The sequence below is a fragment of the Methylobacterium ajmalii genome (assembly GCF_016613415.1).
Classification (GTDB): Bacteria; Pseudomonadota; Alphaproteobacteria; order Rhizobiales; family Beijerinckiaceae; genus Methylobacterium; species Methylobacterium ajmalii.
The window spans coordinates 1-54,695 of sequence record NZ_JACWCT010000005.1; the positions used below are offsets into that span (position 1 = coordinate 1).

At 71.8% G+C, this 54,695-nt stretch carries 51 protein-coding genes; 24 read left to right on the forward strand and 27 right to left on the reverse strand.

Annotated features, from left to right (window positions below; genetic code table 11):
* A partial coding sequence (locus tag HPY23_RS00955) for a transposase (protein ID WP_200649537.1) occupies positions 1-169 on the forward strand: 169 nt, incomplete at its 5' end.
* Between the two features lie 27 nt (positions 170-196).
* Here HPY23_RS00955 and HPY23_RS00960 read toward each other — a convergent pair.
* Entirely contained in the window at positions 197-967 is a 771-nt protein-coding gene (locus HPY23_RS00960; RefSeq protein ID WP_091882758.1) for a potassium channel family protein, read from the reverse strand.
* 293 nt (positions 968-1,260) lie between these two features.
* On the opposite strand from HPY23_RS00960, the gene nhaA reads away from it, so the two are divergent.
* Positions 1,261-2,457, forward strand: a complete 1,197-nt coding sequence (nhaA, locus tag HPY23_RS00965; RefSeq protein ID WP_060845236.1) for a Na+/H+ antiporter NhaA — start codon at positions 1,261-1,263, stop codon at positions 2,455-2,457.
* A 223-nt stretch (positions 2,458-2,680) separates the two neighbouring features.
* On the opposite strand, the gene HPY23_RS00970 is transcribed toward nhaA, so the two are convergent.
* Together HPY23_RS00970 and HPY23_RS00975 are read right to left on the reverse strand one after the other, a co-directional pair.
* Positions 2,681-3,643: a CobW family GTP-binding protein gene (locus HPY23_RS00970; protein WP_060845237.1), complete on the reverse strand. Its 963-nt coding sequence runs from the start codon at positions 3,641-3,643 to the stop codon at positions 2,681-2,683.
* A 74-nt stretch (positions 3,644-3,717) separates the two neighbouring features.
* Positions 3,718-4,536: a creatininase family protein gene (locus HPY23_RS00975; RefSeq protein ID WP_091882761.1), complete on the reverse strand. Its 819-nt coding sequence runs from the start codon at positions 4,534-4,536 to the stop codon at positions 3,718-3,720.
* A 196-nt stretch (positions 4,537-4,732) separates the two neighbouring features.
* On the opposite strand from HPY23_RS00975, the gene HPY23_RS00980 reads away from it, so the two are divergent.
* From HPY23_RS00980 to HPY23_RS00990, 3 genes are all read left to right on the forward strand, one after another.
* Entirely contained in the window at positions 4,733-5,314 is a 582-nt protein-coding gene (locus HPY23_RS00980; RefSeq protein WP_060845239.1) for a MarR family winged helix-turn-helix transcriptional regulator, read from the forward strand.
* Positions 5,315-5,580: 266 nt separating this feature from the next.
* Positions 5,581-8,616: a PAS-domain containing protein gene (locus tag HPY23_RS00985; protein WP_200602095.1), complete on the forward strand. Its 3,036-nt coding sequence runs from the start codon at positions 5,581-5,583 to the stop codon at positions 8,614-8,616.
* Between the two features lie 109 nt (positions 8,617-8,725).
* A complete protein-coding gene (locus HPY23_RS00990) occupies positions 8,726-9,412 on the forward strand; it encodes an SDR family oxidoreductase (protein ID WP_060845241.1) in 687 nt (228 codons plus the stop codon).
* Positions 9,413-9,455: 43 nt separating this feature from the next.
* Here the strand turns inward: HPY23_RS00990 and HPY23_RS00995 are convergent, their stop codons facing one another.
* The gene (locus HPY23_RS00995) at positions 9,456-10,082 is read right to left on the reverse strand and encodes a TetR/AcrR family transcriptional regulator (protein WP_091882767.1); all 627 of its coding nucleotides are present in this window, start codon (positions 10,080-10,082) and stop codon (positions 9,456-9,458) included.
* Positions 10,083-10,233: 151 nt separating this feature from the next.
* Between HPY23_RS00995 and HPY23_RS01000 the strand changes: the two genes are divergently transcribed.
* The 3 genes from HPY23_RS01000 to HPY23_RS01010 all read left to right on the forward strand — a co-directional run bounded on the left by HPY23_RS01000 (position 10,234) and on the right by HPY23_RS01010 (position 14,846).
* Positions 10,234-10,968, forward strand: a complete 735-nt coding sequence (locus HPY23_RS01000; RefSeq protein WP_091882770.1) for a PspA/IM30 family protein — start codon at positions 10,234-10,236, stop codon at positions 10,966-10,968.
* Positions 10,969-11,008: 40 nt separating this feature from the next.
* Positions 11,009-11,281 (forward strand): YiaA/YiaB family inner membrane protein, encoded by a 273-nt coding sequence (locus HPY23_RS01005; protein WP_060845244.1) that lies wholly within the window; start codon positions 11,009-11,011, stop codon positions 11,279-11,281.
* A 145-nt stretch (positions 11,282-11,426) separates the two neighbouring features.
* Entirely contained in the window at positions 11,427-14,846 is a 3,420-nt protein-coding gene (locus tag HPY23_RS01010) for an acyl-[ACP]--phospholipid O-acyltransferase (protein WP_060845245.1), read from the forward strand.
* A gap of 40 nt (positions 14,847-14,886) precedes the next feature.
* On the opposite strand, the gene HPY23_RS01015 is transcribed toward HPY23_RS01010, so the two are convergent.
* The 3 genes from HPY23_RS01015 to HPY23_RS01025 all read right to left on the reverse strand — a co-directional run bounded on the left by HPY23_RS01015 (position 14,887) and on the right by HPY23_RS01025 (position 17,499).
* Positions 14,887-15,726, reverse strand: a complete 840-nt coding sequence (locus HPY23_RS01015) for a class I SAM-dependent methyltransferase (RefSeq protein ID WP_139234882.1) — start codon at positions 15,724-15,726, stop codon at positions 14,887-14,889.
* Positions 15,727-15,920: 194 nt separating this feature from the next.
* Positions 15,921-17,210, reverse strand: a complete 1,290-nt coding sequence (gene murA / locus HPY23_RS01020; protein ID WP_091882773.1) for a UDP-N-acetylglucosamine 1-carboxyvinyltransferase — start codon at positions 17,208-17,210, stop codon at positions 15,921-15,923.
* 112 nt (positions 17,211-17,322) lie between these two features.
* On the reverse strand, positions 17,323-17,499 hold the full coding sequence (locus HPY23_RS01025; protein WP_167543866.1) for a hypothetical protein: 177 nt from the start codon (positions 17,497-17,499) through the stop codon (positions 17,323-17,325).
* Between the two features lie 241 nt (positions 17,500-17,740).
* Between HPY23_RS01025 and hemA the strand changes: the two genes are divergently transcribed.
* Positions 17,741-19,024 (forward strand): 5-aminolevulinate synthase, encoded by a 1,284-nt coding sequence (hemA, locus tag HPY23_RS01030; protein WP_091882777.1) that lies wholly within the window; start codon positions 17,741-17,743, stop codon positions 19,022-19,024.
* Between the two features lie 325 nt (positions 19,025-19,349).
* Here the strand turns inward: hemA and HPY23_RS33500 are convergent, their stop codons facing one another.
* The 6 genes from HPY23_RS33500 to HPY23_RS01055 form a co-directional block, all read right to left on the reverse strand.
* A complete protein-coding gene (locus tag HPY23_RS33500) occupies positions 19,350-19,481 on the reverse strand; it encodes a hypothetical protein (RefSeq protein ID WP_268926722.1) in 132 nt (43 codons plus the stop codon).
* 61 nt (positions 19,482-19,542) lie between these two features.
* The gene (gene hisG, locus HPY23_RS01035; RefSeq protein WP_236012969.1) at positions 19,543-20,556 is read right to left on the reverse strand and encodes an ATP phosphoribosyltransferase; all 1,014 of its coding nucleotides are present in this window, start codon (positions 20,554-20,556) and stop codon (positions 19,543-19,545) included.
* Entirely contained in the window at positions 20,556-21,704 is a 1,149-nt protein-coding gene (locus tag HPY23_RS01040; protein ID WP_091882780.1) for an ATP phosphoribosyltransferase regulatory subunit, read from the reverse strand. Before HPY23_RS01040 ends, hisG begins: the two co-directional genes overlap by 1 nt.
* Before the next feature lie 421 nt (positions 21,705-22,125).
* Positions 22,126-23,661: a histidine--tRNA ligase gene (gene hisS, locus HPY23_RS01045; protein ID WP_091882784.1), complete on the reverse strand. Its 1,536-nt coding sequence runs from the start codon at positions 23,659-23,661 to the stop codon at positions 22,126-22,128.
* 129 nt (positions 23,662-23,790) lie between these two features.
* A complete protein-coding gene (locus HPY23_RS01050; RefSeq protein WP_091882787.1) occupies positions 23,791-25,026 on the reverse strand; it encodes an O-antigen ligase family protein in 1,236 nt (411 codons plus the stop codon).
* A 276-nt stretch (positions 25,027-25,302) separates the two neighbouring features.
* Complete coding sequence (locus HPY23_RS01055; RefSeq protein ID WP_060845253.1) at positions 25,303-26,331, reverse strand: bile acid:sodium symporter family protein; 1,029 nt, start codon at positions 26,329-26,331, stop codon at positions 25,303-25,305.
* Between the two features lie 172 nt (positions 26,332-26,503).
* Here HPY23_RS01055 and HPY23_RS01060 point away from each other — a divergent pair, with 172 nt between their 5' ends.
* On the forward strand, positions 26,504-27,355 hold the full coding sequence (locus HPY23_RS01060) for a LysR substrate-binding domain-containing protein (RefSeq protein ID WP_060845254.1): 852 nt from the start codon (positions 26,504-26,506) through the stop codon (positions 27,353-27,355).
* Between the two features lie 35 nt (positions 27,356-27,390).
* Here the strand turns inward: HPY23_RS01060 and HPY23_RS01065 are convergent, their stop codons facing one another.
* Positions 27,391-27,711 (reverse strand): hypothetical protein, encoded by a 321-nt coding sequence (locus HPY23_RS01065; RefSeq protein WP_329618813.1) that lies wholly within the window; start codon positions 27,709-27,711, stop codon positions 27,391-27,393.
* Between the two features lie 269 nt (positions 27,712-27,980).
* On the opposite strand from HPY23_RS01065, the gene HPY23_RS01070 reads away from it, so the two are divergent.
* The 4 genes from HPY23_RS01070 (at position 27,981) to HPY23_RS01085 (ending at position 30,935) form a co-directional block, all read left to right on the forward strand.
* Positions 27,981-28,430 (forward strand): DUF2948 family protein, encoded by a 450-nt coding sequence (locus HPY23_RS01070; protein WP_060845255.1) that lies wholly within the window; start codon positions 27,981-27,983, stop codon positions 28,428-28,430.
* Positions 28,431-28,526: 96 nt separating this feature from the next.
* A complete protein-coding gene (hisD, locus tag HPY23_RS01075) occupies positions 28,527-29,816 on the forward strand; it encodes a histidinol dehydrogenase (RefSeq protein WP_091882790.1) in 1,290 nt (429 codons plus the stop codon).
* A 104-nt stretch (positions 29,817-29,920) separates the two neighbouring features.
* The gene (locus HPY23_RS01080; RefSeq protein ID WP_060845257.1) at positions 29,921-30,409 is read left to right on the forward strand and encodes a UPF0262 family protein; all 489 of its coding nucleotides are present in this window, start codon (positions 29,921-29,923) and stop codon (positions 30,407-30,409) included.
* Positions 30,410-30,524: 115 nt separating this feature from the next.
* Positions 30,525-30,935 (forward strand): arsenate-mycothiol transferase ArsC, encoded by a 411-nt coding sequence (locus HPY23_RS01085; protein ID WP_210344661.1) that lies wholly within the window; start codon positions 30,525-30,527, stop codon positions 30,933-30,935.
* A 15-nt stretch (positions 30,936-30,950) separates the two neighbouring features.
* On the opposite strand, the gene HPY23_RS01090 is transcribed toward HPY23_RS01085, so the two are convergent.
* The 3 genes from HPY23_RS01090 to HPY23_RS01100 all read right to left on the reverse strand — a co-directional run bounded on the left by HPY23_RS01090 (position 30,951) and on the right by HPY23_RS01100 (position 32,906).
* Positions 30,951-31,271, reverse strand: a complete 321-nt coding sequence (locus HPY23_RS01090; protein ID WP_060845259.1) for an AzlD family protein — start codon at positions 31,269-31,271, stop codon at positions 30,951-30,953.
* Positions 31,268-32,041: an AzlC family ABC transporter permease gene (locus tag HPY23_RS01095; protein WP_200602094.1), complete on the reverse strand. Its 774-nt coding sequence runs from the start codon at positions 32,039-32,041 to the stop codon at positions 31,268-31,270. The genes HPY23_RS01090 and HPY23_RS01095 overlap by 4 nt, the downstream gene beginning before the upstream one ends.
* Before the next feature lie 121 nt (positions 32,042-32,162).
* Positions 32,163-32,906 carry a Crp/Fnr family transcriptional regulator gene (locus HPY23_RS01100; RefSeq protein WP_060845260.1) on the reverse strand — a complete coding sequence of 248 codons (744 nt, stop codon included), beginning with the start codon at positions 32,904-32,906 and terminating at the stop codon, positions 32,163-32,165.
* A gap of 373 nt (positions 32,907-33,279) precedes the next feature.
* On the opposite strand from HPY23_RS01100, the gene HPY23_RS01105 reads away from it, so the two are divergent.
* Both HPY23_RS01105 and HPY23_RS01110 read left to right on the forward strand, forming a co-directional pair.
* Complete coding sequence (locus tag HPY23_RS01105) at positions 33,280-33,510, forward strand: hypothetical protein (protein ID WP_091882799.1); 231 nt, start codon at positions 33,280-33,282, stop codon at positions 33,508-33,510.
* 8 nt (positions 33,511-33,518) lie between these two features.
* Positions 33,519-33,794, forward strand: coding sequence for a hypothetical protein (locus tag HPY23_RS01110; protein WP_060845262.1), 276 nt, complete (start codon positions 33,519-33,521; stop codon positions 33,792-33,794).
* 127 nt (positions 33,795-33,921) lie between these two features.
* Here the strand turns inward: HPY23_RS01110 and HPY23_RS01115 are convergent, their stop codons facing one another.
* From HPY23_RS01115 to HPY23_RS01130, 4 genes are all read right to left on the reverse strand, one after another.
* The gene (locus HPY23_RS01115; RefSeq protein ID WP_060845263.1) at positions 33,922-34,182 is read right to left on the reverse strand and encodes a hypothetical protein; all 261 of its coding nucleotides are present in this window, start codon (positions 34,180-34,182) and stop codon (positions 33,922-33,924) included.
* Between the two features lie 102 nt (positions 34,183-34,284).
* Complete coding sequence (locus tag HPY23_RS01120; RefSeq protein WP_091882802.1) at positions 34,285-34,989, reverse strand: hypothetical protein; 705 nt, start codon at positions 34,987-34,989, stop codon at positions 34,285-34,287.
* On the reverse strand, positions 34,986-35,345 hold the full coding sequence (locus HPY23_RS01125) for a hypothetical protein (protein WP_139234883.1): 360 nt from the start codon (positions 35,343-35,345) through the stop codon (positions 34,986-34,988). The genes HPY23_RS01120 and HPY23_RS01125 overlap by 4 nt, the downstream gene beginning before the upstream one ends.
* 114 nt (positions 35,346-35,459) lie before the next feature.
* Complete coding sequence (locus HPY23_RS01130; protein ID WP_091882806.1) at positions 35,460-35,717, reverse strand: hypothetical protein; 258 nt, start codon at positions 35,715-35,717, stop codon at positions 35,460-35,462.
* 269 nt (positions 35,718-35,986) lie between these two features.
* Here HPY23_RS01130 and HPY23_RS01135 point away from each other — a divergent pair, with 269 nt between their 5' ends.
* Positions 35,987-38,845: a phosphoenolpyruvate carboxylase gene (locus HPY23_RS01135; protein ID WP_091882809.1), complete on the forward strand. Its 2,859-nt coding sequence runs from the start codon at positions 35,987-35,989 to the stop codon at positions 38,843-38,845.
* Between the two features lie 82 nt (positions 38,846-38,927).
* Here HPY23_RS01135 and mdeB read toward each other — a convergent pair whose 3' ends face one another.
* Positions 38,928-41,660 (reverse strand): alpha-ketoglutarate dehydrogenase, encoded by a 2,733-nt coding sequence (gene mdeB, locus HPY23_RS01140; RefSeq protein WP_091882813.1) that lies wholly within the window; start codon positions 41,658-41,660, stop codon positions 38,928-38,930.
* A 292-nt stretch (positions 41,661-41,952) separates the two neighbouring features.
* Between mdeB and gcvT the strand changes: the two genes are divergently transcribed.
* From gcvT to HPY23_RS01160, 4 genes are all read left to right on the forward strand, one after another.
* The gene (gene gcvT / locus HPY23_RS01145) at positions 41,953-43,086 is read left to right on the forward strand and encodes a glycine cleavage system aminomethyltransferase GcvT (protein WP_091882816.1); all 1,134 of its coding nucleotides are present in this window, start codon (positions 41,953-41,955) and stop codon (positions 43,084-43,086) included.
* A gap of 18 nt (positions 43,087-43,104) precedes the next feature.
* Positions 43,105-43,467 carry a glycine cleavage system protein GcvH gene (gcvH, locus tag HPY23_RS01150; protein ID WP_060845270.1) on the forward strand — a complete coding sequence of 121 codons (363 nt, stop codon included), beginning with the start codon at positions 43,105-43,107 and terminating at the stop codon, positions 43,465-43,467.
* An 82-nt stretch (positions 43,468-43,549) separates the two neighbouring features.
* Positions 43,550-46,399, forward strand: a complete 2,850-nt coding sequence (gene gcvP, locus HPY23_RS01155; protein WP_091882819.1) for an aminomethyl-transferring glycine dehydrogenase — start codon at positions 43,550-43,552, stop codon at positions 46,397-46,399.
* 232 nt (positions 46,400-46,631) lie between these two features.
* Positions 46,632-47,396 carry a SlyX family protein gene (locus HPY23_RS01160; protein WP_139234884.1) on the forward strand — a complete coding sequence of 255 codons (765 nt, stop codon included), beginning with the start codon at positions 46,632-46,634 and terminating at the stop codon, positions 47,394-47,396.
* Positions 47,397-47,463: 67 nt separating this feature from the next.
* Here the strand turns inward: HPY23_RS01160 and dnaQ are convergent, their stop codons facing one another.
* From dnaQ to HPY23_RS01185, 5 genes are all read right to left on the reverse strand, one after another.
* The gene (dnaQ, locus tag HPY23_RS01165) at positions 47,464-48,177 is read right to left on the reverse strand and encodes a DNA polymerase III subunit epsilon (RefSeq protein WP_091882825.1); all 714 of its coding nucleotides are present in this window, start codon (positions 48,175-48,177) and stop codon (positions 47,464-47,466) included.
* A 48-nt stretch (positions 48,178-48,225) separates the two neighbouring features.
* Complete coding sequence (gene coaE, locus HPY23_RS01170) at positions 48,226-48,831, reverse strand: dephospho-CoA kinase (protein WP_091882828.1); 606 nt, start codon at positions 48,829-48,831, stop codon at positions 48,226-48,228.
* Positions 48,828-49,691, reverse strand: a complete 864-nt coding sequence (locus tag HPY23_RS01175) for a shikimate dehydrogenase (protein WP_091882831.1) — start codon at positions 49,689-49,691, stop codon at positions 48,828-48,830. Before HPY23_RS01175 ends, coaE begins: the two co-directional genes overlap by 4 nt.
* A 167-nt stretch (positions 49,692-49,858) precedes the next feature.
* Complete coding sequence (locus HPY23_RS01180; protein WP_091882835.1) at positions 49,859-50,479, reverse strand: Maf family protein; 621 nt, start codon at positions 50,477-50,479, stop codon at positions 49,859-49,861.
* A gap of 4 nt (positions 50,480-50,483) precedes the next feature.
* Complete coding sequence (locus HPY23_RS01185) at positions 50,484-51,314, reverse strand: pyruvate, water dikinase regulatory protein (protein ID WP_060845278.1); 831 nt, start codon at positions 51,312-51,314, stop codon at positions 50,484-50,486.
* 531 nt (positions 51,315-51,845) lie between these two features.
* Between HPY23_RS01185 and hemE the strand changes: the two genes are divergently transcribed.
* The 3 genes from hemE (at position 51,846) to HPY23_RS01200 (ending at position 54,586) form a co-directional block, all read left to right on the forward strand.
* Positions 51,846-52,934: a uroporphyrinogen decarboxylase gene (gene hemE / locus HPY23_RS01190; protein ID WP_091882838.1), complete on the forward strand. Its 1,089-nt coding sequence runs from the start codon at positions 51,846-51,848 to the stop codon at positions 52,932-52,934.
* A 327-nt stretch (positions 52,935-53,261) separates the two neighbouring features.
* Complete coding sequence (gene hemJ, locus HPY23_RS01195; protein ID WP_091882841.1) at positions 53,262-53,684, forward strand: protoporphyrinogen oxidase HemJ; 423 nt, start codon at positions 53,262-53,264, stop codon at positions 53,682-53,684.
* A gap of 11 nt (positions 53,685-53,695) precedes the next feature.
* Positions 53,696-54,586 carry an alpha/beta fold hydrolase gene (locus HPY23_RS01200; protein WP_175539865.1) on the forward strand — a complete coding sequence of 297 codons (891 nt, stop codon included), beginning with the start codon at positions 53,696-53,698 and terminating at the stop codon, positions 54,584-54,586.
* Positions 54,587-54,695: the final 109 nt, after the last annotated feature.

A 54,695-nucleotide genomic window follows, 5' to 3' on the forward strand; every position in this document is an offset into this window, starting at 1 on the left:
ATCCAAGAAGTATGAGCTCGACACAGCCCTCTATAAGGAGCGTCACCTAATCGAGTGCTGTTTTGCCAAGCTCAATCAGTTTCGGCGCGTCGCGACACGCTACGAGAAGACAGCCCGCAACTACGCCGCCATGGTCACCATCGCGGCTATTGTCATGTGGCTGCGGTAACTGTCCACACCGCCTAGGGCGTCGGGATCAGTCGGCGCCGTCGTCGGGGATGTTCAGCACGGTGCCGCAGGCCTTGCAGTGCACGGCGTCCGGCTCGTGGCGCTGCAGCCCGCAGGTCGGGCAGGGAAAGCGCACCTTGTAGGGCCGGAACACCACCTGGGCGAGGCGGAAGAACAAGGTCACGCCGCAGATCATCACGACGACCGAGATGAGCCGGCCCGAGGGGCCCGGCAGGGTGATGTCGCCGTAACCGGTGGTCGTCAGCGACGTGACCGTGAAGTACAGCGCATCGACCGGGCTGCCGATCGCCGGGTTGCTGCCGGCCTGCGTGACGTAGACCACGCCGGTCATCACGAACACGAACACCACCAGGTTGGTGGCGGCCAGGATCGCCTCCTCGTGGCGCCGGAAGATCCCGCTGTCCCGGCGCAGCCGGTCGAGCAGCTGATAGGTGCGCAGGAGCCGCAGCGTGCGCAGGATGCGCAGGAAGCCGACGCCCTGCACGAACATCGGCGCCAGGAACGAGGCGATCGCCACCACGTCCGTCCAGGTGCTTAGGCGCAGGAACTCGCGCGCCGGCGCCCGGCTGATCGCCAGGCGGCCGGCGAAGTCGGCCAGCACCCCGAGGCCGAGGACCACGTCGCCGACGGCGACCCAGGGCGAGAGCGGCAGGAACGAGGTCGCGATCACGAAGGCGACCGTCGCGACGTCGAAGGCAAGCAGGGCGTACCGGAAGCGGTGCGCCCCGTCGGTGTCGCCCTCGTAGAGGGCGCGGAGTCTGGCGGTGAGGGCGGTCATGGATCCGGTCGGGCGGGCGAGGGCCGCCCCATACCGCATCCGGGACGCCGACGCCCGTTGCGCGCCGGCCCCGTCGATGGGATACGGAGGCCAAGGTGTGCGGTCCCGGCGCGGGGCTTGCAGGTTCTCTGCCGTTGGTCGGGCCGCCAGCGGGGGAGACCCGTGCCCATGCCCCATCCTACCCTTCGCGGCGTCGATCCGGTCCCGGCGGCCGGCCCCGTGCCGGCTCCGACCCCCCCGGCGATCGGCCGGGCGTCGCCGAACCGTCCTTCCCGCGTCGGCACGGCAGCGGCATGAGCGGTCGGGTTCCCCTGCCGGTGCGCCGGCCGCTCTCGGCCCTGCGCACCATGCTGCACAACGAGGCCGGCGGCGGCCTCGTGCTGATGGCGAGCGCCGCCCTGGCGCTGGTCGTCGCGAACTCGCCCTGGGCTGAGACCTACTTCGCCGTCCTCGCGGCCCATCTCGGGCCGCTCTCGGTGCTGCACTGGATCAACGACGCCCTGATGGCGGTGTTCTTCCTGCTGGTCGGCCTCGAGATCAAGCGCGAGATGCTGGACGGGCGCCTGCGCACCTGGCCGGATCGCATCCTCCCCGGGATCGCCGCCCTCGGCGGCATGCTGATGCCGGCGCTGGTTTACGTCGCGGTCAACCGGCACTCGCCCGAGACCCTGCGCGGCTGGGCGATTCCCGCGGCCACCGACATCGCCTTCGCGCTGGGGGTGCTGGCGCTGCTCGGCTCGCGCGTTCCGGTCTCGCTCAAGGTCTTCCTGACCGCGCTCGCCATCATCGACGACCTCGGCGCGGTCCTCATCATCGCGGCGTTCTACACCGCCGATCTCTCGCTGCCGATGCTCGGCGGCGCCGGCCTGACGCTCGCCGTGCTCTACGGCATGAACAAGGCCGGGGTTGCGCGCCTGTGGCCCTACCTGCTGCTCGGCGCGGTCTTGTGGGTGTTCGTCCTGAAATCCGGCATCCACGCCACCATCGCGGGCGTGCTGGTGGCGCTGACGATCCCGCTGCGCCTCAGCGTCGGCAAGCCGGACGACCCGACCTCGCCGCTGCACATCCTCGAGCACGCCATCCACCCGTGGTCGGCGTTCCTCATCCTGCCGATCTTCGGGTTCGCCAATGCCGGCGTCTCGCTGGCCGGGTTCAGTCCGGCGATGCTGCTCGACCCGGTGACGCTCGGGGTGGCGCTCGGCCTGTTCGTCGGCAAGCAGCTCGGCGTGTTCGGGTTCGTGCTGGCCGTGGTCCGGCTCGGCTGGGCGCAGCGGCCGGCGCACGCGACCTGGCTGCAGGTTTACGGCGTGGCGCTGCTGTGCGGCGTCGGCTTCACGATGAGCCTGTTCATCGGCCTGCTGGCCTTTGCCGCGAGCCCCGCGCTCGAAGCCGAGACCAAGATCGGCGTGCTGGTCGGCTCGCTCGCCTGCATGGCGGCCGGGGCGCTGGTGCTGCGGCTGGCGCCGCGCGTGCCGGAGCGCAGGCCCTGATCGTCGGACCTGCTTGATCGTCGGACCTGCGGCCGAGCCGTGGACCGGACCGGCGCCCCGGACGCGGATCGCGGCGCCCCCGCGCCGCGTCGGGGTGGCGGGCCCAACCCGATAGCGCGGCGATGCCGACGACCCGCGGCATGGCCGTCCGGCGCGCGAGCGCGCGCAGGATCCGCCACAGCCGAACGATCGCTCGCTCCCGGTCGAGCCGGGAGCGAGCGGCTCAGGCCCGGCAGGCCTCGAACCCCTTGCGGATCGCCTCCGGGTCGAGGTGGCGGCCGATGAAGACGACGCGGGACTCGCGCGGGTCGCCCGGCTTCCACTCGTCCTGCAGGTCGCCGTCGAGGATCATGTGCACGCCCTGGAAGACGAAGCGGCGCGGCTCGTCTGGGAAGCTGACGATGCCCTTGCAGCGCAGGATGTCGGGGCCCTGGACCTGGGTCAGGTCGGAGATCCACGGCATGAACTTGTTGGGGTCGACCGCGCCGGGCAGCCGGGCCGAGATCGACTGGATCTCGTCGGAATGGTGGTGGTGGTGCCCCTCCTCCAGGAACTCGGGCTCGATCTCGATGATGCGGGCGAGGTCGAAGGCGTTGCGGCCGAGCACCGTGTCGAGCGGCACGGCGCAGTGCTGGGTGCGGTGGATCTCGGCGGACGGGTTGAGGGCGCGGATCTGGCGCTCGACGCTGTCCAGGCCCGCCTCGTCGACGAGGTCGGACTTGTTGAGCAGGATCACGTCCGCGAAGGCGACCTGGTTCTTGGCCTCGGGGGCGTCCTTCAGGCGCTCGGACAGCCACTTGGCGTCGACCACCGTCACCACCGCGTCGAGGGTGGCGGCCTCGCCGACATCCTGGTCGACGAAGAAGGTCTGGGCGACCGGGGCCGGATCGGCGAGGCCGGTGGTCTCGACGATGATCGCGTCGAACTTGCCCTTGCGCTTCATCAGCCCGTCCATGATGCGGATCAGGTCGCCGCGCACGGTGCAGCAGATGCAGCCGTTGTTCATCTCGAACACTTCCTCGTCGGCGCCGACGACGAGGTCGTTGTCGATGCCGATCTCGCCGAACTCGTTGACGATCACGGCGTAGCGCTTGCCGTGCGGCTCGGTGAGGATGCGGTTGAGGAGCGTGGTCTTGCCGGCGCCGAGGTAGCCGGTGAGCACCGTGACGGGGATCTTGTCGGACATGCGGGAGGCTTCTTCTGCAACCGGACCGGGGGCGGGCGCCGCCGGGGCGCCGCGCGAGCCGGTGATATAGTGTGTCACTCGCCGCCGCGGGAGACCAAGGTCGGCGGAGGGAAAGAAGGCAGGGGAAAGCGGGCGACGTCGCGCAGGAGTTCGACGAAGGCCCGGGCGCCGTGATCGAGGAGGGCCCGCCCCGCCTCAGCGGTGCCGAGGCGCGCGTCGCCGATGGCGCCCGCGGGGTTCAGGTCCTGGGCGTGCCAGGCGAAGGCCGCCGGGCGGCCGGCCCGCAGATGGGTATAGCTGCGCGCGATCTCCCGCGTCGCCGGCACGAAGTCGCGGATCGCGTCGCGGCGCACGAGGTCGGGGCGCAAGGCCAGCATCAGGGCGGTCTCGATCCCGCCGCCATGGATGCCGTGGCGCACCTCGTCCTCGGGAAACAGGCCCGGCGGGGTGCCGAAGCGGCTCCAGGCGGTCGTGACGGCGACCATCCCGTGCCGGCCGCGCAGACCCAGGGCCACGAGGTCCATGAGCGCGCTGTTGCCGCCGTGCGAGGACACGACGACGAGGCGCCGGCAGCCCGCCCGCGCCACCCCGTCGCCGATCTCGCCCCAGGCCCTCAGCGCCGTCTCGGGGGTGAGGGTCAGGGTGCCGGGAAAGTCGGCGTGCTCCGGCGACAGGCCGACCTGCTGGACCGGCAGCACCCGCACGTCGAGGCCGTCCGGGACGAGGGCCACGGCGCGCGCGAGGTAGCCCTCGGCGATGACGACGTCGGTCGCGAGCGGCAGGTGCGGCCCGTGCTGCTCCACGGCCGCGACCGGCAGCACCGCCACGGCGGCCCGGAGCGCGCCCGCGCGGCACTCCTCGGTGGTCAGGTCGCCCCAGGGCCGGGCCGGCATGCGCGTCTCCTCGCCATCTGTCCGTCGCCGGCAACATAAGCCGCGGCGGACCGGGCCGGAACCGGGGCCGCGTCATCCAGGCGTCACAGGCGGGCTGCCATGTGCGTGCGGGGCGCCGCCGCGGTGCCCCGGCCCTCCGTCCTTGCGCCGTTGGTGCAGGCGCGGCAGGATCCGTCTCGAAAAAGGGGCTGAACCCATGGCATCGGGCGAGCAGGCAGTGGCCGTAGCCGGGGACACCCCGCGCCGGGCGGCCAAGCGCCTCCGGCCCCCCGGCGCCAAGAGCGTCGGCTGGGCCCTGATGCAGGCGGCACGCCTGCACCGCGGCCGCATCGGCGACCGCCTGGCCGATCTCGACCTCTTCGCCGGCCAGGAGCAGGTGGTCCAGGCCCTCGCCGCCGCCGGCACCATGACCATGGGCGACCTCGCCGCCACCCTGCGGGTGCGCCCGCCCACCGCCTCGAAGACCATCACGCGGCTCGCCGCCATGGGGGTGGTCGAGCGCCGCACCGAGGCCGGGGACGGCCGGGTCGTGCGGGTCCGCCTGACCGAGGCCGGCATGGCCAAGGCGGCGGCGATCGAGGGCATCTGGGACGACGTCGAGGCCGAGATGCTCGACGGCTTCGACGGCAAGGAGCGCCGGCGCCTGCGCAAGCTCCTGCGCCGCGCCGCCCGCAACCTCGCCGAGGCCGCCGGCCTCGACGCGCACGATTCCGACGGCGAGGCCGAGGACGACCTCGACGGGCTCGATGCCGGGGATTCCAGCCGCGACATGGATTGAGAGCGGGGCGACTGAGGGGCGGGGGGACTGGGGGCAGCTTGCCCAGCGCCCGCTCCGCCGAACGGACTATCCCGGGGCGAGCAACGGCCTATGTTGGATGAACCGGCGCCACGGCGGGTGATCACCTTGCCAACACGCCGGTTTGTCAGTCTTCTACCGGAGGCGGACTGCTCGCGGTGGGCGCGAGGCCGCCAGGCCGGGAACGCGTGTCCGATCACGACCACACAGGCGAGGGTGCGGCCGAGGCCGCGGCGAATCCGCGGCGCGTGCGCGCCCGTCCCCTCTGGGCCCACGTCACGGCGCTGGCCGCGGCCCTGCTCGTGCCGGCGCTCATCATCATCGGGCTGATCGCCCAGCGCTGGGTCCAGGCCGAGCAGGCCCGGATGGAGGAGCGCACCGCGACGCTCAACGCCCACGCGGTCGAGCAGATCGACGGCTTCCTCGGCGGCCAGGTCGCGATGCTGCGGGCGCTCGCCACCTCGCCGGCACTGGAGGCGGGCGACGACGCCCGGTTCGACCGCCAGGCGCGGGAGCTGGTGCGCCTGCCGGGGGTCGAGATCGTGCTGCGCGATCCGGACGGCCGCGAGCGGGTGAACACCCGGCTGCCCCGGGGCGCGGCCCTGCCGGGCGGCGCCCTCGCCGACGACCCGATCGTACAGGAGACCGGCGCGCCGGCGATCTCGGGCCTGTTCGCCGAGGCCGGATCGGGCCGGGCGGTCGTCGCCGTCACGGTGCCGGTGCGGCGCGGGGACACGGTGACCCATCTCCTCACCGCGACGCTGCCGGCCTCGCTGTTCGGGCAGATCCTGCGGGCGGCGGGCGTGGCCGCCCCCTATTCCGGCTCGATCGCCGACCGGGCCGGGATCATCATCGGCCGCTCGGTCGAGACCGACGCCGCGGCCGGCAAGCCGCTGCCGGGCTTCGGGACGATCGGCGGGACGACCGGGCAGTGGCGGGGCCGCAACCTCAGCGGCATTCCGGTCTTCGGCACCCACCACCGCTCGGTACCGTCGGGCTGGGTGGTGACGATCGGCGTCTCCCAGGCGGCGCTGCAGGCGCCGCTCGCCACCTCCGTCATGGTGCTGGCGCCGGTGGTGCTCGGCCTCGGGCTGATCGCCCTCCTCGCCTCGCTCCATGCCGGGCGCCGCATCCTGCTGGCCAAGGCGCTCCTCGCCGAGGCGGCGGACGACCTCAGCCGGGGCATCCCGCTGCGCACGCCGGTGACGCCGGTGCGCGAGGTCAACGAGGTCGGGGCGGTGCTGGCCGAGACCTCCGCCACCCTGCACCGCCAGGCCGACGCCCTGCGCAAGAGCAACGCCGACCTCGAGGACCGCATCGCCGAGCGCACCCGCGAGCTCGTCGAGAAGGAGGCGGTGCTCACCACCACCCTCGACGCGATGGACCAGGGCCTGATCATGGTCGACGCGCACGGGACCGTCGCGGTGACGAACCGGCGCCTCGCCGAGCTTCTCGACCTCGACCCCGCCTTCCTGGCCGGGCGGCCGTCGCGGGCGGCTCTGCGGCGGGTGCTCGAGACGGCGGGAGAATATGCCGGCACCGATCCGGCCTTCGGGGAGGCGATCGCGGTGGGCGACCTCGCGATACTGGGCGAGCGCTACGAGCGCACGCGGCCGAACGGCACGATCCTGGAGGTCCACAACGCGCCTACCGCCGAGGGCGGGGTGCTGCGCACCATCACCGACATCACCGCCCGGCGGGCGGCCGAGGCGGCGCCGCGCCACAAGAAGGCGCTCCTCGACGCGACGCTCGCCAACATGGACCAGGGGGTGCTGCTGATCGACGCCGCGGGCATCGTCCAGCTCTGCAACGAGCGGGCGATCGACCTCCTCGGCCTGCCGCCCGAGTACCGCCATTGCCGACCGGCCTTGGCCGACGTCGTCGCCCACCAGGACGCCGCCGGCGAGTTCGGCGACGCGCAGGCCGGGCGCGAGCCCTGGCTCACCCTCACCGGCGACCTGCTGGGCGCTCCCCCGGTCTACGAGCGCACGCGGCCGAACGGCACCGTGATCGAGGTGCGCACCGTGCGGCTTTCCGAGGGCGGGGCGATCCGCACCTTCTCGGACGTGACCGAGCGCAAGCGGCGCGAGCTCGCGGTGCTGGAGGCCAACCGGGTGGCCGAGGCGGCGCGGCTCCAGGCCGAGGCCGCGAGTGCGGCCAAGACCGAGTTCCTGGCGACGATGTCCCACGAGATCCGCACGCCGCTCAACGGCGTGATCGGCTACGCCGACCTGCTGATGCGCGCCGGCGGCCTGTCGCCGGCCCAGGCCCGCAGCGCCGAGCGGATCCAGGATGCCGGCCAGGCCCTGCTTACGGTCGTCAACGACGTCCTCGACTTCTCGAAGATCGAGGCCGGGCAGATCGACCTCGACCCGCAGCCCTTCGCCCCGGCCTCGCTGGCCGACAACGCGGTCGCCATCGTCGGCAGCGCGGCCGAGGCCAAGCGCCTGGCCCTGGCGGTGCGGATCGAGCCCGGCCTCGCCCCGCGCCTCGTCGGCGACCGCGACCGGCTGCGCCAGGTCCTGCTCAACCTGCTCAACAACGCGATCAAGTTCACGCCCGCGGGCAGCGTGACCCTGCACCTCGCCAGCGTTCCGCTCGGCGGGGGCCGCCACGCGCTGAAGGCCGCCATCCACGATACCGGGATCGGCATCCCGCCCGACCGGCTCGGCCGGCTGTTCCAGCGCTTCTCCCAGGTCGACGGGTCGATCCAGCGCCGCTTCGGCGGCACCGGCCTCGGGCTGGCGATCAGCCGGCGGCTGATCGAGACCATGGGCGGCGAGATCGGGGTCGAGAGCCGGCCCGGCGAGGGCTCGACCTTCTGGTTCGCCGTGCCGCTGGCGGAGGCCGCCGAGGAGGCCGCCGGCCGGGAGCGTCGGGCGCCGCCGCCGCTGGAGCGGCCGGCCCGGGTGCTGCTGGTCGAGGACAGCCCGATCAACCAGGACATCGCCCGGGCGATCCTGGAGCGCCGCGGCCACCGGGTCACCGTGGTGGCGGACGGGGCCGAGGCGGTCTTGGCGGTGCAGGCCGGCGCCCACGACGTGGTGCTGATGGACGTGCAGATGCCCGGCATGGACGGCGTGACGGCGACGCGCCACATCCGCGAGCTCGGCTCGCCGCTCGGCCGCCTGCCGATCGTCGCGCTCACCGCCAACGTGCTGCCCCAGCAGGTCGCGCAGTTCCGCGCCGCCGGGATGGACGACCACGTCGGCAAGCCGTTCCGGCCCGACGAATTGCTGGCCACCGTGGAGCGCTGGAGCGCGGGGCGGGCAGCAGCGGCCTGACCACCTGCCGCGGCACTCGACCGCTTGCCGCGGCACTCGACCGCTTGCCGCGGCGCTTGGGACGCTACTTCTCCCGCGGGATCGACAAGACCTCTCGCAGGAGACCGCCATGGCCAAGTTGGACCGCAGCGCATTGATCGTCGGGGCGTCCCGGGGCCTGGGCCTGGGATTGACCCGGGCCTTCCTCGCCCGCGGCTGGGCGGTGACCGCGACCGCCCGGGGCGAGGCGCCGGCGCTCGCCGCCCTCACCCCCGTCGCCCCGGCGATCCGGCGGGTCGACATCGACGACGACGCGGCCGTGGCGCGGCTGCGCGACGAGCTCGGATCCGAGAGCTTCGACGTGGTGTTCGTGGTCGCGGGCATCGCCGACGGCGCCCACGTCCCGCTGCCCGAGGGCGACCGGGCGACGGCGCTCAAGGTCTACGAGACCAACGCGGTGAGCCCGATCCGCTTCGCCGAGGCCTTCGCCGGCCGGGTCGCCCCCGGCGGCCTGATGGTGCTGATGAGCTCGATCCTCGGCAGCGTGTCGCTCAACGAGGGCGGCACCTGGGAGAGCTACCGGGCGAGCAAGGCCGCCCTCAACACGCTCGCCCGCAGCTTCTCCGCCCGCCACGGCGACGCGCCCTTCGGCACGGTGCTGATGCATCCGGGCTGGGTCCGTACCGACATGGGCGGTCCCGACGCCGACATCGACGTGGCGACGAGCGCGGACGGGATGGCGGCGGTGATCGAGGGGCAACTCGGGCAGCGGGGCTGCGTCTACTTGGATTATCGGGGGGAAACGCTTCCCTGGTAGCCCGTCCGGTAGCCCAGCGGCATCCGATCCGCAGGACCGGTCGTCACCCCTCCGCCAGCCCCCGCCCCAGCGCCCCGACCACGATCTCGATCTGCCCGCGCAGGACCGGCTCGCTCAGCACCATCAGCTTCTCGTCGAGGCCGAGGCTGACGAGGCCGTGGGTGGCCGAGAACAGCGAGCGGGCGAGGAGCGCCCGCTCGCGGTCACCGAGGCCGGGCCGCAGGACCTGCAACGGGGTCTCGATGTAGCGAAACAGGCGCACCTGCTCCACGAGGTACCAGTCGGGCAGCGCCTGCGTGATCCGGTGCTGGAACAGCGCGCGCCAGCGGGCCGGGTTCTCGGCGGCGAAGTGCAGGTAGCCCACCGCCAGCCGCACCAGGGTGTCGGCCGCCGCCGCCCGCTCGGCCGGGCTCGCCGCGCCCGTCGGCGGCGGCGGCGCGATCGTCACCTCGGTGATCGCCCGCTCGAACAGGGCGAGGGTGCGCAGGTTCACCGTGAGGATCAGGGCGTCGAGGTCGGGAAACGCGGTGTAGATCGCCCCGAGCGCGCAGCCGACCTCCTTGGCGAGGTCCCGCGCCTTGAGCGCCGCCAGGCCGTCGGCCGCGATGGTGGCCTCCGCGGCGTCGATCAGCGCCATCCGCAGCCGGTCCCGCCTGTCCTCGTTGCGCATGCCGTTCCCACCTCTCGCCGTGCGTTGTCGCATCTTCGTACCTCGTGCGTCTCCGCACATGCGTGAACGATGTTCAAATTTGCGCTTGAACAACGTTCACAGCTGTGGAAAGGTGCCTTCGTGAACAACGTTCACGGAACCGGAGCCGACGATGCTCAACCTCCTCTCCACCCTCGTCCGGGGCGCAGCCGCCCGCGCCGCCGAGGACCTCCACGACCAGCACGCCTTCCTGATCCTAGAGCAGCAGCTGCGCGACGCGGCCGCCGCCCTCGACGACAGCCGCCGGGCGCTCGGGCGGGCCATCGCCCAGGAGGCCGTCGACGCCAAGCGGCAGACGGCGCTCTACGCCAGGATGGTCGATCTGGAGGCCAGCGCCGTCGCGGCGCTCGCCGGCGGGCGCGAGGATCTGGCGCGGGAGGCCGCCGAGGCCCTGGCGGAGATGGAGCAGGAGGCGCTCACCCTCGAGACGACCCGGGCGGCCTATGCGGCCGAGGTCGCCGCCCTGCGCCGCGCGGTGCGCAAGGGCACCCACCAGTTCGCCGAGCTGGAGCGCGGCCAGCGCATCGCCCGGGCGACGGAGGCGGTGCGCCGCCTGCGGGCCCGGCGCGGGCAGGGAACGGGGAGCCCGGCGGCGCTCGCGGAGGCGCAGGCCACCCTGCGGCGCCTGCGCGAGGCCCAGGCCGCCGACGCCGCCTCCGACGAGGCGATGGCGATCATCGACGCGGCGGCGCCCGAATCCCTGTGCGAGCGCCTGGAGGAGGCCGGCTTCAGCCCGCGCCCCAGGCCGAGCGCCGGCAGCGTGATGGAGCGCCTGCGCGCCAAGGCGCAGGCCAAGGAGCAGGCCAAGCGCCAGACAGAGGCGCAGACCGAAGCCGGCACCGCCTGACCGCACCGAACCCGCATCCCGTTTTCGAGGAGACACCGTCATGACCCAGCAGACCACGCAGCACACCTCGGCCTGGGTGGCGTTCACCTACGCCTCGTTCATCGGCGCCGCCACCATGGTGGCGGGCGGCATCCTGTTCCTGCCCCTCGACCTCTGGACCAAGGCCTACCTCGCCATGGGCGTGACGATGCTGGTCCAGTCCTGCATCACGATGGTCAAGACCGTGCGCGACGTCCACGAGGGCAAGCGTCTCGTCAACCGCATCGAGGATGCCCGGGCCGAGCGCCTGCTGATGGAGATGGGCAAGGAATAGCCGGTTCTCGCGCGCGGCGGCCCGACATCGGATCGCCGCAGACCGCGGCAACAAAGCCGATTAGGGTTTACCGGCTAAGCACTCTTCCGCGGCGGCCGGGACCCGGCCTCCACGCACGACGCAACACCCAGCGAGGAACGCCCCGATGTCAGGATCGCTGATGGCCAGCCGGCGCTTCGCGCCCCTGTTCTGGTGCCAGTTCTTCTCCGCCTTCAACGACAACTTCCTCAAGAACGCCCTGGTGTTCCTGATCATGTTCGGGGCGGGCGGGGTCGGCGGCGGCGCGGATGGCGGCTCGGCGGCCCTGGTGACGCTGGCCGGCGCGGCGTTCATCGCGCCGTTCTTCTTCCTGTCCGGCCTCGGCGGCCAGCTCGCCGACCGCTACGACAAGGCCTACGTCGCCCGCCGCCTCAAGGCGGCGGAGATCCTGGCGGCGGCCGTCGCGGTGCTCGGGTTCTGGCTTTCCTCAGTGCCGATCCTGTTCGTGGCCCTCGTCCTGTTCGGGATCGTCGCGGCCCTGTTCGGGCCGATCAAGTACGGCATCCTGCCCGACCACCTGGCGCGCGCCGAGCTGCCGGCCGGCAACGCGCTCATCGAGGCCGCCACCTTCCTCGCCATCCTCACCGGCACCATCGCGGGCGGGCTCGCGGTCACCCATGGCGGGGCGCACGCCTTCGGCCTCCTGGTGATGGGCTTTGCCGGCCTGTGCTGGCTCGCCAGCCTCGCCATCCCGACGACCGGCGAGGCGGCGCCCACCCTCGAGGTCGACCGCAACGTGCTGCGCTCGACCGGCTCCCTGATGCGCGACCTCTACGAGGATACGCGGCTGTGGCGCACCGGGCTCATCACCAGCTGGTTCTGGCTCGTCGGCGCCGTGGTGCTGGCCCTGCTGCCGGCCCTGGTGAAGCGCACCTTCGGCGGCGACGAGACCGTGGTGACGGCGCTTCTCGCCCTGTTCTCGATCGGCGTGGCGCTCGGCTCCGGCCTCGCCTCCTGGCTCTGCGCCGGGCGGATCGTGATGCTGCCGACCCCGATCGCGGCGCTGATCATGGGCCTCGTCTCCCTCGACCTCGCGCTCGTGGCGTCGGCGAGCGTCCCGCCCCCCTCCCCCGTCGGCGCCCTCGAGTTCCTGGGGTCGTGGCGCGGCGCCCGCATCGCGGTCGATTTCGTGGTGCTCGCCGCCGCCGCCGGCCTGTTCATCGTGCCCTCCTTCGCCGCGCTCCAGGCCTGGACCCCGAAGGAGCGCCGGGCCCGGGTCATCGCGGCCTCGAACGTGCTCGCCGCCGCCTTCATCGTGCTCGGCGCCGTCAGCCTCGCGGTGCTGCAGAAGGCCGGCCTGTCCTCGGCCGGGCAGTTCCTGATCGTGGGCATCGCCAACCTCGTCGCCGGCGTCGCCGTCATGGCGGTCCTGCCGACGAGCGGGTTCCGCGACTTCCTGTCGATCGTCTTCCGGGCCTTCTACCGGCTCGAGGTGCGGGGCCTGGAGAACATCGAGAAGGCCGGGCCGAACGCCATCATCGCCCTCAACCACGTCAGCTTCCTGGATGCGGGCCTCGCCCTGTCGCTGACCGAGCGCGAGCCGACCTTCGCCATCGACCATACCATCGCGCAGAAATGGTGGGTGAAGCCGTTCCTGTGGCTGACCCGGGCGCTGCCGCTCGACCCGACGAAGCCGATGGCGACGCGCACGCTCATCAACGCCGTCAAGGGCGGCGAGACCCTGATCATCTTCCCCGAAGGCCGCCTCACCGTCACCGGCAGCCTGATGAAGGTCTATGACGGCGCCGGCCTCATCGCCGACAAGTCCGGCGTGCCGGTCGTGCCGGTGAAGATCGAGGGGCCGGAGCGGACGGCGTTCTCGCGCCTGTCCCGGGCCCAGGTCCGCCGGCGCTGGTGGCCCAAGTTCATCGTGACGGTGCTGGAGCCGGTGCGGCTCGAGGTCGATCCGGCGCTCAAGGGCAAGGCCCGCCGCCAGGCCGCCGGCGCGGCGCTCTACGGGGTGATGTCGGACCTGATCTTCCGCACCGCACCGATCGACCGCACGGTGTTCGACGCCGTGGTCGAGGCGGCCGAGCGCGAGGGCGGAGCCCGCGTCGCGCTCGAGGATCCGGTCACCGGCACGCTCACCTACCGGCGCCTGCTGATGGGCGCCCGGGTGCTGGGCGCCAAGCTCGGGCCGCTGGCGCCGCAGGGCCGCGCCATCGGCGTGATGCTGCCGAACGCCAACGCGGCGGCCGTCACCGTGCTCGGCGTGATGTCGGCCGGCCGCGTGCCGGCGATGATCAACTTCACGGCCGGCCCGGCCAACATCCTCAGCGCCTGCAAGGCCGCGGAGGTCGAGACCATCGTCACCTCCCGGGCCTTCGTGCAGAAGGGCCGCCTCGACGCGCTCCTGGAGACGCTGAGCCAGAGCCTGACCATCGTCTACCTGGAGGACGTGCGGAGCCGGGTCGGCCGTCTCGACAAGCTGCGCGGATTCTTGGGCTGGCGGCAGGCGATCCACCCCCGCAAGCCCGAGGACCCGGCCGCGATCCTGTTCACGTCGGGCAGCGAGGGCACGCCGAAGGGCGTGGTGCTCTCCCACCGCAACATGCTGGCCAACGCCGCCCAGGCCCAGGCGCGGATCGATTTCGGCCGCACCGACAAGGTGTTCAACGTCCTGCCGGTGTTCCACTCGTTCGGGCTCACCGTCGGGCTGGTGCTGCCGCTGGTCTCCGGCGTGCCGGTCTATCTCTACCCCTCGCCGCTGCACTACCGGATCGTGCCCGAGCTGGTCTACGGCTCGAACGCGACCATCCTGTTCGGCACCGACACGTTCCTGGCCGGCTACGCCCGGGTCGCCCACGCCTACGACTTCCGCTCGCTGCGCTACATCCTGGCCGGGGCCGAGCCGGTGAAGCCGGCGACCCGCAAGGCCTACGCCGAAAAGTTCGGCCTGCGGATCCTGGAGGGCTACGGCGTCACCGAGACGGCGCCGGTGCTGGCGCTCAACACCCCGATGTTCAACCGCTTCGGCACGGTCGGGCGGGTCATGCCCGGCATGGAGGCGCGCCTCGAGCCGGTCCCGGGCGTCACGGAAGGCGGGCGCCTGTTCGTGCGCGGCCCCAACGTGATGCTGGGCTACCTCAGGGCCGAGAAGCCCGGCGTGCTGGAGGCCCCGGCCGAGGGCTGGCACGACACCGGCGACATCGTGACGATCGACGCGGACGGCTTCGTCACCATCCGCGGCCGGGCCAAGCGCTTCGCCAAGGTCGGGGGCGAGATGATCTCGCTCGCCGCGGTCGAGGCGGTCGCCGCCGAGCTCTATCCCGACGCCGCCAGCGCGGTGGCGGCCCTGCCCGATGCCCGCAAGGGCGAGCGGCTGGTGCTGGTGACCGAGAAGAAGGATGCGACCCGCGCCGCCTTCCAGGCGCGCGCCCGGGCCAGCGGCCTCAGCGAGCTCGCCGTGCCGGCCGAGATCGTGGCGGTGGACGCGCTGCCCCAGCTCGGCTCCGGCAAGGTCGACTTCGCCGCCGTCACCCGGCTCGCCGCCGAGCGGACCAAGCCCGCGGAGGCGGCGGCCTGAGGACCGGGCCGGGGCGGATCCGATCCGCCCCGGCACCCGTTCAGCCGCGCTTGCGATAGACGTAGACGTCCTGGTGCGCGTCGAGCTGCATCGGCCGGTACGAGACGGGCTCCAGCTCCGGCGCCGCCTCGGCCACCAGGCGCTCGACCGCGTCCTTGGTGAACCAGGTCAGGCCGTACTCGTCGGTGTAGTAGGGGTAGCGGGCGTAGTAGTAGCCGGCCTGCGCCATCGCCGAGAGCACCCCCGGCTTGTCGAGCCAGTACTGCTCGTAACGCTCCGCCGTCTCGGCCGAGCCCTGGCCGTGGATGGTGAACACCGCGACGCCGCCGGGCTTCAGGGCGCGGGCGACGTCGCGCAGGTTCGAGACCACGAAGTCCCGCGGCAGATGGGTGTAGACCGAGAGCAGGTAGATCAGGTCGTAGGCCGCGGACGGCTTGACCGCGGCGCGCTCCATCACCGGCACCTGGGTCGCGCCGAACTCGGACGCCGTGAAGCGGGCGCCCTCGTCGATCACGTCGCAGACCGCGATGCGGTTGCCCGGCAGCCGCCGCGACAGCTCGCGCACGATGCGGCCGTAGCCGCAGCCGATCTCCAGCGCCTGGCCGACCGAGTCCCAGTCGCGCCCGGCCTCCCTGAGCGCCGTCTCCAGGATGTCGACGAACTGGCGTGCGCCCGTCGTATAGCTCGCCACCCGGTCGGGGGCGGTCGAGGTCAGCATGAAGTCGTTGTAGTGGGCCCGGCCGATGCCGGCGACCGGCCGGGCGCCGAGGCGCGAGCCGAGCGCGAAGCGGGCCTTGCGCCCGGCGGCGTAGAGGGACGGCGAACGCTTGATGACGTTCAGCATCCCGGGCGGGATCAGCTTGGTTGAGAGAGAGGGCACGGGATCGCTCCGGTTGAACCGCTCCCGCCCGCGATCGACCGAGAGTGGCGGCACGATGCCGGCCCCCGGCCGCCCGGACAACGGTTGACGCGACTCAAGCCTAATGGAGGCTTGAGCCCGGCGGGAACATCCGCCGGGCCGGTTCACGCGCGTCTTTTGTTAGATCCCATCGCCCGATCGTCTGGAAGTGGACTTCACACCCGCTCGCGGCGGATCTCGGCGCCGCAGCGCACGAGCTTGGCCTCCAGCGCCTCGAAGCCGCGGTCGAGGTGGTAGACCCGGTTGATCTGGGTCTCGCCCTCGGCGGCGAGCCCGGCGATGACCAGCGAGACCGAGGCGCGCAGGTCGGTCGCCATCACGGGCGCGCCCTTGAGACGCTCGACGCCCTCGACCACCGCGACGTCGCCCTCGAGCCGGATCTTCGCGCCGAGGCGGGCGAGCTCCTGCACGTGCATGAAGCGGTTCTCGAAGATCGTCTCGCGGATGCGCGACTGGCCCTTGGCCCGGGTCATCAGGGCCATGAACTGGGCCTGGAGGTCGGTCGGGAAGCCCGGGAACGGATCGGTGGTGATGTCGACCGCCGCGATGCCGTGGCCGTTGCGGCGCACCCGGATGCCGTGGTCGAGCGGCGTGACCTCGGTGCCGGTGGTGCCCAGGATGTCGAGCGCGCTGTGCAGGAGGTCGGCCCGGGTGTTCTCGAGCGTCACGTCGCCGCCGGTCATCGCCACCGCCATCGCGTAGGTGCCGGTCTCGATCCGGTCGGGCAGCACCGCGTGGCGGGCGCCCGAGAGGCGCGACACGCCCTCGATCTCGATGCGGGGCGTGCCGGCGCCCTCGATCCGCGCGCCCATCCGGGTCAGGCAGGCGGCGAGATCCACCACCTCCGGCTCGCGGGCGGCGTTCTCGATCACCGTGGTGCCGTGCGCCAGCACCGCCGCCATCAGGGCGACGTGGGTGCCGCCGACCGTGACCTTCGGGAACTTGATCTCGCCGCCGCGCAAGCCGTTCTTGGTGCGCGCCACCGCGTAGCCGCCGTCGATCTCGATCGTGGCGCCGAGCGTCTCCAGCGCCATCAGCAGCAGGTCGACCGGGCGCGTGCCGATGGCGCAGCCGCCCGGCAGCGACACCCGCGCCTCGCCGAAGCGGGCGAGCAGCGGCGCGATCACCCAGAAGCTCGCCCGCATGGTCGAGACGAGGTCGTAGGGCGCCGTGGTGTCGATGACGTTCGAGGCGGTGAGCCGGATCGTCTGGCCGGCCTCGGTGGTCTGGCCCGGACGCTTGCCCACCACCATGTGGTCGACGCCGTGATTGCCGAGGATGCGCAGGAGCGAGGCGACGTCGGCGAGCCGGGGCACGTTCGAGAGCTCGAGCGTCTCGCCGGTGAGCAGGCTGGCGATCATCAGCGGCAGGGCCGCGTTCTTGGCCCCCGAGATCGGGATGATGCCGTGAAGCGGCTTTCCGCCGACGATGTGAATGCGATCCATGGTGAGAACGTCCCTCGCGCCTCTCGCGGCGCGTCCGGCGCGCCATTGAAGCGCGCCCCGATTCCGAAACCCATTTATTGCACCGCAGCGATGCGACCGCTACGCTTGCGCGTCAACGCCCATCCCCGCCGGTTCGATCCGCGGGTGCGTCCGGCGGGGCCTCGCCGGGCTCGGCCGCCTCCCGGCCCCGCGCCTGCGCCTTGCGGCGCTTGAGGTTGTCCCGGAGCGCCGCCTTCAGGCGCTGCTCCCGGGTTCCGTCGCCGGACCTGCCGTCTTCCCGCCCGCTCATCGCGCGCGACCCTTCGTCGCCATGACCAATTTCCAGCTTCCGTGCCCGTGCGGGAGGCGTCAGAACGCCCGCCTCGCCCTCGACTTTTTCAAAAGACAAAGCCGTCGCATTTGAGCGAGATCAAGGCGCGACCAGCGGCGGATCGGCGATCCCGGTCCCACGCCGCGCGGACGGGCTCCTTCCCGGGGCCTCGCCCGGTCCCGCCCCGGACAGCCGTCCGGCCAGACCGCGAAGGACCACGATGCCCGAGACCCGGCCCGAGACCCGCCCCGACCCCGTTCAGGGCGCGACCGACTACCAGGCCCTCTTCCGCGGCGCCATCGAGCGCCTGCACGGCGAGCGCCGCTACCGCGTCTTCGCCGACATCGAGCGCATCAACGGCCGCTTTCCCGCCGCGCAGTGGCGCCGTCCCGACGCCACCACCCGCGAGATCACCGTGTGGTGCTCGAACGACTATCTCGGCATGGGTCAGCACCCGGCGGTGGTGGGCGCGCTCACCGAGACCGCGCAGCGCTGCGGCGTCGGCGCCGGCGGCACCCGCAACATCGCCGGCAACAATTCGCCGCTCGTCGACCTGGAGCGCGAGCTCGCCGACCTGCACGGCAAGGAGGCGGGCCTCGTCTTCACCTCCGGCTACGTCTCGAACCAGGCCGGCATCTCGACGATCGCCAAGCTGATCCCGCATTGCCTGATCCTGTCGGACGCCTTCAACCACAACTCGATGATCGAGGGCGTGCGCCAGTCGGGCTGCGACAAGCAGATCTTCCGCCACAACGACCTCGCCCACCTCGAGGAGCTGCTGATCGCCGCCGGCGACCGGCCGAAGCTGATCGCCTTTGAGAGCGTCTACTCGATGGACGGCGACGTGGCGCCGATCGGCAGGATCTGCGACCTCGCCGAGCGTTACGGCGCCATGACCTACCTCGACGAGGTCCACGCGGTCGGCCTCTACGGGCCGCGCGGCGCCGGCATCGCCGAGCGCGACCGGGTGATGGACCGGGTCGACGTGATCGAGGGCACGCTCGCCAAGGGCTTCGGCTGCGTCGGCGGCTACATCACCGGCTCGGCGGCGCTCTGCGACGCGGTGCGCAGCCACGCCCCCGGCTTCATCTTCACGACCGCGCTCCCCCCGGCGATCGCCGCCGCCGCCATCGCGTCGATCCGCCACCTCAAGCAGTCGGGCACCGAGCGCGAGGCGCACCAGCGCCAGGCCGCCCGCACCAAGGCCGCCCTCCTCGATGCCGGCCTGCCGGTACTCGCCACCGAGACCCACATCGTCCCGGTGATGGTCGGCGACGCGGAGGCCTGCAAGGCGGCGGCCGACCGGCTGCTGGAGCGCCACGGCATCTACATCCAGCCGATCAACTACCCCACCGTGCCCCGCGGCACCGAGCGCCTGCGCATCACGCCCTCGCCGTTCCACGGCGAGGCGCATATCGCGGCGCTGACGGAAGCCCTGGTGGAAGTGTGGGACGTGCTGAACCTGCCGCGGGCCGGGACGGTGTTCGTCGAGGCGGCGGAGTAGCGCGGAAGTCCGTTCTCCTCTCCCTTGCAGGGCAGGGCCGTTCGGGGAAAAGCCAAGGACGCGGGCTTTTTTCCCTCCCCCCTCTGCGGGGGAGGGTGCCCCGCGGAGCGGGGCGGGAGAGGGGCAGCGCGACGGTGCCAGGCAGGGCGCCTGTCAAAACTCTCGCGACTCTTCGGAAGCGGCGTCCCCTCTCCCGGCTCACTGCGTTCGCCACCCTCCCCCGCAGAGGAGGGAAGGGAAAAAGCTCGCACATTTCCTTCCGCGAACAGTCGTACCGTTGAGGAAGCAGCGTTCTATTTTGGAACTAGGTGACGGCTTGATCGCTTCACCGTACGAAACTGCGGAACGTCGTTTTCACCTCTTCGTTGGTCACGAGCTCGCCGCGGGCGATCACGTCCTGCCGGTCGGGGGGCAACCGCTCCAATGCCGCCGCCGCTCGCCGAAGCAATTCCGTCATCGCCGGGCGCCCTCCGTCTCCGGTCCCGCGGATCGCAGCACGGCAAGGCGCCCAAGCCCGCTTACGTCAGCCGGCCCAGCAACCGCTCCACCAGCGGGTTCTCCGCCGCGAAGGCGTAGTCGATCCGCCGCACGCTCACCGCCTGGGCGCCGGCCTGAACCAGCGCCTCGGCGAGCCCAAACACCGCATCGGAGGGGCAGCGCAGCACGATCTCGCCGCGTCCCTCCGGCGCGCCGTAGGGCAATTCGGCCTCGTGCAGGGCGGCGAGACCCGCGAGGTCGATCTCGCCGGACGCCGGCATCCCCGCCCGGAGCTCCCGGGTGGTGCGGGCCCGCTCCTCGGCGCTGATGCGGCCGAGCACGGCCTGGACGGCGCGGCGCGGGGTCTCGCTCCACGAGGCGGCGAGCGAGGCGACGAGGTTGGCCTCCGAGCGCAGGATCACCCCGTCGTCGAGGATCTTCAGGGCGTTCGCCGCGAGCGTGGCGCCGGTCGTGGTGATGTCGACGATGATCTCGGCGCTGCCGGAGGCCGGCGCGCCCTCGGTGGCCCCCAGGCTCTCGACGATGCGGTAGTCGGCGACGCCGTGCTCGGCGAAGAAGCGGCGGGTCAGGTTGACGTACTTGGTGGCGATGCGCAGGCGCTTGCCGTGGCGCACCCGCATGTCGCTCGCCACCTCGTCGAGGTCGCTCATCGAGCGCACGTCGATCCAGGCCTGGGGCACCGCCACCACCACGGTGGCCTGGCCGAAGCCGAGCGGGGTCAGCAGCTCGACCTGCCCGGCGGCGTCCGGCAGGGTCTCGCGGATCAGGTCCTCGCCGGTGATGCCGAGATGCGCCGCGCCGCTGGCGAGCTGGCCGGCGATCTCGGAGGCCGAGAGGAAGCGCACCTCGACCCCCTCCACCCCTTTCAGCCGGCCGCGATAGTCGCGGGCGCCGCTGGTCTGGGCGAGCGTTAGGCCGGCGCGGCCGAAGAAGGCGGCGGCGTTCTCCTGCAGGCGGCCCTTCGAGGGCACCGCGAGAACCAGGGGGCCATCGACGGGACTTGCCATCGTCCTTGCCATCATCGTGTCGCTCATCAGCGCTCACCCCCGAGGCGTTCGAGCCAGAACGAGCAGCCCACCGCCGGCAAGGCGTCCGGGCTGCCGAGATGCTGGAGCAGGCCGTCGTAGCGCCCCCCGCCGACCAGGGGCTTGATGCCTGCGGCGGACTCGCCCCCCTCCCCGTCCGCGACCTCGAAGATGAAGCCGGTGTAGTAGTCGAGGTTGCGGGCGAAGCTGCCGGTGAACACGAAGCGCTCGAGCGGCAGGCCGCGGGCGGCGATGAAGCCGTTGCGCTCCTCGAACAGGGCGAGCGCCGCCTCGAGCCGCGGGTCGTCGAGGCCGGCCCGGCGGGCGAGGTCGCGGGCGGCCGATGCCGCGGCGTCGGGATCGCCCGTGAGGGCGAGATAGGCGTCCAGCACCTCGCGGGCGCGGGCGCCGAGGCCGGCGCCGCCCTCGGCATGGGCCGCCGCCTTGGCGAGGAAGCGCTCGGCGATCTCGCCGGCGGTGCGGCCGCCGACCCGGCTGATGCCCGCGATGGCGAGCACGTCCTCGACGAAGGCGCGCACCCCTTGCGGGTCCTGGCCCTGGATGGCGGAGAGGAGGCCTGCATGGGCCGCATCGACCGCGACGGGCGCGGCGACCGCGTCGAGGGAGCGGCCGGCCGCCACCGCCCGCAGCGTCCGGCGCTTGGCCGCCGGCTGGACGTTCAGCGCGTCGAGGAGCGCGGTGATCAGGCCCATGTCGCCGAGGCGCACCTGGCCCTCGCCGCGCCCGAGCCGGTCGAGCCCGTCGAGGGCGAGACCCAGGATCTCGGCATCGGCCGCCGGCACGTCGGTCCGGCCGATCGACTCGATGCCGGCCTGGTGGAACTCGTCGGGCTCGGCCGCCCGCAGGCGGAAGACCGGGCCGAGATAGCTGTAATCGGCGGCCTGCCCGTCGGCGACGGCGCGGTGATGACGCCCGACCGGAATCGTGTATTCGGGCCGCAGGCAGAGTTCCGCCCCGGCGCCGTCCTGGGTGATGAAGATGCGCCGGCGGATGTCCTCGCCGGACAGCTCCAGGAAGGGCTCGACCGGCTGCAGCACCGGCGGCTCGACCCGCGCGTAGCCCCGGTCCTCGAACAGCGCCAGGAGCGCCTCGTGCGCCGCCGCCGGCCGGGGGGCCGCGGCTCCGTTACCCGTCATTGGTCACAACACCTGCAAATCTCGGACGGCCCTGTAGCAGCCGCGGGCGGGCTTGGCGACCGTGGGGACCGCGCGGCACTTTGCGGAGAGTTGGCATCGTCGACAGCCGCCAGACCAAGCTCGGGTTTCCCCCTCCCCCCTCTGCGGGGGAGGGTGGCCCCTGCGTCAGCAGGGGTCGGGCCGGGACGAAGTCCCGCAAGAGGGGCAGCGCGACGGTGCCGAGTATGGCGCCCTTCAGAACCGTTCCGCCTCGCCCGGAAGCGTGGTTCCCCTCTCCCGCCCGGCGCACGAGTGCTTCGCACTCGCAGCCGGGCACCCTCCCCCGCAGAGGGGGGAGGGGGAACCCGCGCCGTTCTTTTTCCCGGACAGCCCTACACCTGCGGGGAGACGCGATACGACACGTTGCGAGCGGGAAAGGCTCTCACCCCCCGTAATGCCGCGCCAGCACCTCGCGCACCCGGGCGACCATCTCGTCCACCGGCACCGAAAGCTGGGCCGGGCGAGCGGCCTTCCACTCGGCGTTGCTGGCGATCGCCTCGGCGGCCTTCGCGCCCTCGATCAGGTCCTTGATCTGGACCTCGCCCCTGGCCCGCTCGTCGCTGCCCTGGATGACGACGCACGGCGCGCCGCGGCGGTCGGCGTACTTCATCTGGGCCTTCATGCCGGAGGCGCCGAGATAGAGCTCAGAGCGGATGCCGGCCTGGCGCAGGCTCGAGACGAGGGCCTGGTAGGCGGCGGTCTCCTCGCGGTCGAGCACCAGCACCACCACCGGGCCGGGGGCGGCCTGGCCCGAGACGATCGGGCTGCGCACGACCTGGAGGGCGGAGAACAGGCGCGAGACGCCGACCGAGAACCCGGTCGCCGGAACCGGCTCGGAGCGGAAGCGGCCGACGAGCCCGTCATAGCGCCCGCCGCCCGCCACCGAGCCGAAGCGCACGGTCTGGCCGTCCTCGTTGACGACCGGGAAGGTCAGCTCGGCCTCGAAGACCGGGCCGGTATAGTATTCGAGGCCGCGCACCACGGAGGGATCGGCCCGTACCCGGTCGTGGCCGTAGCCCGCCGCCTCGCACAGCTTCATGATCGTGTGCAGTTCGGCGATGCCCTGGCGCCCGGTCTCGGACGCGCCGACGACCTCGCTCCAGCCGCCGAAGAAGTCCTCCCAGAAGGCGAGGCGGTCGCCGCCCTCGGTGGGGCTCGCCTGGAACGAGACGTAGCGCAGGATGCGCTCGATCGCCTCGTCGGAGAGGCCCGCGCCCTTGGTGAAGTCGCCGCTCTCGTCCTTGCGGCCGGGGCCGAGCAGCAGGCGCACGCCGTCCGCGCCCAGGCGGTCGAGCTTGTCGATCGCCCGCAGCACGATGAGGCGCCGCCCGGCCTGATCGGCGCCGCCCAGCCCGATGGCCTCCATCACGCCGTCGAGGACCTTGCGGTTGTTGACCTTGACCACGTAGTCGCCGCGGCCGATGCCGACCTTCTCCAGCGTGTCGGCGGCCATCATGCAGATCTCGGCATCCGCCGCGACGGTCGGGGCGCCGACGATGTCGGCGTCGAACTGCATGAACTGGCGGAAGCGGCCCGGGCCCGGCTTCTCGTTGCGGAAGACGTAGCCGGCGCGGTAGCTGCGATAGGGCTTGGGGAGCGCGTCGAAATGCTCGGCGACGTAGCGGGCGAGCGGCGCCGTCAGGTCGTAGCGCAGCGACAGCCAGGACTCGTCGTCGTCCTGGAAGGAGAAGACGCCCTCGTTCGGTCGGTCGAGATCGGGCAGGAACTTGCCCAGCGCCTCGGTGTACTCGATGAACGGGGTCTCGACCGCCTCGAAGCCGTAGAGCTCGAAGCTCTCGCGGATCTTGTCCAGCATCCGGTTCGTGGCGGCGATCTCGGCCGGCCCGCGGTCGGCGAGGCCGCGCGGCAGGCGGGGCTTGAGGGTGGCGGCCTTCTCGGCCTTCGCGGGCTTGGACATCGGGTCTCGCACAAGAAGCGGTCGGCGCGGCCTCGGGCGCCCGTCGCGGGGACGGGCCCGGGCGGGAGGCCGGCGCGGGGTTTGCCGGGCTCTAGCCCATTTGCCCGCGGCTGCAAACCGAGGCCCGCCTCACGCCTCCCCCGAGGCCAGCCACCGCACCCGTGCCGCCTCCAGTCCCCACACCATGCCGAGCATCATGTAGACGTGGCGCCACTTCTCCATGTCGATCTGCATCGCCTGGAGGAAGAACATCAGGAGGGCCGGAACCACGATCTGGGCGTGGCGCCGGTAGGGCGTGTCCTGGCTCATCAGCCGAAACCCCACCCGGCTCGTCATCAGCACGAGGAACACGAAGGCGACGCCGGCGACCCAGCCGCCGTTGGCGAAGGCACCGATGTAGGAGTTGTGCGGCTCGAGGTTGAAGGTGCGGCGCCAGCGCAGGGGGCCCATGCCGAGGGGATCCTCGATCAGCATGCCGATGCCGCGCAGCTGGTTGCCGAAGCGGCCAGTCTCGCCCTCGTCGTAGTCCTGGGTGACGGCGGCGCGCTTCGAGAAGGTCTCGCCGACATCGCCGACCGAGAGGAGGCCGGCGAGCGACACCGCCCCGAACCCCGCCGTGAGGGCGGCGAGCAGCACGATGCGGCGGCGCAACCGCGGGGCGCTGGTGCGGTAGAGCATCACCACCAGCAGGATGCCCATCGCCAGGGTGCCGCCCCAGGAGCCGCGGGAGAACGACAGGAACACGCCGGCGAGCAGGATGGCGAGGCCGAGCCCCGACAGGAGCGGGCGCCGGGCCCGGCCGGTGAGCAGGTCGTGCATCAGATAGAAGGCGCCGAGCGTCAGGAACGAGCCGAACACGTTCGGATCCTGGAAGGTGCCCGACGCCCGGCCATACATGCTGAACAGCTTGTCGTTGCCGATCAGCTCGAGATAGCCGCCGATGCCGAGGATCCCGCAGAACAGCGCGCTGGCGGTGTAGACCTTGAGGGCGGCCTCGACCCGCCGGTCGGACTCGTCGGAGAAGAACATGGTGAAGAAGATGCCGGTGACGGCGAGGTAGCACAGCTGCACCGTCCAGACCGGCGGCAGTTCCTCGTCGAGATAGGGCATCAGGGCGACGACCGTGGCTCCCACGAAGACCAGGAGCACCAGGACGAGGGGCACCGCGCCCCGGTAGAGCCGCACGCCGAGCAGGACCCAGAGCACGATCGTCGGGATCGCCACGAGATCGTAGGGCGAGGTGTCCGAGAAGGCGAAGCAGGCAAAGAAGATGAACGCCGCCATCAGGGCGTGGCCGAAGCCGCGCAAAAGCTGAAGGAACGGCACCGCCGCGAGGTCGCGGCGCGGCAGGACGAACATGCCCATCGGGCGCCTCCTCGGGTGACGGCGCCCGGGAGGTTAGCGGCGGATGGTGTGCGCCCGCTGAAGCGACAGGGTGAACGAAGACTTAAAATCGGGAGGGCGGCACGTCCCGGCAGTGGTGCCGGTACCGATCCACCGACGGCGCCGGTCCCGGCCTCGAACGGTACGGCCCCGCCGCGGAACGCGCGACGGGGCCGGACAATCGAGAGAGCCGGTACGCAACGTGGCTCCCCAGGAGAATGGCGCGACGACGTGAATTCTTCGTCAACGCCGGGCGCGTCAGCGCGCCGCGAGCTTCGCCGCCGGCGCGGCGCCGACGGGGATCGCCCCGGCGGCCGGCGGCGCCTGCAGGCGCGCGGCGTAGCGGCGGGCGAGCGCCGCGCAGGCCATGAGCTGGACCTGGTGGAACAGCATCAGCGGCAGGAGGATGCCGCCGACGTCCTGGCCGGCGAAGATCACGTTCGCCATCGGCACGCCCGAGGCCAGGCTCTTCTTCGAGCCGCAGAACACGATGGTGATCTCGTCCTCCTTCGAGAAGCCGAGGAGCCGGCTCGCCGCGGTGGTGATCGCCAGGACGAGGGCGAGGAGCACGAGGTCGACGACCAGCATGGTGGCGAGCGCCGGCAGCGGCGTGCGGCTCCACAGGCCCGTCGCCACCGCGTGGCTGAAGGCGATGTAGACGATGAGCAGGATCGAGCCGCGGTCGACCACCATGGTCAGGGGCTTGTGCCGGGTCAGCCAGGGCCCGAGGCGCGGCTGCAGCAGCTGGCCGAGCGCGAACGGCAGGAGCAGCTGCGCCATGATCTTGCCCACCGCCGCCCAATCGAACTCGTGGTGGCTGCCCTGCGAGTTCAGCAGCACCGCGACGAGGAGCGGGGTGATGAACATGCCGAGGATGTTCGAGGCCGAGGCCGAGCAGATCGCCGCCGGCACGTTGCCGCCCGCCACCGACGTGAAGGCGATCGAGGATTGCACGGTCGAGGGCAGCACGCAGAGGAACAGGACGCCGGCGGCGAGCGCGGGGGTCAGCAGCGCCGGGCTGAGCAGGCCGGCGGCGAGGCCGAGGATCGGGAAGAGCACGAAGGTCGAGGCGAACACCACGAGGTGCAGGCGCCAATGCACCAGGCCGGCGAGCGCCGTCTGCCGGTCGATGCGCGCGCCGTGCAGGAAAAACAGCAGCGCGATCATGCCGTTGGCGAACAGGCTGAGCCATTCGGCCGCCCTGTCCTGCACCGGCAGGACGCTGCCGAGGATCAGGGCGCCGACGATCATCAGGGTGAAGTTGTCGGGACGCAGGCGAGAGAGCATGGCGGGCCGGAAAGGTCGGGGTCTGACGGGATCCCCTTCTCCCTAACCGGCCCGTGCCCGCATGGGTACGCACGGCTCCAGGATTACAGTTATCGCGAAATGCGATAGCCTGGGCCTCGTTCATGCAGGATGCGGAGAGCCGCCGTGGTACCTTCGACGTGATGCGACCGACATGACCCGCCTGGTCGATCCCGTGTTGCTGCGCACCCTGGCGGCGGTGGTGCGCAGCCGCAGCTTCAGCCGGGCGGCCGAGCAGCTCGGGCTGGGCCAGTCGACGGTGAGCCAGCACGTCCAGCGCCTGGAGGCGCAGCTCGGCCACCGGCTGGTCGCCCGCGACACCCACTCGGTGGCGCTGACCCCGGAGGGCGAGACGGTACTCGGCTTTGCCCGCACGGTGCTCGACGCGCACGAGCGGCTGGAGCGGGCGCTCGCCGGCGGCCCGGTGCGCGGCAAGGTGCGGTTCGGCGCCTCGGAGGATTTCGTGCAGAGCCGGCTGTCCGACGTCCTGCGCGATTTCCGCGAGGCCTATCCGTCGGTCGACCTCGAACTGAGCGTGGCGCTCACGGGATTCCTGAACGACGCCCTGGCGCGCGGCGAGCTCGACCTCGTGCTCGGCAAGCGCCATGTCGGCGAGACGCAAGGGGTGCTGGTGCGGCGCGACCGGCTGGTCTGGGTCGGGCTGCCCACCGCGCTGCCCGAGCGGGGCGAGCCGGTGGCGCTCGCGAGCTTCCCGGCCCCCAGCATCACCCGGGCGATCGCGCTGGCGGCGCTGACCCAGGAGGGGCGGGCCTTCCGGGTCACTTGCACCTGCGCCAGCCTCAGCGGGTTGCGCGCCGCCGCGCTCGCAGGCGTCGGCGTGATGGCCCAGCCCCGCAGCCTGATCCCGGACGGCCTGCAGGAGCTGGCGCACCCGGACCTGCCGCGGCTGGCCGACGTCGAGTTCGTGCTCTCGGGGCCCGGCCTCCACCGCGAGCCGAGCCGGGCCCTGGCGCACGAGATCCTGAACGCGGACATCTGGGATTGACGCCGCGTTCAGTGGGGGATGGGGGAGCGATGGGGTCAGTACCCGATGGCGCCGCGCTTGAAGCCGAAGCCCGGGACCTCGCAGCCGCAGGACGAGTTGAGCGGGGCGGGCCGGGTCGGGCAGTTGCCGCGGGCGGTGACGCAGATCCGGCCGAGGCGGCCGCCGCCGTACTCGCGGTAGCCCGGGCGGTCGTAATCGTAGCGCTGGACGCGCGGGCGGTCGTAGTCGTAGCGCTCCTCGTAGCGGCGGCGCGGGCGGTCGTCGTCGTAGCCGCCGTAGCCGTACTGCGCGAAGGCGGGCGCGACGCCGAGGCCGAGGGTCAGGGCGGCCAGGGCCGCGGTCATCACGGTCTTCACGGATCTCTCCTTCGTATCGGATGGTGTGCCGGATCGTTTCACCGGTCACGCTAGGTGCAGCCACATGAACGCGCGCTGAGGCGATTCGGTGCCGTCACGGCAGCGGGGCGGGCGCGGATGCCACGGGGCGGCCTCATCGCGCCGGAAGCGGTTGTCGCGGGCGGGGGACGTCGCCACCTACGGGCGACCACCCTTTTCGACAGCACGGGCCGCGACCGCCGAGGCGACCGGCCCCCAGCACAGGGACGCCGACAGTGAAGGATGCGGAGATGGAGCTCCTGAAGCTCGCTGCCCTCGACGCCGACGATCTCGCGATCATCTCGACCCACCTCCAGGACGCGGTCCTGCGCACCGGCGACCTCGCCTACCTGCCGCGGGAGCGCCGCTTCGCCCTGGTGGCGCGGCGCTTCGACTGGGAGAGCCCCGACGGCGCCCCGCCGCGCCGCCGGCTCACCGGGCTGCACTTCGAGCGGGTGCTGGCCGTCCGCTGCCGCAACATCCCGCGCGACGAACCCGACAGCCCGCTCGAACTCCTCGCCATCACGTTCGAGCCCGGCGAGGCGCCGTCGGGCACCGCCACCCTGGTCTTTGCCGGCGGCGGGGCGATCCGGCTCGAGCTCGAATGCATCGAGGCGGCGATGAAGGATCTCGGCCCGGTCTGGCAGGCCGACAGCAAGCCGCTGCACGCCTCCCACGACAGGCCCCTCGACGCGGCCTGAATTTTTTGGCAGTCGGCGGGCCCTGGCACGATCCGCCGGCCCGTCCCTCCTCTCGGGCCCGTTCCTTCGGCCCGCCGACACGAGACCGGATTCCGCATGCAGCGCCTCGATTCCCGCGATCCCGATTTCGAGTCGCACTTCACCCGCCTGCTCTCGGTCAAGCGCGAGGTCTCGGAGGACGTCGACGCGGCGGTGCGCGACATCATCGCGGAGGTGGTCGCCCGCGGCGACGACGCGGTGATCGACTACACCCGCCGCTTCGACCGGCTCGACCTGACGCCGGACACCATCCGGGTCTCCGCCGAGGAGATCGAGGCCGCCACCGCGTCCTGCTCGGCCGAGGCCCTCGACGCGCTGGCGCTGGCCAAGGCGCGGATCGAGACCTACCACCGCGCCCAGGTGCCGGCGGACCACCGCGAGACCGACGCCCTCGGCGTGACGCTGGGGTGGCGCTGGACCGCGATCGAATCGGTCGGCCTCTACGTGCCGGGCGGCACCGCGAGCTACCCGTCCTCGGTCTTGATGAACGCGGTGCCGGCCAAGGTCGCGGGCGTGCCGCGCATCGCCATGGTGGTGCCGACGCCGGACGGGGTCACCAACCCGCTGGTGCTCGCCGCCGCCAAGCTCGCCGGGGTCGACGAGGTGTTCCGCGTCGGCGGCGCCCAGGCCGTGGCGGCCCTCGCCTACGGCACGGCGACGATCCGGCCGGTGGCCAAGATCGTCGGCCCGGGCAACGCCTACGTGGCGGCGGCCAAGCGCCGGGTCTTCGGCCAGGTCGGCATCGACATGATCGCCGGCCCCTCCGAGGTGCTGATCCTGGCCGATTCCTCCGCCAACCCCGAATGGGTGGCGGCCGACCTGCTCGCCCAGGCCGAGCACGACACCGCCGCGCAGGCCATCCTCGTCACCGACAGCGACGCGCTGGCCGACGCCGTGGCGGCGGCGGTGGAGGGCCAGCTCAAGACCCTGAGGCGGGCCGAGATCGCGACCGCGAGCTGGCGCGACTACGGGGCGATCGTGCGGGTCGCGCGGCTCGCCGACGCGATCCCGCTCGTCGACCGCCTCGCGCCCGAGCACCTCGAGATCGAGTCGCACGACGCCGAGGAACTGGCGGCACGGGTGCGCAACGCCGGCGCGATCTTCCTCGGCGCCCACACGCCCGAGGCGATCGGCGACTATGTCGGCGGCCCCAACCACGTCCTGCCGACCGCCCGCTCGGCCCGGTTCTCCTCCGGCCTCGGCGTGCTCGACTTCATGAAGCGGACCTCGCTCCTCTCCTGCACCCCCGAGGCCCTGCGGGCGCTCGGCCCCGCGGCGGTGACGCTCGGCCGCTCGGAGGGGCTCGACGGGCATGCCCGCTCGGTGGCGATCCGCCTGAACCTTTAATCAACCCGCCCAAGCCACCCTACGTCCGGCTTGCGCGGGAGGCCGCGCTCGCCTCTGCTGCACGCCCTGACAACGAACCCGCGACGATCCGGGGAGGAGATCCGATGGCGAGCGAGGCTCCCGATCCGCGACAGCGCCTGGCGGCGGTGACGCTCGACGAGGATTCGATCGGGCGCGGCAATCCCGACCAGGAGCACGAGCGCGCCATCGCGATCTACGACATCCTGGAATCGAACACCTTCCGGGTCGCCAACAACGACGGCGGTCCCTACGGGTTGTCGCTCGGCCTCGTCGAGAACAAGCTGTCCTTCGCGATCTCGACCGCCGACGGCCAGCCGGTGATGACCCATCTCCTGTCGCTGACGCCGTTCCGCGGCGTGATCCGCGACTACGAGATGATCTGCGACAGCTACTTCAAGGCGATCCGCACCGCCTCGCCGAGCCAGATCGAGGCGATCGACATGGGCCGGCGCGGGGTCCACAACGAGGCGTCCGAGCTGCTGCGCCAGCGCCTCGAGGGCAAGGTCGAGATCGACCACGACACCGCCCGCCGGCTGTTCACGCTGATCTTCGCCCTGCACTGGAAGGGCTGAGCCGGTGCCCGAAGGCCCCTCCGCGGACGGCGCCGCGCCCGCCGGGGCCGATCCGACGAAACCCGACCCGTCCCGGCCCGACCCCGCGAGACCGGGCCGGCGGGTACAGTCGGTCCTGTTCGTCTGCAACTTCAACGCCGTGCGCTCGGCCTGCGCCGAGGCCCTGGCGCGGCACTATTTCGGCAAGTCGGTCTACGTCCAGTCGGCGGGCGTGCGCGGGGGCGAGCCGGCGGACCCGTTCATGATCGCGGCCCTCGACGAGATCGGCATCGACGCCTCGCGCCACCGCCCCCGCACACTGGAGGAGCTGGAGGAGTGGGAGGGCCTGAACTTCGACCTGATCGTCTCGCTCTCGCCGGAGGCCCACCACGCCGCGCTCGAACTCACCCGGACGCTCGCGGCCGAGGTCGAGTACTGGCCGACCCCGGACCCGACCGTGGGACAGGGCTCGCGCGAGCAGCGCCTCGACGGCTACCGCGACGTGCGGGATGGGTTGGGGTACCGGATCCGACAGCGGTTGCGGTGAGGAAAGCCGGTCGGCCTACAGCCCGACGGCCCGTCCCAGCGCCACCACCCCCAAGCCCGCCAGCACCGCCGCCAGCTCGAACCGAGTCAGCGCCATCACGCCGGCCGCGGTGACGAGGCCGAGCAGGCCCGGCAGCCCGGCCGAGAGGCCGGTGGGCACGGCGGTCGCCACCACGATCGAGCCCGGCAGGGCGCGCAGGCCCCGCTCGACCCGCGGGGTGAGGCGCACCCGGCTCATCAGCACCACGCCGGAGGCCCGGCAGAGATAGGTGACGAGGGCGAGCGCCAGGATGGCGATCCAGGGCCCGGCGGGCCCGGCGAGGAGCGCGTCGATCACCGGCCCGCCCCGTCGTCGACGAGGAGGCCGGTGACGAGGCCGGCCGCCGCGCCCGCCGCGATGAAGGCGTAGCCCGGCACCAGCCGCTGCACCAGGAGCGCGACGAGGCCCGAGGCGAGCCAGGGCAGGGCCGGCCGCACCCCGCGCCACAGCGGCGCCAGCATGGCGGCGAAGAACACCGGCAGGATCATGTCGAGGGCGTAGGCCCGGGGCTGGGTGACGAGCGCGCCGGCCAGGTGCCCGGCCACCGTCGAGGCGACCCAGAGCGGCCACAGGCCGATGCCGGCCCCGAACAGCACGCCGAGATCGCGCCCGCCCTCGGCGCGGTGGCGTACGCCGATGAGCCAGCTCGCATCGACGAGCACGAACAGGGTCATCGCGGTGCGCCAGAGCGGCGTGCCGCGCATCCAGGGCTGGATCGTCGCGCCCATCAGGATCATGCGGGCGTTGATGAGGCCGGTCACCGTCATGGCGGCCAGGAGCGCGCGCACCGTCCAGGGCTGGCCCCACACTTCCAGGGTCACCATCTGGGCCGAGCCGGCATAGACGAGCGCGCTCGCGCCCGCGGCCTCCGCCAGGGTCACGCCGCGCTGGGCCGCCGCGGCCCCGAAGGCGGCGCCGAAGACCGCGATGCTCGGCCAGAGCGGCAGGCTGAGCCGGATGCCCCGAAGGATGCCGGCGCGGGTGAACGGCGCGGCGGATGTCGACGGGGAGGCGGTGAGCGGGGAGGGCTGGGGAGCGGCGGGCTCCCGGGACGACCCGTGGGACATGGAAGCGGGAGCCGTGGCGACGCGTCTGTGCGGGATGCCCGTCTGTCGCCCACTGGCCCGGCGGCCGTCAATCCGCGCGGGCGACGACCCCGGGTTGCAGGGCCCACATCCGTCGCGGGCCTCAGGTCTCGTTGGCGTCGAGGTGGCGGCCCTCGTGGTCGAGATGCAGGTAGTTCGGGTTGAACTGCACCGCCCGCTGCAGCGCGTCGAGCCGAAGAAGGGTGAGCTCGCGGCCGCGCAGCGCGATCAGGCCGGCGCCGCGCAGCTCCTGCAGGGTACGGTTCACGTGCACCACCGACAGCCCGATCGTATCGGCGATCTCGGCCTGGGTCAGGGGCAGCTCGCAGGTCGGCCCCTGGGTGAGCCCGACCGCGTGCAAGCGCAGATAGAGCTCGCAGAGCAGGTGGCCGAGGCGCTCGAAGGCGGTGCGCTGGCCGATATTGACCGTCCACTCGCGCTGGATCGCCGCCGCCACCAGGGATTCCCAGGTCAGGGCCTGTGACAGCCGGGCGTGTCCGGCGGTGAGCTGGCGGATGGTCTCGGGGGTGATCTCGGCCAGGGTGACGGCGGTGAGGGTGCCGATCGAGTGGTCCATCTCGCGCAGGATCGGGACGCCGTGGTCGCACAGGTCGCCGGGCAGCAGGTAGGCGATGATCTGGCGGCGCCCGTCCTCCAGGGTCTTGTAGCGGCACGCCCAGCCGTCGAGGATCAGGTTCACCCCCGGCGGCAGGTCGCCCTCGCGCACGATGTCGTCCCGCGGGCGGATCTGGCGTGTGCGCTGGCGCGCCGCCTGGTCGAGCGCACGTCTGTCCTCGGCGGACAATCTCGAGAAATTCTCGAGCTTGCGGATCAGGAACTCGGCCAAAACGCCCCACCACAACGTACAAAATTAACGTAACATATTTGTGAAATCGAATATAATAACAAAAGTTAATCATCGCGAATGATCGATAAGTGACCGAAAAAACCGATCGTTAGGCCAATACAGATTGGCTCACGATCGGAACGGCCGCCGCCGCCGCGGCGCGCGCGGATGCAGGCCGCCGGGCTCGAACGGGTGGTGGCGGCGGTCTTCCGGACCCGGCGCGGACGATCAGACCAAGTGTTGCGGTGCCACCACATCGGTTTCCGAAGTGGAAGCTCGGCCACAGAGCAGGGATTGTGATCCGGGCCCAGATGGGCAGTTTTGGCGGCGAGGGCTGATCCTGCAAGGCGAGGCTGCGATGATGTCACGGACGATGCACGATCGTTCCGGTGGGCCGGTCCCCGCCATCCTGCGGCCGCCGGCCCTCCGGTCGACGGACGGCGCGGGTCCCCTCGCGGCCGTCCTGGCGCCGGGCCTGCACGCCGCGTTCGACGGCTGCCTCGACGAGGCGCTGCCGGCGGACCTGTCCGACCTTCTGGGGCGGCTCGACCGCGCCGCGGCCGGGCCCCGCGCCCGGACTTCCGATTCCTTCAAGCGTTCGTAAAGAGTCCCATGAGCGAAATCGCCGCCGAAACCACCCGCGTCGTCGCCTTCCCGCAGGCCGTGGCCGCGAGCCCCGTCGACGAGAACACCGCCTCGATGATCGAGGTGCTGCAGGAACAGCTGCGCCTGGCCCGCGAGGGCAAGCTGCGCTCCGTCGCGGTGGTCTCGGTCTCCTCCGACGGCGGGGCGGTCGGCACGCAATGGTCGTGCACCCACGGCGACATCACCAGCCTGATCGGCAAGCTGACGGTGCTGACCCACGACATGATGGCCGCCCGCAAGTGAGCGCTGCCAAGTGACGGCGGTCGAGTGACGGCGGTCGAGTGACGGCCGGCATCTGACGGCCGGCGAGTGACCATGCGACCCGCGACCGGCCGCGGGCGTGCCGGGACGGGAGACCCCGTCCCCCGCCTCAGTCGCGGCTGAGGCGGTAGGCGTTGGCCCGCACCTTCCGGCGGTAGTCCCGCACGACCCGCTCGGGCGTGCCGCCCGTGGCGAGCGTCACCGCCGCCTCCGCGGCGGCCTCGACCTTCTCGACCACCATGCGGTGCGCCTCGTCCTGGGCCGCGCTGCCGCCGAGCGAGAGCTTGGCCAGCCGCAGGGCGACGACCGTCTGCGCCTCGAGGCCGAGGCGGACCGTGTCGAGGCCGAGGCGCAGCCAGGAATCGTACATCGCGAAGCATCTCCAGATCGGGCTGTGGGGGTGGGGAACCGTCCGGCGCGAACAGCCGCGACGGACGGGGCGCGGCCGCCGGACCGGACGGCGGTCGCCGAATCAGGGAATCGCGCCCTGGGGCAGCATCAGCCCGCCGGGCGTCCGGGCCGGGGCGTCCGGCGCCCTCTCGCGCCGGGGCTTCGGCGCGCGGGGCGCGGGCTTCGACGCCGCCTTGGGCGCCTCCGCGGACGGATCGGCCGCGGCCCCGTCGGCCGAGGCCGCCTCGACCTTCGGGTCTGCCTTGACGTCTTTTTTGGCGGCGGCCCTGCCCTTCGCGGTGCCGCGGGCCACGGGGGCGGGCTTAGGCATCGCGACCTTCGGGGGATCGCCGCAGGCCTTGAAGGCCAGCTCGGCCAGGACCTGGCCGTCATCCTCTGACAGGATGCGCAGGGCCGCGGGCAGGCCCTCGAGGGCCTCGGACCAGCGGATCGGCGCACCGTTCTGCGCCTCCAGGGCCGCCGGCGACGGGCCGCGGCGCAGGCCCGACAGGTCGGGTCCGTAGGCGGTGGCGAGCTTGTTGCGGATCACCACCTGCAGCACCTGCAGGGCTTCCGGCGAGAGCGGGCGCAGCGGGTTGTTCCAGGTCATGGTCCCCTGCCGGGTGACCCAGAGGCGAAAGCCCTTGCCGCCGGCGAATTCCGGCGCCTGCGGGGCCGCGCAGGCGGGCACCGCGTCCTCGGGGGCCGCACGGGCGGGGCCGGCCGACAGGGCAAGGCCGGCCGGCAGGGCGGCCAGAAGGACGGCCGTCAAGGCGGCACGGGTCACCGGGAATCTCCGTCACGCTCGAACGGCTGGGGATGGGGACGGCGCGCGCCCGGCCCGGAGCCGTGGGGTTCCGGCTCGGGCAGGCCTGGCTCGGCGGGATCGTGGTCGATGGTCATCGGCCCCTGGGGGCGGGGGCGGGGCGCCTCCAGCCGCTCGTAGGCCCGCGGCACCTCCGGTTGATGGGCGGCCTGCTCGAACACCCCGGCGAGATCCTGGTCGAAATCGCGAAACAGCTCGTCGCCGCGGTCCTCCAGTTCCTGCTCGTGCGGGAGCCGCAGGGGCGGACGGCCGCGCCCGCGCCCGAACACGAGCATCACGCCGGCGAATACCAGGGCCGCCGCCGCGGCCAGAATCACGACCATCTCCATCGTGACGCCAGCCTTAGAGCATTTCCGGCGGCCTGTCCGGTCGCATGGCGCCGGGCCGGTCTGCGGCGCGCGGGGCCCGCCGCCCGGGCATGTCCCTCGTCGTCAGCCCGGCAGGCGGGCCGCCCGGGCACCACGCAGGTAACCGGCCTCGCGCAGGCCCGCCTCGACGGCCTCCAGAAGCGCGCCGTCGGCGAGCGCATCGTCGGAGGCCGCCCTCCCGGCCGACGCCGCGGCGGGGAAACCCGCGATGGCTTGTCCGGGGGTCGCCGACGCCCGCGGGCGCTCGCCCATCAGCCCGGCGGGCAGGGCCTGGCCGACGAGGGTGGTGGCCGCCGTGACGGCCGCTCCGATCGACATCATGGCGTGGTCCCTTCCGCGAGCCGGCATCGGCGAGGCTCGCAAGATGGCGCGTTAGGCAAATCTTAACCATTGTCCGGGCCGCCGCAGGGGGATTTCTGGTCCCGCGCCGATCGCCCGGCGACACGGCGGCCGCCTCCCCTCGCAACCGGCGGGATCCCGCGGTAGAGCGTGGCCGGAATGCGGAACGCTCCTTGCGTCACCGCTCGCAGGCGCGAGCCCGCGCGCCGCGCGATCCGGACGGTGATCCGGCCACAGGACGAAGCGACCCGATGGACAGCCCCCACCGCTCCGGCACCCAAGGTCTCGATGCCCGGGAGGCCGACCCGCGCGAGGCCGACGCGCTCGAGGCGGACCTGCTCCGCCTGGTCGAGGAGGCGCGCCACCAGGCGAGCCAGGACCCGTTCCGCAATCCCGTCCTGACGGTGGCGCTGGCGATCAGCCGCCGCTTCGACCGGGGCGAGATCGGCGAGGAGGATCTGGGCGGCCTGTTCGTGCGCCTGCGCGCCCAGGCGCTGGAGGCGCGGGCGGCGCGGCTGCGGGCCTATCTCGGCCTCGGGTCGGAGCCGGATTCCGCCGCCGCGACCGAGGCGGTGGCGGGGGCGGCTCTGGGCGATCCCGAGATGACGTTCGACACCGCCCGCACCCGGGTCGAGCGCACGCGCTTCGCCGCGGTGTTCACCGCCCACCCGACCTTCGGGATGCCGAAGGCGGTGGCCCGGCTGCTGGCCGAGGCGGCTTCCGAGCCCGATCCGGCGGCGCGGCGCGCGCCGATCGCGCAAGCCGCGGCGCTCTCCGCCAGGGCCGACCCGGTGATCACCCTCAACGACGAGTTCGACCAAGCCCGGCACGCGGTCCAGCACGGCCGCGCCGCCCTCGACAGGCTGAACGAGGCCCTGCTGCGGGCCGCCCGCGAGCGCTGGCCCGACCGCTGGAGCGAGCTCGTCCCCAAGCCCGTCGTGATCGCCTCCTGGGTCGGCTGCGACACCGACGGGCGCACCGACATCGGCTGGTACGACACCCTGCGCTACCGGCTCGAATCGAAGCGCACCCAGTTCGACCGGGTGCTGGCCCAGCTCCCCGACGACCCGGCCGCCGCGCCGGCGCGGCGCCTCGCCGAGGAGGCGCGGGCGGCGGTCCTGCGCCAGCTCGCCGTGGCGCCCAAGCTCGGCGACCAGCCCGGGCTCGAGGCGGTGCACCGCTTCGCCCTGGCGCTGATCATCGAGCGCGACCGGGCCCAGACCGAGGCGGGCCCCCTCCTCGCCCTCCTCGACCGGGCGGTCCTGGAGGCCGCCGACGACGAGGCGCGGCTCGGGCTCTGCGTCCTGCGGGCCGGCGTCGCCGCGCACGGGCTCCAGAACGGCCTGCCGCATTTCCGGCTCAACGCCAGCCAGGTCCACAACGCCGTGCGCCGGGCCCTGGAGCAGGACGGCGACCCGACCGATCCGGCCCAGCGCCGCTCGCACCTCGCCTCGATCAACGCGCTGCTCGACACGGTCGCGGCGGTGCCGGTGGATTTCGGGGCGCTCGCCGCCGAGCGGGCCTCGGCCGCCCGGCTGATGATGACGATCGCCCAGATCCTCAAGCACGTCGACGGCACCCACCCGGTCCGCTTCCTGATCGCCGAGACGGAGACCGGCTACACGCTGCTGGCCGCGCTCTGGCTCGCCCAGCATTTCGGCATCGGCGACCGCGTCGAGATCACGCCGCTCTTCGAGACGGCCTCGGCGCTGGAACAGGGCGTGCACGTCATCGAGGACGCGCTGCGCTCACCCCACTGGCGCGCCTACCTCAAGCGCACCGGGCGCCTGGTGGTGCAGTTCGGCTACTCGGATTCGGGGCGCTACGTCGGCCAGCTCGCCGCGACCTTCTGGATCGAGCGCCTGCGCTTCCGCATCACCGAGCTGATGGCGGCGCACGACCTCACCGACATCGAGCTCGTCATCTTCGACACCCACGGCGAGTCGATCGGCCGGGGCGCCCATCCGACGAGCCTGTCCGACCGCCTGGCCTACCTCGCCCCCGACCACGCGCGGCGGCGCAACCGCGAAGCCGGGATCCGCACCAGCCTCGAATCGAGCTTCCAGGGCAGCGACGGCTACCTGATGTTCGGCACGAAGGCGCTCGCCGAGGCCACGGTCGCGCGTATCGGCGAGCACGTCTACAGCCGGCTCCAGCCCGCGCCCGACCCGATCTACGCGGAAGGCGACTTCGCCACCGAGTTCTTCACCGGCGTGCGCCAGGACATGGAGACGCTGGTCAACGATCCGGGCTACGCGGCGCTTCTCGGCACCTTCGGGCCGAACCTGATCGACCGCACCGGCTCGCGCCCGGTGGCGCGGCAATCCGACGGCGGCGGACCGGTCGCCATCACCCATCCGCGCCAGATGCGGGCGATTCCCAACAACGCGATCCTGCAGCAGCTCGGCTTCCTGGCCAATTCCCTGCACGGGGTCGGGCGGGCGGCGGGGCGCGCCCCCGACCTGTTCGTCGAGATGCGCGAGCGCTCCGAGCGCTTCGCCCGCGCCTTCCGGCTGGTGCAGGAGGCCACCGCCGTCGGCGACCTCGACGTGCTGCGCGCCTATATCGATACCCTCGACCCCTCGGTCTGGCTCGAGCGGGCGCGACGCGCGACGCGGGACGGGCGGCGCGAGGAGATCGTCGCGGTCGCCGCAGCCCTCGACCGGCTCAACCTCGCCCCTCACCTGCGCCGCCTGTTCGGCCGGCTGACGCAGGACCACCTGATGCTGCACACGGTCGCCCCGGACCTGCCCGAGATGACGCCGCGGCTGGCACTGCTGCACGCCCTGCGCCTGGCGCTCATCCACCGGATCTGGTTCCTGGCGGTGCACATCCCGGGCTTCCGGCCGCAGAACGGCATCACCCGCGAGGCCCTGATCGAGCGCATCCTGCGCCTCGACGTCGAGGGCTGCCTCAAGCTCCTCGACGACATCTTCCCCGTCACCCCGGACCCGACGCTCGGCCTCAATTTCGGCGAGCCGGCGGGTCCCCGCGGCGTCGGCACCTACGAGGCCGAGCACCGCACCCTGTTCGCTCCGATCCGCCGCCTGTTCGGCCTCGTGCGCGAGATCAGCGGCATGATCCAGCACGAGGTCGGGGCGTTCGGCTGACGGGGGCCGCCCCGCGGAAGCGATTGCGGGATCCCCTCGCCCGGCGATGCCCGGGGCCGAGGGGATCCCGCGCCTTTCCGCCTCACACCGTCCAGGGCGCCGGCCGGTTCGCGCCGAGGCCGTAGCGGGCGACCGCCTCGGCCACCGTCGCCCGGTCGAGCTTACCGTCGTCGGCGAGCGCGGCCAGCGCCGCCACCGCGACGTGGTGCCGGTCGACCTCGAAGAAGGCGCGCAGGGCGCTGCGGGTGTCGCTGCGGCCGAAGCCGTCGGTGCCGAGCGTGACGTAGCGGGCCTGGATCGCGGTCGCGATCAGCTGGGGATAGGCGCGGACGTAGTCGGTGGCGGCCACCACCGGGGCGGGGCCGGACAGCGATTCCTCGACGAGGCTGCGCTTCGGCGGCAGGCCCGGATTGAGGCGGTTCGACCGCTCGACCTCGCGGGCGTCGCGGGCGAGCTCGCTGAAGCTCGTGACGCTGTGGACCTCGCTGGCGATGCCCCACTCCTCGGCGAGAATCTTCGCCGCGGCAATCACTTCCGGCAGGATCGCGCCCGAGCCGAGTAGACGGATAGCCGGCTCATCATTTCCATAGCCGGCGAAACGATACATTCCGCGGATGATCCCGTCCCGCACGCCCGTCGGCATCGAGGGCTGGGCGTAGTTCTCGTTCATCGCCGTGACGTAGTAGAACGCGTCGACGTCGCGCTCCATCATGTCGCGGGCGCCGTGGTCGAGGATCACCGCCATCTCGTAGGCGAAGGCCGGATCGTAGGCGCGGCAATTCGGGATCGTCGCGGCGACGAGGTGGCTCGATCCGTCCTGGTGCTGCAGGCCTTCGCCGCCGAGCGTGGTGCGGCCGGCGGTAGCGCCGATCAGGAAGCCGCGGGCGCGCTGGTCGGCCGCTGCCCAGATCAGGTCGCCGACGCGCTGGAAGCCGAACATCGAGTAGTAGATGTAGAACGGCAGCATCGCGAGGCCGTGGACGCTGTAGGATGTCGCGGCCGCGGCCCAGGACGAGATCGCCCCGGCCTCGGTGATGCCCTCCTCCAGAAGCTGACCGTCGCGGGACTCCTTGTAGTAGAGCATCGAGCCGGCATCCTCCGGCTCGTAGAGCTGGCCGAGCGGCGAGTAGATGCCGACCTGCCGGAAGAGGTTGGCCATGCCGAAGGTGCGCGCCTCGTCGGCGACGATCGGCACGACGCGCGGGCCCAGCTCCTTGTGCTTGATCAGGCTGCTGAACAGCCGCACCGCCGCGGTGGTGGTCGACATCTCCTTGCCGTCGGCCTCGAGCGCGAAGCCCGCATAGGTCGAGAGGTCCGGCACGGGGACGTGGGCCGCCGTGCGGCGGCGCTTGGGCAGGAAGCCGCCGAGCTTTTCCCGGCGCTCGCGCAGGTAGCGCAGCTCGCGGCTGTTCTCGTCGGGCTTGTAGAATTCCAGCCGCTCGACCTGCGCGTCGGTGAGCGGCAGGGCGAAGCGATCCCGGAACGCCTTGAGGGCGTCGGTGTCGAGCTTCTTCGCCTGGTGGGCGGTCATGCGCGATTCACCGGCACCGCCCATGCCGTAACCCTTCTTGGTCTTGGCCAGGATCACGGTCGGGCGGCCCTTGGTGGCCTTCGCTGCCGCGAAGGCAGCAAAGAGCTTGCGGAAATCGTGGCCGCCGCGCTTGAGCTTGTCGACGTCGCCGTCCGACATGTGGGAGACGAGCGCCTTCACCTCCTCGTCCTCACCGAAGAAGTGGGCGAGGTTGTAGGCGCCGTCCTTGGCGCCCAGCGTCTGGTACTTGCCGTCCACCGTAGCGGCGAAGCGGCGCAGGAGGGCGTGGTTGGTGTCGCGGGCGAAGATCGCGTCCCATTCCGAGCCCCACAGCACCTTGACGACGTTCCAGCCGGCGCCGCGAAAGACGCTCTCCAGCTCCTGGATGATCTGGCCGTTGCCGCGCACCGGCCCGTCGAGGCGCTGCAGGTTGCAGTTGATCACGAAGGTGACGTTGTCGAGCTTCTCGCGCGCCGCCAGCGTCAGCGCGCCGATCGATTCCGGCTCGTCCATCTCGCCGTCGCCGAACACGCCCCAGACGTGCTGGCCGGCGGTGTCGGCCAAGCCCCGGTCGCTCAGGTAGCGCATGAAGCGCGCCTGGTAGATCGCGTTCATCGGCCCGATGCCCATCGAGCCGGTCGGCACCTGCCAGAACTCGGGCATCAGCCAGGGATGAGGATAGGAGCACAGGCCCTCGCCGGCAATCTCCTGGCGGTAATGCTTCAGGTTGGTCTCGGAGAGCCGTCCCTCCAGGAAGGCACGGGCATAGACGCCGGGCGCCGAATGCGGCTGGAAGAACACGAGGTCGGCGCCCGCGCCGGTGGCGTCGCCGGCCTGGAAGAAGTGGTTGAAGCCGAGCTCGAAGATCTCGGCGGCGGACGCGTAGCTCGCGACGTGGCCGCCGAGCTCGCCGTAGGCCATGTTGGCCCGCACCACCATGGCGAGCGCGTTCCAGCGCATGATCGAGGTGAGCCGCTCCTCGACCGCGAGGTCGCCCGGATAGGGCGGCTGCTTCTCGAGCGGGATGGTGTTGCGGTAGGGCGAGTAGGGCGGTGCCTCCTCGACGATGCCGATCTCCCGCGCCTTCTGCTCCAGCCGGTCGAGGAGGAAGCGGGCGCGCGCCGCGCCGCCGTGGCGCAGGACCGATTCGAGGGAGGCGAGCCAGTCCGCGGTCTCGGCCGGATCCGGATCGGCCACGCCGCGGGGACCCAGGATCGCTTGACCGGTCGAACGGTCGTTCTCGTTGACCGGCACGGCCGGGCTCGGCTTGGCGCTCGCGCTCATGACGTCTCGTCTCCCATCGATGGCGCCAGGATAATTCCCCGGTCGCGGCAGAAGCTGCTTCGTTTGCCGCCTCCCGAGCCGATCGCGCAAAACATTTTCGCTTGAGCGTTCGTGTTCGGTCGTTCTTGCCGCAGGCCGGCGGCGAAGCGGTGCCGTTGCCGATCGGTCCGCGCGGGCCGGCAGGCCAGACCGGGTAGCGTCAATGGCACTTTTGTCCTAGCCTCCCGGGCGAAGTCGGCCGCAGGGGACCGGTGGTCCCGCCCGCGGCCGGACACGCTCGGGAGCCTCCGCGATGACCGCCAGCCTCCGTGAGACGCCCTTGCACGCGCTGCACGGGGAGGCCGGCGCCCGGATGGTGCCGTTCGCCGGCTACAGCATGCCGCTGCACTATCCTCTCGGGCTCCTGAAGGAGCACCTGCACACGCGCCGGGCCGCCGGCCTGTTCGACGTCTCGCATATGGGCCAGATCGCCGTGCGGGCCCGCTCCGGCGACCCGGGCGACGCCGCCCGCGCCCTCGAGACCGTCCTGCCGATCGACGTCCTCGACCTCGGCGTCGGCCGCCAGCGCTACGGTGTCCTGACGCTGCCGGGCGGCGGCATCCTCGACGACCTGATGCTCGCCCACTTGGGCGACCACTACCTCCTGGTCGTCAACGCCGCCAACAAGGCGGCCGACCTCGCCCACTTGCTCGACGCGATCGGCACCGCCTGCACGGTCGAGCCGGTCGAGCGGGCCTTGCTCGCCCTCCAGGGCCCGGGGGCGGACGCGGCCCTCGCCCGCCATCTGCCGGCGGTCGCCGGGATGCGCTTCATGGATGCACGCACCATCGCGTTCGGCGGCGAGGAGGGCGTCGTCGTGCGCTCCGGCTATACCGGCGAGGACGGGTTCGAGGTCGCGCTGCCGGCCGCCTCCGCGGTGGCGCTCGCCCGGGCGCTGCTGGCCGAGCCGGAGGTGAAGCCGGTCGGCCTCGGCGCCCGCGATTCCCTGCGCCTCGAAGCCGGCCTGTGCCTGCACGGCTCGGATATCGGCCCCGAGACCTCGCCGGTCGAGGCCGGTCTCGCCTGGGCGATCCCGAAGGTGCGGCGCCTGGGCGGCGACCGGGCCGGCGGCTTCCCGGGGGCCGAGCGCATCCTGGCGGAGCTGGAGGAGGGACCGGCGCGGCTGCGGGTGGGCTTGAAGCCTGAGGGGCGGACCCCGGTGCGGGCCGGTGCGGCGCTCTACGCGGCGGCCGACGCCGCCGAGGCGGCCGGCCGGGTGACCTCCGGCGGCTTCGGCCCGAGCCTGGAGGCGCCGATCGCCATGGGGGTGCTGCCGCGCGCGCTGGCCGTGCCCGGCGCGCAGGTCTTCGCCGAGGTGCGCGGCCAGCGCCTGCCCTGCGCGGTGGTGCCTCTGCCGTTCCGCCCTGCCGGCTTCAAGCGGTCCTGACACAAGGGAGTTCTCTCGATGCTGAAATACACCGACGAGCACGAGTGGCTGCGCCTGGAGGGCGACGTGGCGACGGTGGGGATCACCGACCATGCTGCCGGGCAGCTCGGCGACCTCGTCTTCATCGAGCTGCCGAAGGTCGGCGCCACCCTGACCAAGGGCGCGGCCGCCGCGGTGGTGGAATCCGTCAAGGCGGCCTCCGACGTCTACGCGCCGGTCGACGGCGAGGTGATCGAGGTCAACGAGGCGGCGGTGAGCAGCCCGGAGAGCGTCGGCACGGACCCGCAAGGGGAGGGCTGGCTCTACCGCGTGCGCCTCTCGGACCCGTCCCAGCTCGACGGGCTGATGGACGAGGCGGCCTACCGGGCCTCCTTGGGCTGACATCCCGACGGGCGGGGCAGCGACCGGCTCCGCCTTCGCATCCCGAGCCGCCCCACGCGGCACCGATCAGGGCGCGCCTCCCATGCCGATGGACAAGTACGATCCCTACGATTTCGCCAACCGCCGCCATATCGGCCCGTCGGTCGACGAGATCGCCCGCATGCTGGAGGTGGTCGGGGCCGACAGCCTCGACGCCCTGATCGACGAGACCCTGCCGGCCGGCATCCGCCAGAGAGAAGCCACCGAGTTCGGCGCCGCCCTGTCGGAGCGCCGGGCGATCGAGCGCCTGCGCGCCACCGCCAACAAGAACAGGCTGCTGACCTCGCTGATCGGCCAGGGCTACCACGGCACCACGATGCCGCCGGCGATCCAGCGCAACATCTTCGAGAACCCGGCCTGGTACACGGCCTACTCGCCCTACCAGCCCGAGATCAGCCAGGGCCGGCTCGAGGCTTTGCTCAACTTCCAGACCTGCGTCGGCGACCTGACCGGGCTCGACATCGCTAACGCCTCGCTCCTCGACGAGGCGACGGCCGCCGCCGAGGCGATGGGCATGGCGCGCCGGATCGCGACCGCCAAACCTGACATCTTCTTCGTCGACGCGCAGTGCCTGCCGCAGACCATCGCGGTGCTGAAGACCCGGGCCGAGCCGTTCGGCTGGCGCATCGTCGTCGGCGATCCCTTCACCGACCTCGATCCCGCTTCCGTGTTCGGCGCGATCGTCCAGTATCCGGGCGTCGAGGGCGCGGCCCACGACTTCACCGACGTGATCGCAAAGCTCCATGAATCCGGCGCCATCGCCGTGGTGGCGGCCGATCCCCTGGCTCTGACGGTGCTCAAACCCCCGGGCGAGATGGGGGCCGACATCGCGGTCGGCTCGATGCAGCGCTTCGGCGTGCCGATGGGCTATGGCGGGCCGCACGCCGCCTACATGGCGACGCGGGACGCCCACAAGCGGGCGCTCCCCGGGCGCATCGTCGGCGTCTCGGTCGATTCCCGCGGCAACCGCGCCTACCGGCTCTCGCTCCAGACCCGCGAGCAGCACATCCGGCGCGAGAAGGCGACCTCGAACATCTGCACCAGCCAGGTGCTGCTGGCGGTCATCGCCTCGATGTACGCGGTGTTCCACGGGCCGCGCGGGCTCAAGGCGATCGCGATGCGCATCCACCGCGACGCGACGCGGCTCGCCGCGGGGCTGAACCAGCTCGGCTTCGAGACCCATCCCGACGCGTTCTTCGACACGATCACCGTCACGGTCGGGCCGTTCCAGGGCATGATCCTCAAGAACGCCGTCGCCAACGGGATCAACCTGCGGAAAGTTGGCAACGACCGCATCGGCATCACGGTCGACGAGCGCACGAGGCCCGACATCATCGAGGCGGTGTGGCGCGCCTTCGGCGGCGACAGCCTGGCTTACGACGAATCCTGGCCCGAGCCGCGCCTGCCGGCGGATCTCGTTCGCACCTCGGAGTACCTGACCCACCCGATCTTCCACATGAACCGGGCCGAGAGCGAGATGACGCGCTACATGCGCCGCCTCGCCGACCGCGACCTCGCCCTCGACCGGGCGATGATCCCGCTGGGCTCCTGCACGATGAAGCTCAACGCGACCGCCGAGATGCTGCCGATCTCGTGGCCGGAATTCTCGGAGCTGCATCCCTTCGCGCCGAAGGACCAGGCCGAGGGCTATGCCGAGATGATCCAGGATCTCTCGCAGAAGCTCGCCGACATCACCGGCTACGCGGCGATCTCGATGCAGCCGAATTCCGGCGCGCAGGGCGAGTATGCCGGCCTGCTCGCGATCCGCGCCTACCACCTGTCGCGCGGGGAGGGGCACCGGACGATCTGCCTGATCCCGTCCTCGGCCCACGGCACCAACCCGGCCTCCGCCCAGATGTGCGGCATGACCGTCGTGGTGGTCGGCGCCGACCGCAACGGCAACGTCGACGTGGCCGATTTTCGCGCCAAGGCCGAGAAGCACGGAGATAACCTCGCCGCCTGCATGATCACCTACCCGTCCACCCACGGGGTGTTCGAGGAGGCGGTGCGGGAGATCTGCGACATCACCCACGCCCATGGGGCCCAAGTCTATCTCGACGGCGCCAACCTCAACGCGCTGGTCGGCCTCGCCCGGCCCGGCGACATCGGGGCGGATGTCAGCCACATCAACCTGCACAAGACCTTCTGCATCCCGCATGGCGGCGGCGGGCCCGGCATGGGGCCGATCGGCGTCAAGGCGCACCTGATCCCGTTCCTGCCCGGCCACGTCGAGACCGACGGGCGCGAATTCTCGGTCTCGGCCGCGCCCTACGGTTCCGCCGCGATCCTGCCGATCTCCTGGAGCTACTGCCTGCTGATGGGCGGGCGGGGGCTGACGCAGGCCACCCGCATCGCGATCCTCAACGCCAACTACATCGCGAAGCGCCTCGCCGGGGCCTACGAGGTTCTCTACACCGGCACCCACGGCCGGGTGGCGCACGAGTGCATCATCGACGCCCGCCCGCTGATGAAGAGCGCAGGGATCAGCGTCGAGGACATCGCCAAGCGGCTGATCGATTGCGGCTTCCACCCGCCGACGATGAGCTGGCCGGTGGCCGGCACGCTGATGATCGAGCCGACCGAGTCCGAGACCAAGGGCGAGATCGACCGCTTCTGCGACGCCATGCTGGCGATCCGTGAGGAAATCCGGGCGATCGAGGAGGGCCGGATGGACCGGGCCGACAACCCGCTCAAGAACGCGCCCCACACGGTCGAGGACCTGATCGGCCCCTGGGAACGGCCCTATTCCCGCGAGGCCGCCTGCTTCCCGGCCGGCGCCTTCCGGGTCGACAAGTACTGGCCGCCGGTCAACCGGGTGGACAATGCCTATGGCGACCGCAACCTGGTCTGCGCGTGTCCGCCGGTGGAGAGCTACGTCAAGGCGGCGGAGTAGCCGCCTCTACGCGGTCAGGCCGTAGAGTCCGGCCGAGGGATTCTGCCGGGTTGCGCCGGGACCAGGCTGGGTATGAGTGCATCGCGGGATCACGAGCTCACGTCGATTGTCATTCTGCTGGGGATCGAGCGCATTCGCCGAATGCCTGGTTCCACACTGGCTTTGTCCTCCTGCTCCGGATCTGCTAAATTCGGATTCGAAATTGATTTTTTAGCTGTGGGACGATTTTTCGATGCACGATACAGCCTACGAGATCGGCGGAGCGTTCATTCGAACATATGTCAAAAATCATCCATGCATAATTGTTGAAATTGGTAGTATGGATGTAAATGGAACATTGCGTGATCATGTTGAAAAAATAGATACTTACATCGGAATGGATGTTGAACACGGAAAAGGCGTCGATCTGATGATCGATCCTCTGAAGTCTCTACCAATAAGAGACAGCTTTTCCGACATCACTTTGTCGAGTTCGCAGATGGAGCACGACAAGTTTTTCTGGAAAACATTTTTAGAATTAGTCAGAATTACGAAAAATGGCGGTTATATATACGTTAGTGCCCCGTCGAATGGCAAATATCATTCATACCCAATCGACTGCTGGCGCTTCTACCCTGAAGCTGGCCTCGCTCTCGCAGAATGGGCGACGGTCAACGGCTTTCAGTGCACGCTCATCGAGAGTTTCACGGCTGGTCGGATGAGCGACGACTGGAACGACTACGTCGGGATCTTCCAAAAATGTTTGCCGGAGGAGGCCAGTCCGGCCGGCTTCATCTCCGATCATTTCAAATCGTATAATGTCAGAAAATTCGGATCCAACAATGTCACCAACCTCAGCGAGCCGACGGAAGATTTCATACTGCTGACCGAAGTTCGGCAACGTGTGACGGCGCAGCAGGACGAGATTCGCGCGTTAACCGAGAAGATCCAAGCCCTTGAGCACGAACTGAGGACGGCAAAGGCGCAGGATGGGGCCGGACGCGAAGCCACCGAGTAGGATCGATCACGCGCCGGGACGGGTGCCGCGCCCTCAGCGCGCGGATCGCCCTTCCCGATTTCGGAATTCAATCCACCTCCCCCAGGTACTCCCGCCAGATCGCCTTCTCACCCAACCCCGCCGCGAAGGCGGTGTGCGCGGCCAGCTCGGCCTCGGTGAGGCGGCTGCGGGTCGGGCGCGGGCCGTGCTCGACGGGGGCGGCGCGCAGGGACGGGCCGGCCGGGCCGGCATTGCCCTCCACCGTCAGCCCGAGCGTCGTCTGCTTGCCGCCGAGCAACTCGATATAGACCTCGGCGAGGATCTGCGAATCGAGGAGCGCGCCGTGCTTGGTGCGGCGGGAATTGTCGATGCCGTAGCGCGAGCACAGCGCATCGAGGTTGTTGGCCGCACCCGGATGCTTGCGGCGGGCGAGCGCCAGGGTGTCGACGACGCTCGCCAGCTCGATCGGCGGCGGCGCCTTGTCGCCCAGCCGAGCGTATTCGGCGTTGAGGAAGCCGACGTCGAAGGCGGCGTTGTGGATCACGAGCGTCGCGTCGCCGCAGAACTCCAGGAAGTCGGGCAGGATCTGCGCGAAGAGCGGCTTGTCGGAGAGGAACGCGTCCGAGAGGCCGTGGACCCGGAACGCGCCCTCCGACACCGCCCGCTGCGGGTTGATGTAGCGATGGAACTCGCGCCCCGACGGGATGTGGTTGAGGAGCTCGATGCAGCCGATCTCGATCAGCCGGTCGGTCTTGGCCTCGGTGCCGGTGGTCTCGGTGTCGAGGACGATCTCGCGCAGCATCGTGCGGTTCCCCTGTGAGCTGGTTTCGACCGGTGTAGCGAGGAAGCGTTAACCGGCCCGCCGCGCCGCCGCGGCGGCGATCACCGCGTCCACCTGCGCCTCGGCGTGGGGGAAGCCGCGGTCGGTCTCGATCAGGTGGTCGGCGCGCCGGCGCTTCTCGGCGTCGGGCATCTGCTTGGCGAGGATCTGCGCGAAGGCCGCCTCGGTCATGCCGGGGCGGGCCAGCACCCGGGCGCGCTGCACCTCGGCCGGGGCGGTGACCACCGCGACGGCGTCGCAATGGCGCTCGCCGCCGGTCTCGAACAGGAGCGGCACGTCGAGCACCACGAGGGGCGCCGCCGCGTGCGCGGCGAGAAACACGTCCCGGGCCGCGCCCACCAGGGGGTGGACCAGGGATTCGAGGTGGCGCAGGCGCTGGGCATCGCCCAGCACGGCGTCGCGCAACGCCGCGCGATCGACCGCCCCGTCGGCGCCGAGTGTCCCGGGGAACGCGTCGCCGATCGCGACGGCGGCGGCCCCGCCCGGTCCGTAGAGGGCGTGCACGCAGGCATCGGCGTCGTGGACCGGCACGCCGCGCGCGCGGAACATCGCCGCGGTGGCGCTCTTGCCCATCCCGATCGAGCCGGTGAGGCCGAGGACGAAGGGCCGGCTCATCCGTGGCTCTCCAGATCGGCGACGATGCGGGCGCGCAGGGCGGGAGTCACGCAAGGCGCCGCGCCGAACCAGTGGCGAAAGCCCGGCACCGCCTGGTGCAGCAGCATGCCGAGCCCGTCGACCGCCGGCAGCCCGCGGGCCCGGGCGGCGGCGAGCAGCGGGGTCTCCAGCGGCACGTAGACGATGTCGGACACCGCGGCCTGTGCCGGCAGCGGCGCGAGGTCGAGGACGAGCGGATCCTGCCCGGCCATGCCGAGCGCCGTGGTGTTGATGAGGAGCCCGGTCTCCGGGAGCAGCGACGGTACCGCATCCCAGGACAAGGCCGTGATCCGGGCCGGATCGAGGGCGGTCAGGCCCTCGGCCCGCTCGGCGCTGCGATTGGCGACGATCAGCCGGTCGAGGCCGCGTTCGAGGAGCCCGACCAGGATGGCCCGGGCCGCCCCGCCGGCGCCGAGCACCAGGGCGACGCGCCCGTTCGCGACGCCCGTCGCCTCCGGCCAGCCGGCACCCAGGCTGGCATCGAGATGGGCGAGGAAGCCCGGCGCGTCGGTGTTGTCGCCGTGGAGGCGCCCGTCCTCGAACCACAGGGTGTTGACGGCGCCGATCCGCCCGGCCCGGGGCGTCAGTTCCTCGGCGAGGCGGAAGGCCGCCTCCTTGTGCGGGATCGTGACGTTGCCGCCGACGAAGCCCGCCGCGTGCAGGGACCGGACGAACTCTGGAAAGGCGTCGGGATGGACATCGACGCGCTCGTAGGTGCCGGGCAGGCCGTGCTCGGCGAGCCAGTGGCCGTGGATCAGCGGCGAGCGGGAATGGGCGATCGGGTGGCCGACCACGAAGGCTCTGGGGTGCGGGGTCGTCATCGCGACATCAGTCTCAGGCGGTTCGAGTGCTTTTCTGAATTGGTCCAATCCTCAACCTCATCCTGAGGTGTCAGTCCATCATTGATGGACTGACACCTCAGGATGAGGTCGCGGGTAGGATGAAGGGAACAGGCGTCACGCTACTGCCCTGCCTCCGACATGTGTCCTCAGAACGCCAGCAATCCCCGCCCCCGCAACCGCGCGAGCAGCGGCAGCAGCGGCAGGCCCAGGATGGTCGAGTGGTCGCCCTCGATGCGGTCGAACAGGTGGATGCCGACGCCCTCGAGCTGATAGGCGCCGACGCTGCCGGTCACCGAAGGCCCGGCGGCGTCGAGGTAGGCGGCGATCCCCGCCTCGTCGAGCGGCCGCATCGCGAGCCGCGCGGTGACGACGAAGACCTCGGCCACCGCGCCGTCGACCGCGAGCGCCACGGCGGAGTGGAGCGCGTGGGTGCGCCCCTGCAGCCGCGCGAGATGGGCGGCGGCGCCCGCCCGGTCGGCGGGCTTGTGGAAGACCGTGCCGTCGAGGTCGAGCACCTGGTCGGCGCCGACCACCACCCGGCCGGGCGACGGGCCCGCGACCGCCTCCGCCTTGGCGGCGGCCAGGCGCTCGGCGAGGTTTTCGGGCGAGAGACCGGCGGCCTGCGCCTCGACGGCGCGCTCGTCGACGCCCGGGGCCCGGGTCTCCACGGTCAACCCGGCGGATTCGAGCAGCGCGCGCCGGGTCGGGCTGGTCGAGGCGAGGAGGAGCGGCGCGGGCCCGCGCCAGAGCGAGGAAGCGTGCGGCATCGGATCAGTCGGCGATGAACTTGAGCCGGTGCTCGCGGTAGTAGTCGACGATCGCCGCGGCGGTCTCCTCGATCGAGCGCCGGGTGACGTCGATCACCGGCCAGCGGTTGCGGGCGAAGAGCCGGCGCGAGGAGGCGATCTCGTTCGCCACCGCGTCGCGGTCGACGTAGGAGGAGGAATCGTCGGCCTTGAGGCTGAGCAGGCGGTTCTGGCGGATCTGGACGATCCGCTCCGGCGAGGCGATCAGCCCGACGATGAGCGGCTGGCGCAGGGTCTCGAGGATCGCCGGCGGCGGCACGCCCGGGATGAGCGGGATGTTGGTGGTCTTCAAGCCCCGGTTGGCGAGGTAGATCGCCGTCGGCGTCTTCGAGGTGCGGCTGACCCCGAGCAGGATCACGTCCGCCTCGTTGAGGTCGTGCGGCAGGTTGCCGTCGTCGTGGGCGAGCGTGAAGTTCATCGCGTCGATGCGCTTGAAGTACTCCGCGTTCAGCATGTGCTGCGCGCCCGGCCGCGCCGTCGAGTGGGTGCCGAGATAGGATTGCAGCAGCTGGTGCACCGGCTCCAGCACCGAGAGCAGCGGCGAGCCGGTGGCCCGGCAGGCCTCCTCCAGCCGCTCGGTGAGCTCGCGCCCGACCAGGGTGTAGAGCACGATACCGGGGGCCTGCTCGATCTCGTTGATCACCCGCTCGAGCTGGGTGCCCGAGCGCACCAGGGGGTAGACGTGCTCGATCGCCGAAACCCCCTCGTACTGCGCGGCGGCCGCGCGGCCGACATTGATCAGGGTCTCGCCGGTGGAATCCGACACGAGGTGGAGGTGGAAGTAGCTGCGGACCACGCGGGCTCCCCGGGCTCGCCGCGGGCGCGGCAGACACCAAGACTCCGAGGCTCGGTGCGTCGTCCACCGATCGGCCACGCGGAGTCGATGAGTGTGGATAAAGCGCCGACGAAGCGAGGTCCAGGCAGGAGGCCTGTGGGTTAACGGCCTCGCGCCTCAACAGGCCGGGCGTTAACACTCGTGGCGGACCGCCCGTGGGAGAATCCGGGACGTGGACCCGACGATCCGGGTCCGACGGGGGTCAAACCCCTCGTGACTCTCGCGATCCTTCGACAATGGAGCAAATCTGTTAAAGGCCTCTTAACGCACCGGCGGTGGGGACGGGCTGTGGACGGGGCTGGAGCCCCGCGATGCCTGCCCCCAATAGAAAAAACAGATTCCTAGAATCTCTCTTTTCTTTTCAGAGGCCTGGGTGGGGATGGGCATCGCCCGGGGTCGCGACGACGCGTCGGGCTGGCGCCGGAGTGCGGTTCTCGGCATAGGGAAACCGGCCGCCGGCGTGGCGGCAGACGGTTTTCGGGGGGACGGAGAATGAGCGGGACCGCGGGAGCCGGGAAGGAAGCCGCCGAGCGGCCGATCCTGCGGGTGCTGAACGGCGAGGCGCTGTCGCCCCCGCCGGCCTGGATGATGCGCCAGGCCGGGCGCTACCTGCCGGAATACCGGGCGGTGCGGGCCGAGGCCGGCTCCTTCCTCGACCTCTGCTACAACCCCGACTTCGCCACCGAGGTCACGCTGCAGCCGATCCGCCGCTTCGGCTTCGAGGCGTCGATCCTGTTCTCCGACATCCTGGTGGTGCCCCACGCGCTCGGCCAGGACGTGCGCTTCGTGGAGGGGGAAGGCCCCCGCCTCGACCCGATGGCCGGCCGGACCGAGTTCGACGCGCTGATCGAGGCGGGCGACCCGCGGATCATGCGCCACCTGGCGCCCGTCTTCGAGACCGTCGGCCGCCTGCGGGCGGAGCTGCCGTCCGAGACGACGCTGCTCGGGTTCTGCGGCGCGCCCTGGACGGTGGCGAGCTACATGATCGGCGGGCGCGGCACGCCGGACCTGGCGCCCGCCCGCGCCCTCGCCGCCCGCGACCCCGCCCTCCTCGACGCCCTGATCGACCGGCTGGTCGCGGTCTCGACCGAGTACCTCGTGCGCCAGTTCGAGGCCGGCGCCGACGCGGTGCAGATCTTCGAGAGCCATGCCGGCAGCCTGCCGGACGTGCCGGCGGGCGAGGCCGGCGACGCGCTGTCGCGCTGGAGCTTCCAGCCGATCGCCCGGATCGTGTCCGGCATCCGCGCCCGGGTGCCGGGCGCCAGGATCATCGTCTTCGCCCGCGGCTCGGGGCTCGACGGCCACGCCCGGGTGGCGGACGAGACCGGCGCCGACGCGGTCGGGGTCGATTGGGCGGTGGATCTGAAGGCTCTGCGGGCCCGCCTGCCGGCCCGCGTCGTCACGCAGGGCAATCTCCACCCCGAGACCCTGATCGCCGGCGGCGCGGCGCTCGACGCCGCCGTGGACGCCATCCTGGAGGCCACCGCCGGCACGCCCCACATCTTCAACCTCGGCCACGGCATCACCCCGCAGACGCCGATCCCCCATGTCGAGCGGATGCTGGCGCGGTTGCGGCGGTGACGGGACGTCGCACCACGCACGCTCCTGCCCCTTCTCATCCGCAACCTCATCCCGAGGTGCGACCGAAGGGAGCCTCGAAGGAGGTCTCCAGTTCGCTCGGAGACTTCTGGAGCACATTCCGACGAAGTGGATACCGGTTCGTCGAAAGAAAATTCGGCAAAATCAAAGACTTAGAGAGCTTCGCGATCGCAGCGCGATCGTGGGGCGCTCCAGAGCCCTCCTTCGAGGTCAGTCGATCTTCGATCGGCTGACACCTCAGGATGAGGTCGAGGGCAGGATGGAATCAACAAAGCGATCGAACATCCCCCCGCGAGGAACCACCCCACCGTGTATCTCTGGATCAAGGCCGCCCACATCGTCTCGCTCATCGCCTGGATGGCGGCGATGCTCTACCTGCCGCGGCTGTTCGTCTATCACGCCGCGCTGCCGGCAGGCTCGGCGACGGCCGAGACCTTCAAGGTGATGGAGCGGCGCCTCGCCAAGGCGATCATGCTGCCGGGCATGATCGCCACCTGGATCTTCGGCATCGCCCTCATGGTGATGAGCGAGGCCTATACCCAGGGCTGGATGCACGCCAAGCTCGCCCTGGTGCTGGCGATGAGCGGCATCCACGGCTGGCTGTCGCGGATGGTCAAGGACTTCGCCGCCGACCGGAACGCCCGCAGCCCCAAATTCTACCGGGTGCTCAACGAGGTGCCGACGCTCCTGCTGATCCTGATCGTGATCCTGGTGGTGGTGAAGCCGTTCTGAGGGAGTCCGTGATGGCCGGCATCGAGACGCAGACCCTCTCCTTCACCCTGGCCGGGCGCGCCCTGACCCTGCCGGTGGACCGGATCGGCGAGGGACCGCCGGCCCTGCTGCTGCCGGCCCTGTCCTCGATCTCGACCCGCGAGGAGATGCGGCCCCTGGCGACGCGGCTGTCCACCCGCCACGCTTGCCTGGTGCCGGACTGGCCCGGCTTCGGCGCGCAACCGCGTGCCCGGGTGCCGCTCGCGCCCGACACGCTGCACGCCTTCCTCGACGCGCTCCTGGCGCCGCATGGCGGCGCATGGCAAGCGCCCGGCCCCTACGCGCTCGGGATCGCGGCCGGCCACGCCGCCGGCTACCTTCTCGCCGCGGCCGCCCGGCATCCGGGCGCCTTTTCCCGGCTGGTCCTGGTGGCGCCGACCTGGCGCGGCCCGCTGCCGACCGCGATGGGCGAGGAGCGCCGGCCGCTCTTCGGGCGCCTGCGCCGCGCCGTCGAGGCGCCGTTCGTCGGCAACCTGCTCTACCGGATCAACGTCAGCACCCCGATCGTGTCGCGGATGATGCAGGCCCACGTCTATGCCGATCGGGCCCGGGTCACCCCGGCGCTGCTGGCCGAGAAGCGGCGGGTGACGCACCAGCCCCGCGCCCGCTTCGGCACCGCCGCCTTCGTCACCGGCGGCCTCGATCCGGTGCGGACCCGCGCCGAGTTCCACGCCCTGTTCGGCCCCGGCCTGCCGCCGGTGACGATGCTCCACCCCAGGGGCGCGCCGCGCCGCTCGGGCGCCGAGATGACGGCGCTCGCCGAGGCCGGCCTCGTGCGCAGCGTCGCGATCCCTGGCGCGCTCGCCGCCCACGAGGAATGCCCCGAGGCGGTCGCGGCCGCGATCCTCGGCGCCGCGGCGTGAGGACGGGGCGGGCGCTCCTCGCGGGGGTGCGCCTCCTCTCCGCGGCGCTTGTGCTCTCTGCCGCGGCGCTCGCCCCGGCCGCGGCCGAGCCTGCGCTGCGGCCCTACCT

Excerpts from the sequence above, each read along its gene's own strand:
- HPY23_RS00960 (WP_091882758.1), bottom strand. The coding sequence starts at position 967 with ATGACCGCCCTCACCGCCAGACTCCGCGCCCTCTACGAGGGCGACACC.
- nhaA (WP_060845236.1), top strand. The coding sequence starts at position 1,261 with ATGAGCGGTCGGGTTCCCCTGCCGGTGCGCCGGCCGCTCTCGGCCCTG.
- HPY23_RS00970 (WP_060845237.1), bottom strand. The coding sequence starts at position 3,643 with ATGTCCGACAAGATCCCCGTCACGGTGCTCACCGGCTACCTCGGCGCC.
- HPY23_RS00975 (WP_091882761.1), bottom strand. The coding sequence starts at position 4,536 with ATGCCGGCCCGGCCCTGGGGCGACCTGACCACCGAGGAGTGCCGCGCG.
- HPY23_RS00980 (WP_060845239.1), top strand. The coding sequence starts at position 4,733 with ATGGCATCGGGCGAGCAGGCAGTGGCCGTAGCCGGGGACACCCCGCGC.
- HPY23_RS00990 (WP_060845241.1), top strand. The coding sequence starts at position 8,726 with ATGGCCAAGTTGGACCGCAGCGCATTGATCGTCGGGGCGTCCCGGGGC.
- HPY23_RS00995 (WP_091882767.1), bottom strand. The coding sequence starts at position 10,082 with ATGCGCAACGAGGACAGGCGGGACCGGCTGCGGATGGCGCTGATCGAC.
- HPY23_RS01000 (WP_091882770.1), top strand. The coding sequence starts at position 10,234 with ATGCTCAACCTCCTCTCCACCCTCGTCCGGGGCGCAGCCGCCCGCGCC.
- HPY23_RS01005 (WP_060845244.1), top strand. The coding sequence starts at position 11,009 with ATGACCCAGCAGACCACGCAGCACACCTCGGCCTGGGTGGCGTTCACC.
- HPY23_RS01010 (WP_060845245.1), top strand. The coding sequence starts at position 11,427 with ATGTCAGGATCGCTGATGGCCAGCCGGCGCTTCGCGCCCCTGTTCTGG.
- murA (WP_091882773.1), bottom strand. The coding sequence starts at position 17,210 with ATGGATCGCATTCACATCGTCGGCGGAAAGCCGCTTCACGGCATCATC.
- HPY23_RS01025 (WP_167543866.1), bottom strand. The coding sequence starts at position 17,499 with ATGAGCGGGCGGGAAGACGGCAGGTCCGGCGACGGAACCCGGGAGCAG.
- hemA (WP_091882777.1), top strand. The coding sequence starts at position 17,741 with ATGCCCGAGACCCGGCCCGAGACCCGCCCCGACCCCGTTCAGGGCGCG.
- HPY23_RS33500 (WP_268926722.1), bottom strand. The coding sequence starts at position 19,481 with ATGACGGAATTGCTTCGGCGAGCGGCGGCGGCATTGGAGCGGTTGCCC.
- hisG (WP_236012969.1), bottom strand. The coding sequence starts at position 20,556 with ATGAGCGACACGATGATGGCAAGGACGATGGCAAGTCCCGTCGATGGC.
- HPY23_RS01040 (WP_091882780.1), bottom strand. The coding sequence starts at position 21,704 with ATGACGGGTAACGGAGCCGCGGCCCCCCGGCCGGCGGCGGCGCACGAG.
- hisS (WP_091882784.1), bottom strand. The coding sequence starts at position 23,661 with ATGTCCAAGCCCGCGAAGGCCGAGAAGGCCGCCACCCTCAAGCCCCGC.
- HPY23_RS01050 (WP_091882787.1), bottom strand. The coding sequence starts at position 25,026 with ATGGGCATGTTCGTCCTGCCGCGCCGCGACCTCGCGGCGGTGCCGTTC.
- HPY23_RS01055 (WP_060845253.1), bottom strand. The coding sequence starts at position 26,331 with ATGCTCTCTCGCCTGCGTCCCGACAACTTCACCCTGATGATCGTCGGC.
- HPY23_RS01060 (WP_060845254.1), top strand. The coding sequence starts at position 26,504 with ATGACCCGCCTGGTCGATCCCGTGTTGCTGCGCACCCTGGCGGCGGTG.
- HPY23_RS01070 (WP_060845255.1), top strand. The coding sequence starts at position 27,981 with ATGGAGCTCCTGAAGCTCGCTGCCCTCGACGCCGACGATCTCGCGATC.
- hisD (WP_091882790.1), top strand. The coding sequence starts at position 28,527 with ATGCAGCGCCTCGATTCCCGCGATCCCGATTTCGAGTCGCACTTCACC.
- HPY23_RS01080 (WP_060845257.1), top strand. The coding sequence starts at position 29,921 with ATGGCGAGCGAGGCTCCCGATCCGCGACAGCGCCTGGCGGCGGTGACG.
- HPY23_RS01095 (WP_200602094.1), bottom strand. The coding sequence starts at position 32,041 with ATGTCCCACGGGTCGTCCCGGGAGCCCGCCGCTCCCCAGCCCTCCCCG.
- HPY23_RS01105 (WP_091882799.1), top strand. The coding sequence starts at position 33,280 with ATGCACGATCGTTCCGGTGGGCCGGTCCCCGCCATCCTGCGGCCGCCG.
- HPY23_RS01110 (WP_060845262.1), top strand. The coding sequence starts at position 33,519 with ATGAGCGAAATCGCCGCCGAAACCACCCGCGTCGTCGCCTTCCCGCAG.
- HPY23_RS01115 (WP_060845263.1), bottom strand. The coding sequence starts at position 34,182 with ATGTACGATTCCTGGCTGCGCCTCGGCCTCGACACGGTCCGCCTCGGC.
- HPY23_RS01130 (WP_091882806.1), bottom strand. The coding sequence starts at position 35,717 with ATGATGTCGATCGGAGCGGCCGTCACGGCGGCCACCACCCTCGTCGGC.
- HPY23_RS01135 (WP_091882809.1), top strand. The coding sequence starts at position 35,987 with ATGGACAGCCCCCACCGCTCCGGCACCCAAGGTCTCGATGCCCGGGAG.
- mdeB (WP_091882813.1), bottom strand. The coding sequence starts at position 41,660 with ATGAGCGCGAGCGCCAAGCCGAGCCCGGCCGTGCCGGTCAACGAGAAC.
- gcvT (WP_091882816.1), top strand. The coding sequence starts at position 41,953 with ATGACCGCCAGCCTCCGTGAGACGCCCTTGCACGCGCTGCACGGGGAG.
- gcvH (WP_060845270.1), top strand. The coding sequence starts at position 43,105 with ATGCTGAAATACACCGACGAGCACGAGTGGCTGCGCCTGGAGGGCGAC.
- gcvP (WP_091882819.1), top strand. The coding sequence starts at position 43,550 with ATGCCGATGGACAAGTACGATCCCTACGATTTCGCCAACCGCCGCCAT.
- HPY23_RS01160 (WP_139234884.1), top strand. The coding sequence starts at position 46,632 with ATGCACGATACAGCCTACGAGATCGGCGGAGCGTTCATTCGAACATAT.
- dnaQ (WP_091882825.1), bottom strand. The coding sequence starts at position 48,177 with ATGCTGCGCGAGATCGTCCTCGACACCGAGACCACCGGCACCGAGGCC.
- coaE (WP_091882828.1), bottom strand. The coding sequence starts at position 48,831 with ATGAGCCGGCCCTTCGTCCTCGGCCTCACCGGCTCGATCGGGATGGGC.
- HPY23_RS01175 (WP_091882831.1), bottom strand. The coding sequence starts at position 49,691 with ATGACGACCCCGCACCCCAGAGCCTTCGTGGTCGGCCACCCGATCGCC.
- HPY23_RS01180 (WP_091882835.1), bottom strand. The coding sequence starts at position 50,479 with ATGCCGCACGCTTCCTCGCTCTGGCGCGGGCCCGCGCCGCTCCTCCTC.
- hemE (WP_091882838.1), top strand. The coding sequence starts at position 51,846 with ATGAGCGGGACCGCGGGAGCCGGGAAGGAAGCCGCCGAGCGGCCGATC.
- HPY23_RS01200 (WP_175539865.1), top strand. The coding sequence starts at position 53,696 with ATGGCCGGCATCGAGACGCAGACCCTCTCCTTCACCCTGGCCGGGCGC.